Source organism: Lysinibacillus sp. NPDC058147, from assembly GCF_042884205.1.
GTDB lineage: Bacteria > Bacillota > Bacilli > Bacillales_A > Planococcaceae > Lysinibacillus.
Genome location: NZ_JBHVUJ010000001.1, coordinates 39,097 through 96,767, shown reverse-complemented (window position 1 = coordinate 96,767; position 57,671 = coordinate 39,097). Strand labels below are relative to the sequence as shown.

The following is a 57,671-nucleotide window of genomic DNA, read 5'->3' as shown; positions in this document are numbered from 1 at the left end:
TATATTTTGCAAAAGATAGCGTTTTTCCGCAGGAAATCAGCTATAATGGAATTATTAAACTCAGGTGGTGTAATTATGGAACATAAAAAAACTTTTTTTTCTGTCACAAAGGAAACTAAGCATGGTACTGTGTATGTGGAAGGACCTGTTCCTCCAGAAAAATTAGCTACATATTCATTCCACGAAGGCTTGGTTGCTTTTAGACCTCCAAAGCAACAGCAGCAAGCCATTATAGAAATTGCAGGACTTCCTGAAGGACGAATTATTATTATTCGTAATGAAAACATTATTGTAGGCTATGTCACTTATCTATATCCCGATCCACTCGAACGATGGGCGGAGGATCGAATTGATAACATGATTGAGCTAGGTGCTATTGAAGTCATCCCAGACTATCGCGGTACAGGTGCTGGTAAGGCATTACTAGCTGTGTCTTTTATGGGAGATGAAATGGAAGACTATCTTGTTATTACTACCGAATATTATTGGCATTGGGACTTAAAAGGGACTGGTTTAAATGTTTGGGATTATCGCAAAATGATGGAGAAAATGATGGGCTCTGCCAACTTCGAATATTTTGCTACAGATGACCCTGAAATCACATCACATCCTGCTAACTGCCTGATGGCACGCGAAGGAAAGCGCGTTCCTCCTGAGACTATGGAAAGATTCGATAGACTTCGTTTTAAAAATCGCTTCATGTATTAAAGCCAACACAAAGGGGATGAGTATATGATCGTTGAAGAAATTATGAATGAAGAGCCCTACACGTTGGCTCCGACCAATTCAGTGTTAGAAGCGCTGAAGTTAATGCGTGAGAAAAAAGTACGTCATTTACCAGTTATTGATGAGGAGCGTCATGTTCTTGGTGTTATAACTGAACGAGATATTAAAGAGGCTTTGCCTTCCTCGTTACGGGATGAGCCTAATTCTCCAGTTTTTAACGCAAAAGTGGAAGAGATTATGGTTAAAAATCCACTTGTAGGTCATCCACTTGATTTCGTAGAAGAAGTGGCTCTTACTTTTTATGAATCCAAAGTAGGCTGTTTACCAATTGTCTCTGGCGGAAAGCTAGTTGGAATTGTCACTACAACAGATTTACTCTATACATATATAGAGTTAACTGGTGCCACTGAACCTGGCTCTAAAATTGAAATTCGTGTTTCTGATACACCAGGAATATTATTTGAAATCACAAAAATTTTCAATGAACATCATGCAAATGTCCAAAGCGTCTTAGTTTATCCTGACTCTGAAAATACCCAAAATAAAATTTTAAGTGTCCGAGTAAAAACATTGAATCCACTAGCTATGATAGAAGATCTTCGTAAAGAAGGATTTGATGTATTATGGCCTAATTTACCAGGTGTTTCGTTACAATGAAAAAAGCAGTATTTGTTTACTCGCCAGAGCAACTCGGATATAAATTTTCAGATACCCATCCTTTCAATCATAAACGCTTGACGCTTACAATGGATTTGTTAAAGAATATTGATGCTCTTGATGATTTAGATATTGTTCCAGCTCGTGTCGCAACAGAGGATGAGCTTTTACTTGCACATGATCCAAAATATATTGAAATCGTTAAAAAAGCAGGACATGGTGAGCTTTCAGAGGCACAATGTGAAAGCTACGGCATAGGCACCGAAGATACGCCTATTTTTGAAAATATGCACGAAGCAAGTGCACAGCTTGTTGGCGGAACATTAACAGCTGTCGATTATGTTATGGAAGGAAAAGCCGAGCACGCCCTCAATTTAGGTGGAGGGCTACATCATGGCTTCCGTGGCCGTGCATCAGGTTTTTGTATTTATAACGATAGTACAGTAGCCATCCGCTATTTGCAGGAAAAATACAATGCTCGTGTACTTTATGTAGATACCGATGCCCATCACGGGGATGGGGTGCAATGGAGTTTTTATGAAGATCCAGATGTTTGTACATTGTCTATTCATGAAACAGGACGTTATCTTTTCCCCGGAACTGGTAATATTACGGAACGCGGAAATGGACAGGGCTACGGCACTTCTTTTAATTTCCCAATTGATGCTTTTACAGAAGATGAGAGTTTCCTAGAAATATATGAAAAGGCTATGCGAGAAGTCTTTGAATTTTTCAAGCCGGATGTTGTGCTAACACAAAACGGCGCAGATGCACATTATTTTGATCCACTAACACATTTATATGGAACAATGAATATTTATAGAGAAATTCCAAAGCTTGCGCATAAATTAGCACATGAATATTGCGGGGGGAAATGGATTGCCGTTGGCGGTGGAGGCTATGATATTTGGCGTGTTGTGCCTCGCGCATGGTCTATGCTATGGCTTGAAATGACAGATCAGCAATTACCGACAGGACCACTCCCTCAAGCATGGTTAGATCGTTGGCAGCCTGAAGCACCAGTGCCTTTTATTCCAACTTGGGATGATCCAAATCCATTGTATGAGCCAATCCCTCGAAAAGCTGAGATTGAAGAAAAAAACGCACAAATGCTAACTAAAGCACTTCATATTATTCGCAATCAAAAACACGTTTAACACTATGCCTCACGACAATCGTGGGGCTTTTTATTTTTACCCCAGCCCTCTATCAATTACTCTTCGCATTCTATCCATCACTTTCACCTTTCAATCCGACTATAAAAAAACACGTAAATTCCATTATCAGATTTACGTGTTTTAACTGTTATTTACTTTTGACAGATTGTCGATGTTCAATACGATGAGGTAAAATAACCGCTTCGTCTTCAACAGGCTCTTTGTTCATCAATTTTGTCAGCAAGCGCATTGCGACAGCTCCGATATCGTACAGCGGTAACGCGACACTTGTCAGCTGCGGACGAACCATGCGTGCTAATTTTGAATTTTCAAAGCTGATTACTTCGATATCCTCAGGTACATCTTTGCCTGCATCCTGCGCACCATGAATCAATCCAATTGCTAATTCATCACTACCTGCAAAATAAGCAGTTGGAGGATTTTCAAGAGAGGATAATGTTTCCCAAGCCTCTAAGCCCATATCATAGCTCGATTCCTCTGCAGCGATTAGTGATTCATCTATAGGTAAACCTGCGTCTTGTAAGGCTTTTTTATAAGCTTCAAGTTTGAATTTTCCATTAATAGTATACGTAAGCGGACCTGTTACGAAAGCGATTCTCTTATGACCATTTTGAATGAGTAATGTAATCGCCTCATAAGCTGCTTGGTAATAATCAATGTTAACAGTCGCAATTGTTTGCGATTCATCAACTGAACCTGCAAGCACAATTGGTACAGGTGAATGATCCATAGTTTGTTGCATTTTTTCAGTTACTTCATCACTCATCATCACAATACCGTCAACCTGTTTTCCTAGCATTGTATCCAGTAGCTGAAGCTCTTTATCTTCATGTTGGTCTGAGTTGGCTAAAATAATATTGTAACGATACATTGTTGCAATATCTTCTACACCACGTGCCAGCTCCGCATAAACATTGTTTGCAATATCCGGGATAATCACGCCAACTGTTGTTGTTTTCTTACTTGCTAATCCACGCGCTACTGCGTTTGGACGATACTCTAATCGTTCAATTACTTCTAATACTTTTTTTCGTGTTGCTGGTTTTACGTTTTGATTACCATTGACTACACGAGAGACCGTTGCCATAGAAACATTTGCTTCTCTTGCAACATCATAAATTGTAACAGTCATCGTACGTGCCTCCCTTTTTCCTTTTATAGCCTTATCATACGATAATTTTCATATTCTTTTCAAGAAGCAGTATGTACATGAAAAGAAAAACCAAGTACAAATAGTACTTTTCTAGTCATTATTTTGTCACTATATAGTAAACACCGCCTGCCGATTAAAGCAAGCGGTGTTTATCAACATATCAATTATGCCCCGGCATAATTGCGTCTGGAATCGGCTTTGTGCTTAGGCCTGCGTGATGCAGGTCAGTTAGCCGTTATCGCATGGATGCGATGATTTTAGGCTAACATCGAACTCCTTTCCGATTCCGTGACATCCGCCGGAGGCTTTGGGCCAACACGATGTTGGTCACTCAGTCGTAGCCACAGGACGTGGCGTTCTTAGACTGAGTTCCTCTATTTCAGTGGGTGTTTGGACACCCACTGAAAAGTAACTTAAATCTGCATTCATCTCACTACCTACAGAGGTGGGAGACTTCTGTACCTGCCTCTAAGCTTTCGGTACAGAAAATAATTGCTGAAAGAAGTTATGCATTGATTTCATGGCTCTTCATGAATTTTTGTAGTGTTTCGTAGAAAGCATCAAATGTTGGAATATCCATTTGTTGTTGTGAATCAGAAAGTGCTACAGATGGATCTGGATGCACCTCTGCCATGACGCCATCAGCTCCAATAGCAATTGCTGCCTTAGCACATGGCAATAGTAAATCACGACGACCTGTTGAATGCGTTACGTCTACAAAAACTGGTAAATGCGTTTCTTGTTTTAAAATTGGTACAGCAGAGATATCTAGTGTGTTACGAGTTGCTTTTTCGTAAGTACGAATACCACGTTCACAAAGAATGATATTCTCATTTCCTTTAGACATAATGTATTCTGCTGCGTGGATAAATTCATCAATTGTCGCTGCTAAGCCTCGTTTTAAAAGTACCGGTTTATTTGTTGCTCCTGCTGCTTTTAATAATTCGAAGTTTTGCATATTACGTGCACCAATTTGGATAACATCAATGTAATCTAATGCTTCCTCTAAATGACCAGGTGTAACGATCTCAGTAATAACGCCTAAACCGAATTCTTCAGACACACGTTTTAAAATTTTAAGTCCTTCTAATCCAAGACCTTGGAAGTCATATGGAGAAGTACGTGGTTTATAAGCACCACCGCGAATTAACTTTTCACCTTTTGCTTTAATAGATGCTGCTACTGCTGCTACTTGCTCGTATGATTCCACAGCACAAGGTCCAAATACGAAAGATGGTTTCCCTTGGCCAATTAGCTCACCATTTACATTAATGACAGTATCTTCTGATTTTTTCTTACGAGATACAAGTAATTCTTTTTTCTTATCCGCTTCAAGTTGTTTTAAAGCTGTTTTAAAAATTTGTTTAAATATATAATCAACCGTCATTTGGTTTAATGGACCTTGATTGTGTTCTTTAATAAGATCAAGCATGTGTCGTTCACGTAATGGATCATAGCGATTCACACCTTGTTTTTCTTTAATTTTACCGATTTCATCAACTACTGCTGCACGTTCGTTAATTAGACGAAGAATTTCTAAGTTTAAACCGTCTATTTGACTACGTAAGCTTTCTAAATCTTTTTGGCTCATGCTTTCTTGCTCCTCTCCTCATGACAGACACTTCCAGAACTCTGAAATGTATGTTACATTTTTAGATATTAGCAACATTATAATCAATGTTGTACAGAATGTCACGCATTTTTAATTTAGCGCTTCAACTCGCTAAATTATATTAACATATAACGAGAAAGGAAGCGAGTACAAAGAACTCCTTTCCGATTTGTGACATCTGACGGAGGCTTTAGGCCAACATATGTTTTTTGCACGAAAGCGCAGTGCAACATAGCGCCAGCAAAGGTTTTTAGTCTGTGCGAAAGCGAAGCGACAGCGGCAACAACACGATGTTGTCACTCAGACGCTTTCACAGGATGTGAAGTTCTTAGTCTGAGTTCCCCCTATGTCAGCTGAATTTTGATGAAAGAAGTTAACATATAACTAGAAAGGAAGCGAGTACATTGAGTTCAAAATTATTTGCACTTGATATCGGTACACGTTCTGTAGTAGGCATTATTTTAGCTGAAGATAATGACCGCTTTCACGTGGAAGACATCTTAGTAAAAGAACATAAAGAACGCGCCATGGTTGATGGTCAAATACATAATGTCATGTATGTGGCAGATTTAATCAATGAAATTAAACATGAACTTGAAGAGAAGCATGGCCCGTTAACAAAAGTAAGTGTCGCTGCGGCTGGTCGCTCATTAAAAACAGAACAAGCAAGCGTGACGATTAATATACGTAATCGACCAATCTTTACAGAAGAAGATATAAGTCGTTTAGAACTACAAGCGGTTCAACAGGCTCAGCAGCAGCTCCTTCAACACAAAGAAGATGCTAAAATAAGCCACTATTATTGTGTTGGTTATTCAGTTTTATATTATCGATTAGATGGTGAAGAAATTGGTAGCCTACTCGATCAGCAAGGTGATGAAGCACAAATTGAAGTTATTGCTACGTTCTTGCCACGAGTTGTCGTAGAATCACTTATTGCGGCTCTTAAACGCGCGGATTTAGAAATGGATGCTCTAACATTAGAACCTATTGCAGCTATCAATGTACTTATCCCCCCAACAATGCGTCGTTTAAATGTGGCTCTTGTTGATATTGGTGCTGGTACATCTGATATTGCCATTACCGATAAAAGTACTGTTGTCGCTTATGGCATGGTACCAACAGCTGGTGATGAAATAACAGAGGCTTTAAGTGACCACTACTTACTCGACTTCCCAGTTGCCGAAAAAGCGAAACGTCAACTGCAAACAGAAGAAGAAATTTTAATTCAGGATATTTTAGGCTTTGACCAATATTATCCTAAAGAAGAAGTTCTTCAAGCAATTGAACCTGCTGTTAAGCAACTTGCAAAAGCCATTGGGGAAGAAATTTTGCGTCTTAATAATCGCATAGCTCCTAAGGCGGTAATGCTTGTTGGTGGAGGTAGCTTAACACCAAATCTTACAAACGAACTTGGGCTAGTACTAGATTTACCTGCCAATCGTATTGCCGTTCGAGGGATTGACGCCATTCAAAACTTAACGAAGGAAGATCATATTAAAGCATCTCCTGAATTGGTGACCCCAATCGGTATTGCTATCGCAGCAAAAAAAATGCCTATTCAATATATGAGCCTAACAGTCAATGAACAAGTCGTTCGCCTTTTTGAATTAAAAGAAATGACCGTTGCAGATGCATTTTTAGCAGCCAATATTCGAGCAAAGCAATTATACGGGAAACCAGGACACGGATTATCAGTGAATGTAAATGGACAAGATATATTCATCCCTGGTGGTCACGGTCAACCGGCGGAAATTTTAGTAAATGGTCATCAGGCATCCACAAAAACAATGATTAAAACAGGCGATGCCATCCAGTTAATTGAAGGCCAAGACGGTCAGCCAGCTAATGCTACAGTGAGAGATATTATAGATGATGCTTCGATTAAAACCGTTACAATTCAACATACAAAATATATAATTGAACCACAAATAACTGTTAACGGTTCCACTGCTTCACTCGATAGTGCATTAAATGATCGAGATGTTGTGATGTTTGAAATAGCCGAAACAGTCGAGGATGTATTTAAGCTCACAAATAATTGGGAGTTATTAAAACAATTTGAGTCATTTTATATTCAAGTGGACGGAAAGCCACTTTATTTACCAGAGTTTTCAGCCCATCTAATGATTAATAGTAAACCATCAAAAATGTCATATGCTGTACAAGACGGTGATGTTATTTCGTTTCAACAACAATCATTCCCTACTGTTCAACGGATTGCTGACCAAATGAATATTTTACTTGAGGATAAAATCATCATACACTTTCAAAACGAAGTGTTAGAGCTGAAGAAGATGGCCAACGAAGTTCTCGTTAATCATGTAGTAGTTTCACCACTTTCAACCGTTCCAAATGGAGCAACACTTTCATTTAAAGAAAAAGACCGAAGTCGTTGGATATACCAAGATGTGTTCCGCTTCTCTAATTGGCAACTACCTACTACATTTAAAGGTAATTTTACAATTTTACGAAATGGTCAACCAGCAAGCTTCGATATGGAGATTTTCGGCGGGGATAAATTAGAGATTTTACTAGAAAAAGCGCCTATATCTTAAAAAAAAAGGGATACGTTACATCTATGATAAGATGTAGCGTATCCCTTTTATCTATTATGCGCGAACTTCTTCACTTTTTTCTTCAGCTTGTTCCTTTTTTTCACTAACATCCTCTGCTTTAGGTTCTTCACTAGGAATGAAATCCTCCAGTGGCTCTTCACCCTCAAAAGAAACAGTACCATCGTCAAAAACAGTTGGTGCTTTTGCTGATTTTAATGTTTTTACTTTCTCTACTAATTGTGTAGATTGTTCTTGAATTTGTTTAGATAATTGAACCGTTTTATCTTTAGCAGTTGTCGAGAAATCTGCACTCTTATCTTTTAAGTTAACAGCTTGTACTGCTACATCGCTACGTAAATCTTTCCCTGATTTTGGAGCTAGTAATAAGCCTGCAGCTGCACCTACTATACCCCCAACTAATGCGCCAATAACAAAATCCTTCATGTTCACTCGCTCCTCTTCATAGATCGACTCTTGCGGTTGATAAAGCTGTGGCAATGAACTTTCAAGTTGTTGTTCCTTCACTTCATTATAATTTGGCTTTTGAGTTGTCATGCAACAATTCCTCCCCATCTTATTATCTAATTTGCTTAGACTTGGTTGTCCATCTGCTTTCGCGGATGCATTCTACAACATATGCCTAAGATTTTATTTTTATTCCTTTGATATTTAATGCCTACCGAATAATTATTATTTTTTTCGGCCCCATTTTCTTTTCGATTTTTCCGACTGCTCTGATTCAGAAGAATAAACATCTTCTTGAATCACCTCATTGGCTTGATCGATAATTTTACGTTTCTTCCACTTATCTGCAATGCCCATTGCGACATTACTCCATTGAACAACTTGTGCAATTTTTTCTTCATTTTGTTCCACACTATTAGAAATTGAAGAAGTGATTTGCTGTACAGATGTATTTAAACCATTTACAGAGTCGCCAATTCCTTTGACTGCATGAACAACAGAATTTAACTGTTCGGATTTTTCTTGAATATCCTCTGCCAAGCTATTTGTTTTGGCTAGTAAGGAAGTTGTTTCACGTGTAATACCTTCCATTTGTCCTTCAATACCTGATAATGTTCCAGCTAAACTGTTAAGAATTGGTTTGAGCGAAAATAATGTCATTCCAACGCTTACACAAAAAATTAAAAAACCGATTGCTGCAATGATTGCTGCAATATACAAAATAACTTCCATAACTAGACCTCCTGCAAGTAAAAATTCTCTTTACTATTACTTTCCTTATTTTCGACAAAAAAAACTGAATTCCTTCTCATTTTGAGAAAAAACAGCTTATTCCTTGCGGACTAAGCTGTTTCGTTGTTCTTTAGCACGTCTTCAAAAGCATCTTGGAATTTGTGAACATCGCCTGCGCCCATAAATAAAAATACTGCGCCCTTATGCTTTGTTAACACTTCAATTCCTTCAGTGGTAATCACTGCACTGCCTTCAATTAAAGACGCTAAATCTTGGATTGAAAGTGCGCCTTGTGTTTCCCTTGCAGAACCAAAAATATCACATAAGTATGCTGTATCTGCAAGACTTAGACTATCTGCAAAATCCTGTAAAAAAGCTTGTGTACGTGTAAATGTATGTGGTTGGAAAATAGCTACTAACTCACGATCCGGAAATTTTTGTCGCGCCGATTGAACCGTTGCACGGATTTCAGTTGGATGGTGTGCATAGTCATCTATTAAAACATTATTCCCAATATCCGTTTCTGTAAAACGTCTTTTTACACCTTTGTATGTGTTTAAACGTTCTTGAACGATGTCTGGTGAAATACCTTCATATTGGCAAAGTGTAATTACAGCTAAAGTATTTAATACCGCATGATCTCCAAACAATGGGATAAAGAAAGTACTATAAAATTCATTACGGACAAATACGTCAAATTTTGTACCCTTTGTTGTTTTCTCAACATTACGAGCCTCAAAATCATTTTCAGCTCCAAATCCATAATAAACAACAGGTACTTTCGCTTGAATACGTTGTAGATGTTCATCATCACCGCAAGCAATAATTGCTTTTTTAACCTGTAATGCTAGTGATTGAAAGGCCGAATAAACATCCTCTATGTTTGCAAAGTAGTCTGGATGGTCAAAATCAATATTAGTCATTACCGCATAATCAGGATTGTAAGCTAAAAAGTGTCGACGGTATTCACATGCTTCCATCACAAAGAAGTCAGCACTTTCATGTCCAGCTCCTGTTCCATCTCCGATTAAATAAGAAGTTGGTTTATAACCTCCTACAACATGAGCCATTAAGCCAGTCGTAGATGTTTTACCATGTGCACCTGTAATAGCAATCGACGTGTAATTACCGATATATTCACCTAAAAATTTATGGTAGCGAATAACTTCTACACCGATTTCACGAGCACGCTCTAATTCAGGATGGTCATCAGCAAATGCGTTCCCTGCAATAACTGTCATACCTTCTTTAATATTATCTGCATTAAATGTAAAAATTGGAATATTACGATCACGTAACGGCTGTTCCGTGAAGAAATATTTATCAACATCTGAGCCCTGTACTTGTTCACCAGCATCAAATAAGATTTGTGCAAGTGAACTCATGCCGGAACCTTTAATGCCTGTGAAATGAAAAACTGTCATTAATTAAACCCCCCGGGAATTCAATATCCCTTCTATCATCTATTAGGTGTATCGTATTTTCAACTAATTATTAGGTATTAATACCTTTGCAAGTACTAAAAAATACGTACTATTCATCACATCTCGTCTATTATAGCACTATTTATGCATAAGGATAAATGTGTAACTTTTCTAAAAATACTAATTTCGACGTGAATAAGATAATCTATACGAAAACAATGTAATTCTTATTCAAACATAGCAATTAAATCTTCTTCTGTAATGTAACTTTCTCGTGGTTTACTGCCACGTGCCTCAGACACAAAGCCATGCGATTCCAACATATCAATTAAACGAGCAGCACGATTATAGCCAATATGATATTTGCGCTGAATCAAAGAAGTAGAAGCTCCTCCCTGCTCATAGACAAATCGACATACATCCTCAAACAGATCATCTTGCTCAGCAGAAACTTCCGTCTTCTTTAACAGTTCCTCTTGATCGAATATATAATCAGGCTCTCCTTGCTCACGAACATGCTCAATAATCGCTTCAATTTCATCATCTGTCACAAATGTACCCTGTAAACGCACAGGAGCAGACATACCATTACCCAAATATAACATATCGCCTCGCCCAAGTAATCTTTCTGCACCTTGCCCATCTAAAATAGTACGCGAATCGATTTGTGAAGATACCGCAAAAGCAATACGTGTAGGAATATTAGATTTAATAAGCCCTGTAATAACATCAACAGATGGTCTTTGAGTTGCAACAATTAAATGGATACCGCAAGCACGTGCCTTTTGCGCAATACGACAAATCGCCTCCTCTACATCTGCAGGAGACATCATCATTAAATCTGCCAATTCATCAATGACAATTAAAATATACGGTAATTTTAAGCTATGTTCATTATTTTTATCCGCAATTGCATTATAACGTGTAATATCACGTGCACCTGCATGCGCAAATAACTGATAACGACGCTCCATTTCTTCCACTGCCCATTTCAGAGCGGCTGTAGCAGCCTTCACATCTGTAATAACTGGGCTAACTAAATGTGGAATATGATTAAATGGTGCTAATTCTACCATTTTAGGGTCGATAAGCATCAGCTTTAATTCATGTGGTGCAGCTTTATATAATAAACTAACCAAAATCGAATTGATACAAACCGATTTACCAGAACCTGTAGCTCCGGCAATTAAACCATGTGGCATTTTTCGTAAATCAATGGTTACTGGCTTCCCTGTTAAATCCAGACCCAATGCTGCTTCTAACGGCGAATCTGACTCAAGGAAAGAAGGACTATTTGTCACTTCCGATAATCGAACAGCGCGAGATACACGGTTCGGTATCTCAATGCCAATTGAGCTCTTCCCAGGAATCGGAGCTTGGATGCGGATGTCTTTCGCTGCCAGTGCAAGTTTCAAATCATCTGATAGATTACGGATTTTGCTAACCTTCGTACCATGACTCACTGTTATTTCAAATTGTGTCACAGCAGGTCCTTGCATAATGGATTCTATTTGAGCTGAGACTTGGAAATAAGACAAAGCTTCGACCAGTGTATCTCCCTGTTGCTCCATCCACTCAGTATCTTGCGTTTTTTCCTCAGGTGGCTCTAAAAACTCATCATCTGGCTTTTGATACACATGCACAGGTTTTTGAGGTGTTTCCATTACTTCTTCCACTAATATTTCTTCTAATACAGGAGATTGCTCTAGAAATTCTCCTGTATTAGACTCCTCGGGAATAACTACATTTTCGTTTTCGATAGCAGGCTTTTGTTCTGTAGTTGCTTCTACTTCCATTTCGGTAGTTGCAGAAATTTCGTCGAAACTCTCCACATCAATCACTGTTTTTTCTAATGTCGAAACGTTAGACATTGATGAGACTGGTGACATTGTAATGACTGATACACTCTCTGTTGCAGCATTAAATGGAACAGTATTTTGAATAGAAACTTCTTTTTCCTCCGTCGACTGTGTAGCTGTTTTATTGTCCAACTCTAAATCGCTAATCTCTAAATCTATAGATTGCGGAACTTGTTCTTTATAGGATGGAGTAGTGTTTTCAATAGAAACCTCTTTTTCCTCTGTCGTTAGTGGTGCTTCATTATTGCTCAGCTCTAACTCACTAATCTCTAAATCTATAGTTTGTGGCAGTTCTTTATTGGATGACACTAATTGAGGTTCTGCATCCAAAATAGTAAGCTCAGAAGAAGGCTCCTGTTCCTCTTGGTCTTGTTCAACAATTGTTGTTGTCGGCTTCGTGTTTTTAAATTGCTGTTGGATTTTCCATTTCTCTTTATCAGTTTTTAGCATTAAAACATTAAATGGAATACCACTTTTTTCTTTCTTTTCTATAGATTGCTCTTCTGAAGATTGTTCTTGCAATACATCTTGCTCATTGTCTCCATTCATTGATGGCTGAACTACTGTAACCTCACCAATATGGATGGTAGAATTTTCAATTTGCAATTGTTCTACAACTACTTCTTTTACATGAATTTCTGATTGATCAGCTGAAAGTTGTTCAACATTCAGCTCATGCTGAACGGCTTCTTTCACTTGTTCTTCAAATTCTACAGCAAAAGAAGTTGTTTGAAGCACGGGTAATTCCGATTTCGTTTTATCACTAGGATGATTTGTTTCGTCTAATTGATCATCAAAAGTAATCGGTTGCTTTACTGGTGTTTCAATTGTTTCAGGGATTTCAAGCTGTTCGAGCTCATCTTTTCGAACTGTGCTAAAAGGCTCTTTTTCTTCTAGTATATTTTCAATAGCCTCATTTGTTGTCGCTTCTTTTAAAGACTCAGATGTTGTAGATATTTCTGACTCTTTTTTGTCGTGCTCTTCCTTGCGTTTCTCTAATAACTGCTCAATTGGGCTCGGCTTAGCAAAACCATAGACTGGTGACGGAACATCACTTGGTACAAAACGCTTGCGATTTTCAGATAAAGCACTTTCTTCTGTTTTTTCTACACGATAATTCGAATCTTTATGCGAGGTCGGTAGCTCATCTTGCGCATCTCGAAAAACAAGACTTGCCTTTGAACGATTCACCTGTTCAGGCTGACTTCTTGTAATCGTCGTTCTACCGGTTCTCTTCGTCCGATTTGCTAATAATTCTCGAATGCCTGAAACCTCAATATCATAAACACTCGAATCCACAATATGATTATTTAAATGCTTCGGTAGCGATAAATCTTCAATTTGTCCGGAGTATGCATCGTCCATTTGATTGAATGCTTCTTTTGATGATGGCGTTGATGGTGGAGCTGAAAATTCCTCATCCTCAATTAACGGAAAACGAAAGGTTTTTTGCTTTGCTACAGTTGTTTCTTTAAATGAATGTAGCTGCTCAGATTGTTCTTCTTCATAGTCTTCATAAAACTCTTCATATTCGTAATCATTGTCATCTTTATTTATAAATTTATTCATTTGTTTTTTTAACCAATTCACATTGTTCACTCATTTCTCTTACACTTCATTTATAGCATTGTCTTTATTAAATAAAAAACTACAATGTCTATAACAAAAAGCATACCATAAAAATGTTATAGAAACTTGCATTTAGAGGCTCATTCTAGACAAAAAAATCGTTATGTTACTAGCATATTAGTAGCATAACGATTTTAAGTATATATAATCAATTTTGTGTTAGCGTTAATTGTTCTATCGAATAGATAAAACACTGTAGCTGTCGCTTTACTTTCACACAGCTAAACAGCTTTCGAAGGTTTTATCTAGTTGGCGTTTCAAACGCACTACCAGTTATCGCATCTTCTGGTAATACTAAAATTCCTTTTTCAGAAGGTGCATTTGGAATTGCTAATTCGCGTGCTGAACATAGCATACCGTATGATTCAACACCTCGCAAATTACCTTCTTTAATAAGCATTCCAGAAGGCATTACTGCACCAATTTTGGCTACGACAACCTTTTGACCTGCTTCTACATTCGGTGCGCCACATACAATTTGTAATGTGTCTTCACCTACGTTTACAGAACAAATGCTTAGTTTATCAGCATTTGGATGCTTGTCCTTTGTTTCTACATAGCCTACAACAAATTTTGGAGAAAAATCTACATCAAGGCTGATTACAGCTCCATTTTTTGCAATAGCTGCTTCCAGTTGTGCTACTAATTCTGGAGTAACTTCAACTAGACCTTTTGCATCAGTTTGAATATAGTTGCTAGCATTAAATAAATTAAATGCTTTAATTTCTCCTGTTTGTGCTTCCTTTAAAATAGCGATATCACCTGCACGCTCTACCTCTGTTTTCACGATTGATTCTGTTGCTAATTGTACTAGCAATACATCGCCTACATGTTCTTTGTTGTAAAATACATTCATTGTTTCCCTTGCTCCTTTTTAACTCTGTTTTTTGCTAATATAAAGATTGGTTCTAGCTCCCCATCTTCATAAATAAAAGATAATGACGTAATCGGTACTGTACCGACAGTGAAAAAATGCATCGTCATCTGCGCTAATACATCATACCCTGTTTCATTACGAATATCACCAACTATTAATACATCCTGATGTGGTACAGATAGCGTCATGTCACCCTCAATGTTAGTTTGCATTTCTTTTAAGAAGCTTTCATTTAAAATGCGACTTGCATCGTAACCATCATTAGCATTAACAAAATAGAAAATATTCCCTGCAACTTCATCTTTCTTATAAACAGTTGGTAGTTGCTTTACAGAGAATCGTGCCATTTCACGAATTTGCTCTACTGTTAATTGTAGTACCTCTAACATGGATTCATCAATAAAACGATAGGTTTTTCCTAAATCAAGCGCATAAAATATACGTGTTTCAGCCGTATGTTCAGTAGTGATGAATGCATGTCCCTCCTTCGAGGCTTGAGGGTAGGATGTTGCGCGAATAACTGGATAAATTTGTGTAGTAGTTTGGAATCCTTGTTCCATCTCTTGCTCCATAGCATTAAAGGTTTGCTCGATTGTATAAACGACTTCATCGATTGCAGCGCCTTGCTTATCATTATATTTTGTTAAAATGCCTGGCAGAGATAGCTCCATCCCTTTTCCAATTTTTTTATGGTTTAAGCGTAATTTATCGTGCTTTTTATCAAATTCAAAATCAAACTTATCTTCATTCAATCGTTGTTTTAATAGGGACACAAGTTGTTCTGATTTAATTTGTTTCACGTAGCTCACATCCTTTCTTCAAAATCAATTTAGTTTTGGCATATTTGCCAGTAATAAATTGCCACAGGCCGTGACGTTTATACCTCTATTCCAGCAAGATAAATGAAGGGAAAACGGCTCACATGTTTGTGAACCGTCCTGTTCAAAACTATCCAATTATTTAATCTTAACCGAATGAGCGATTTTCGTCATCTTGTGTAAATTATTTTTTATATGTTTTGTCTGAGAAAGGATCGTCATTTTAACAACACCGCTACTTACAATTAACTCAAAATCATTTTCATGCTCGGATTTTGAAACAACTGCAAAGCCAAAATACTATCCTTAAATATTTTAAGTTGCAACTTTAAAAGACACTATTCATGTGCTAAAGTAAATAAATATTGGCCAAGAAGGAGCGAGACTATATGTTCGAACATCATCTGACGACTCACTAATCCTTGTGTAAAAATCCCTACAGCCCCCGCACCTTGTCGGATATCTAGACGTTGTGTATATTGCTCCATTACAGGTCCTAGTTCCTTCCCAGCTCTTATTTCCTGGGCAATTTCTTCTGGTAATATAATTTGTGCGCCAGCAGCTGTATAGGTTGTTCCATTTGATACTGTAAGTGCTCCCCAGTTACAAACATACATAACACCATCAATTTCAGTCACTCCACCTTCTAGTCCAAACGATAATTGCGCATCTGTTTTATTGATGGCGTTTTTCGAACGGTTTATTGCTCCCAATCGTGTTTCTTCATGAGTCATCGGTTGCTCAGAAACTTGTGAAGCAGCTTTAACGTAGGTGAAATTCGGTTTATCAAAATATTTTCTAGCTATAACTTCAACTGCCTCTGTCTTTGCTTTGTTTGTTGTCCCAATAGCTATGTTCATTTTTCAAATCCCTCTTTCTTTGCATAGAAAAAGATGCCCCTAAAGGCACCTTCTAACTTCTTTCGGGTGTTACATTACACATTAGCGCGAATCGTTTCTAATGTCGAACGATCTGCTTTTTTCACTAGTTCCACAATCAAAGCTTTTGCAGCTGCATAGTCATCAATATGAATAATTGACGCTGATGTATGAATATAGCGTGAGCAAATACCAATTACTGCACTAGGAACACCGTCATTTGCTGTGTGCACACGGCCTGCATCCGTACCACCTGGTGACACAAAATATTGATAAGGTATATGATTCGTTTCGGCAGTATCTAAGATGAACTCACGCATGCCTTTATGCGTAACCATCGTACGGTCAAGAATACGTAATAATGTCCCTTTTCCAAGTTGGCCAAATTGATTTTTGTCTCCTGACATATCATTTGCAGGCGAAGCATCTAGAGCAAAGAATAAATCCGGTTTAATCATATTTGCGGACACTTGAGCACCACGCAAACCAACTTCTTCCATTACATTCGCACCTGAATATAAATGCGAAGCGAGCTTTACATCCTTTACTTCTTTCATCAATTCAATAGCCAATCCACAGCCATAGCGGTTATCCCAAGCTTTGGCCATAATTTTTTTCGGATTGGCCATTGGTGTAAATGGGCAGACAGGGATAATAGATTGACCCGGACGAACGCCAAGTGCAATAGCATCTTCTTTATTATCTGCGCCAACATCTATTAGCATATTTTTAATATCCATCGGTTTTGAACGCTCAGCATCCGTTAATAAATGTGGTGGTATTGATGAAATTACACCAGGAATCGCACCATTTTTAGTAAATACTTCAACACGTTGCGCTAGCATAACCTGGTTCCACCAACCACCTAATGTTTGAAAGCGAATCATCCCATTATCGGTAATAGAAGTAACCATAAATGCCACTTCATCCATATGGCCAGCAACTAACACTTTTGGTGCATCAGCAACTTCACTATGCCTCACACCGAAAATACCCCCTAAATTATCTTGAACGATCTCATCTGAGTACTTTTCCAACTCAGTACGCATGAATGCACGTACCGCATGTTCATTACCCGGCGCACCTGGTAATTCCGTTAGTGTTTTAAATAATTGTAATGTTTCCTCTTTCATGATGACTCTCTCTCCCCACGAAGTAGAATATTCTTCCTTGCCCATTGTAACATATTTATCTATATTCAGCAGAAGACTCCCATTTTTTAATAAGTAGAGATAAATGAGAGTGTCATTCATCTTCTAAAGGTTATCCTAAATTTGCTGAAATATTTATCTGCGCAGAAGTGAAGCGACAGCACAAGTACTCTCAGGCAAAATTGATTTCCAAATTCGAAAAATTGATACATTTCCTAAAAAGTGCTAAAGTGTGAACGTGCATTCACTCCGCATGCTATGTTAAAATGAAGCTATAGAAAAAGGAGGAAAAAGGCATGAAATTACGTGATTTTTTAATTGGTGTTGCTACTGGCCTAGCTGCCGCAGTCATTGTTAAAGAAGCAAGTGAAAAGGTTTCTCCGTATGTACCTGCAGGACAAGTACTCGAAAACATAAAAAAGGAATTTAAAAAGGATTCACCGATTGACGGCTCTTGGATTTTTATGAAAACAGACAATTTTTCTAACGGCATTATGACTATTCCTGTATATCGTGGAGGTATCTCTCGTATGCATGAAGGCGAAATGCAAACATTTGAATTTGCTGCAGACGCTCGCTCAGGTGTTGTAGTAGAGCTAACAGAAGTATAACCCTACTCAGTAATACACGATCAAATATTATAGAACCCTAAAAAAGAAGCCATCTCAGTTATTTGAGATGGCTTCTTTGTTTTACTCAGTCAATCCTTTATTGTTAAAGTATTTTTTATATTTTCGATAATAATTCAAATTATTTAACGTGAGCTTCACCCAACGTTTCGCATTCATATCTTGATTAAAGTAAAGAGAGTTTGTATATTTCCCTTCACGAATTAATTTTTTAGCTTCTAGTTTAAGTTTTTCATTTGATGCATATTTGAATAGTACACCTTTAGGAATAATCATCCATAAATGCTTGTCCTGAACATAAGTTACTTCCTGTTCAATATTTAACATATGGTCATCAGCTACATACTTCATTAAATTATGACCACTTGCTGTTACATAATAGCTAGAGCGGCCATTACGTAAGTTAATTTCAAACAACTTATACTGCTTGTCACGCATATCGTATTTCATATCAAAGTTAGCAAAGCCTGTATAACCGATATCCTCTAAGAAGGAGCGTACTTGATCCATTAATTCTTTATCGTATGTTGTAACGATAGCTGCGTAACTACCTATTCCTTCAGGTGAATGCTCCTCTAAGATTGGGTTTCCAAGACACATTAGCTTCACTTTGCCATCTTTCCCTACATACGCATTTAATACACGCATATAAGAATCATCACCTGGAATGAATTCTTGAATAATCATTGTATCTTGATAAGTTGAGCTATAGATCGCTTTTAAAATAGCCGTTTTTTCCGCTTCATCATTCGCAACGAAAACTTTTTTCTTACCTGGGAATTTACATGCCCAGTATTCCACCGAGTTCGATGCCTTTAAAATAATTGGGTAATCAAATGGTGGTGTAAAGTTTTCGTAATTATCTGCTGTTACAGTCGTCGTACCTGGATATTTAAAATCGTACTTATCACACATTTTATAAAAATTTTCTTTTAATAAAATTTCATCCATAAGTGATTCATCAATATATGGTACTGTAAAATGCTCCTGCAATGCTGGCTTATTTTTGATAATAAGCTTTGCATAATCATCTCCACAAGCTAACAACAGAAGTTTTTTATCAGAATATTTTTTCGCTACCTTTGCAAGTGCTGGTGCAAATACATCCTGTTCATTTAAGCGATCAATCTCTTCGAAATTTATGATATGACTATCTTGCGTTGCCGTTAAATGTGAACGTCCTAATACAAGTGGTTTAATGCCATATGCTTCATAAAATGCACGTGCCATACCATATGCATTCATATCTGATCCTAGTAATACTGGTAAAAATGGTTGCTCAGTTGCCATGTAATTTCAACTCTCTTTTGTGTTTTAGTATAGCTTTTAGTGTATCATATTTTCCAAAATGTTCACGAAAAAAGTGTCAATAAAATGGGGTATAGACAATTAAGCATATCTTCATAACGTTAAGTTGATTTCTGTCCCTACTATACAACTACAATAATTTTTATCACATACATTAATTTTATTGACACAATAGTTTTCAACACTATAAAAAAACGTGCGAACACATAAGGTTCACACGTTCTATTAATTAGAATGTAATAACAGCTTGTCTACTACGTTCTAGCTTATCAACAATTTCTTTACCTGTTTCATCCCATTTTATCATGCGGTAATACGCATCATGGTAGAAGATAAAGCCGTAGCCATTCGCAAGCGCTTCTTTCATTATACGTTCCTTCGCAAAAACACTTGCCATTGGATAATCGTCATACGCTAAAACCCATAATGGATTTTGATGTGCATGTGTCGGCATAATATCTGCCATATGCAATAATACTTCGCCATTTTGAGTCAATTTTATAATGGCATGTCCATCACTATGTCCACCCGTATGGATCATTTCAATACCCGGAGCTACCTCTAACGTACCTTCATACGTTTCTACTAAATGCTGAACTGGCTCCCAGTTTTCTTTCCAATACGTATTTTTCGAGCGAATATTTGGCTCACGCATTTCATCCCATTCGATTTTTGTTACAAAGATTTTGGCATTCGGGAATGTTGGTACAAGTATATCATCTTCCCATTGCGTTAAACCTCCAGCATGGTCAAAATGTAAATGCGTCATTAATACTGCATCAATATCAGCTGTTGTTAATCCTAGCTCCTGTAAGCTAGCCGCTAATGTTGATTCCTCAGTTACCCCAAAGTTTCGCAGCTGCTTTTCATTTAATTTGTTAAAGCCAACGCCAGTATCAATAATATAGTTTTTGCCACCATATTGAATTAAAATCGGCTCAGTTGGTAGCTCGATTTGATTTTTTTCGTTGACTGGATATTTGCGTGACCAAAGTGGTTTTGGTACAACGCCAAACATAGCACCGCCATCAAGGCAAGTGACACCCCCGTTTAGCCATGATAATGACATATTGTGAAACTTTAACTGATCCATCCATACTCCCCCTATTTAGTAAAGAATTGCGATTCTAGACGATAAATTGGCTGTCCTTTAGCAGAAAATTTCTCCTCATATTCAGTCATAACATTATCCTCTGGCATATTCGCATGTAGGTCGAGTGATACATACTTTAGTAACATACCATATTCAGACATACTCATTAATGAATACTCAAACAAACCACGGTTGTCCGTTTTAAAATGGATTTCCCCCTCATCCACTAAAATCGACTCATATAATTTCAAAAAATCCCCGTGCGTTAAACGTCGCTTAGCATGGCGCGTTTTTGGCCAAGGATCTGAGAAATTCAGATACACACGATCTACATCATTTTTTGCAAAAAATTTATTTAAATCTGCGCCATTTACTTTTAATAGTCGTAAATTCGCTGGAGATTTAGCCTCAATAATTTTTTCCAATGCACATACAATTACACTGTCATAAAGTTCAATGCCAATATAATTTATATCCGGATTTTGTAAGGCCATACCTGTGACAAATTGTCCTTTCCCAGTACCTACTTCAATATGTAGTGGGTTGTCATTTCCAAAAACAGCCTGCCAATTCCCTTTAAAGTCTTCAGGGTTTGGAACAATCACCTCTGGATGATTCGTAATCATTTCCTCCGCCCAAGGCTTATTTCTTAATCTCAATTTTCTTCCTCATTTCTTTCTCATGAAATTATTGATTTTTTATAGTATAACGTATAACCATAAAATTCGCATGAAATTATTGCGAAATGATATTTTAGTGATAGGCTATTTTTTAATGTTCCTTTGATATAACCTGCCAAGCATTACGTTGCACTGTACAATGAATATTAGTTCCCTCTCTAATTTCTCCAATATAGTTACCATCCGTATGACAATCAACGTTATTTGCTTGCACGGAAATGTTGAATTGATCGCCTTGCAAAAAAGTAATCTCTTTAAATTTTGTATGTTTTTCAAAAAACACAGTGACAAATACTAGCAGTAATTTAAGTCGTGATATACCGTGAAGAATTGTTATTTCGATCTGTCCATCATTCGGTTTAGAAGACGGGGATATTTTCATTCCCCCTCCGAAATAAGGTTGATTGCTCATCGCAACAAACCATACCTGCTGAAATTGCCATTCTTGATTGTTCGCACGAATAGTTACATCAAAGCGTTTAAAGCTAAATAGCCCTCTTACAACTGCCGCAGCGTAGGATAGCTTGCCGAGTCCGATTTTATTGAGGTAAAACTTCAAACGAGATTCATTAATACGCTTTGTGACAAATGCATCAAAGCCTACACCAGCATTATTGACAAAGATTTCGTGCTGCGGATCTCCAAAGTGAACGGCACCAACATCCATTGGGAGGTGAGCCATTTCTGTTTGTATATAGCTTTCAATTTGAAAAGCATTTTGAAATGTAGTAAAGTATCGTGCGAAATCATTCCCTGAGCCCGCACGGACTACACCAATCACTATAAATTTATTATGTACAACACCACTAACAACCTCATGTATTGTGCCGTCACCGCCAACTATAACAATTAATTTTTTTGTTTGAATATCTTGCGCCCAATTTTTTGCAAGTTCCTGTCCATGACCCTCATATTCTGTAAAGGCGACTTCATAGTTCATTGTTAATTGTTGTTGAAGGTGATGCCAAACTTTCTTACCTTTACCGTGCCCTGCTGCTTCATTCACAATAAATAATACTTGCATTCATTAATCCCCGGTTGGTTGAGAAGATTGCTGCCAAATATCTCGATTAAAGGATGTTGTTTGTACATTATTTAAAATCGTTTGAGAAGCGCGAATTTGCATATGCTTCATAGGAGAGGATACTTTCCGTAAATGCTCCATCCACTCTCCATAATTTCGTCGATCAACAAATTGAATTCCGTAAGGTGACCCTGGATAATCGAAATAGCCATTCTGTGTTAAAATAACTTTGCGAATTGGCATATCTATATCGTCCTGCTTAAATAATTGAGTTATTACAGATTCCATACGATTTAAATTTATCATCGGATTAAGAATTTTCGAATCCTTCGTTCCTACTTTTTTTATCCAGAATCGCTCACTGCCTCCTACATATACTGCTTGATTTTCCGCTTCTAGCACTGTTATACAAATACATTCTGTCGGTGACATTAGCACGACATCAAGCTCTATGGGTGCTTTTCTAATTTGTAAAATCGGATAATAAAAAAGTAAATAATTATCCGGTAATTTTTGTAACAAACTTCGTAGTAAGGGGTCACGCATAAAACGAGGATCTACATACGACTTTTCACGTAATGTTGAACTTGCCCATTTCATTTGGAAATGGAAAAATTGATCGATAAACATTCGTTTTAATTCATGAACAGATTGTGGTGCATAGACAATTTTTGGTTCAAACGTTAAAGTCGTTTCTTCTTCTGGTATGCTATCTTCATCACTCACTAGTTCATTCGTTATTTCTATTTGCTCAATGTCCTCATTTTCTTCCTTTTGACGACCTGCAAATATTTTTTTTAAAAAAGAGAACCTCTCTTTTTCTTCGAAAGAATTATTTTCTGAATCGTCGACGGTATGTTGCCACTCACTTATTTCTTCTCCTAACTCCCACTGTTGCTTAACACGCTCCCATTGACTTTTCTTTAAGCGTACAAATTGTGTAGGATATCTTGCTAAATCAATTTGATAGCGTGAAATATAATCTTGTAATTTAACTAATTGTGCCATGTGTTTTGGTCACTCCAATCTTACTCGCCCTATATCTAATTTGCCTTATTTCGCCACTATTTCTTAGAAGACAAACCAATCACAATATAGCTGTCGCGTTGCTGAATATAGATAAAAAGACATTTGCATTCATTACATCGACATTTGTTCTTTGACTTTAAATCCCGATAGTAATTATTCTGTAGTCCATCTTATTTATTTTACATGACGTTCCAGGAGAAAACATCCATAATTTGTTCTATAGAAAAAGAGAACTACCCAAGTTTAAGGTAGCTCTCTCTTAGAAGATTCTTATTTCGCATTAATAGAAAGCGGTAATTTCGCCTCGAATGCTTGCTGTAATTTACGAGTCCATTCACCTGGAACTCCTGCACCGATTTTGTTTCCATCAACATCGATAACAGGTGTTACTTCAGAAGATACAGATGATACAATTACTTCATCCATTGTTAATACATCTGCCTTCGTCATTGGTTCTTCAATAACAGGTAAATTAATTTCCTCAGCACATTTCAAAATAACTTGGCGTGTAATACCGTTTAAAATGAAGTTATTTGCAGGGTGTGTATAAAGCTTACCATCTTTAATGCCATAAACATTTGCTGATGAACATTCTGTTACGATGTCACCGCGATGTAAAATTGCTTCATAGCAGCCTTTTTCAGATGCTTCCTGCTTTGCCAGTACAGCACCTAATAAGTTTAAAGATTTAATATCACAACGTAACCAACGAATATCTTCTACAAAGGTAGCCTTAACACCTTTTTCAAAATTACCATATGAACGTTCGCCAATTTTAACGTTCCCTGTTAATACAGCTGGAACATTTGCATCTGGGAAAATATGATTTCGAGAAGTTGTACCACGTGTGATTTGGAAGTAAACATGACCCGTTTCCAAATTATTTTTTTCGATAAGTTCATGTAATAATTTGTGTAATACGTCTTTAGTATAAGGAATGACAAGACGAATTTTTTCGGCACTCGCATAGAAACGATCAATGTGTTCTTGTGCTGTGAACATATTTCCGTTATAAACTTTAATTACTTCATAAATGCCGTCACCAAATTGGTAACCTCTGTCTTCTGGAGATATTGCAATAGATCCTTCTTCAACGATTTGATCATTCCATAATGAATATGCCATGTTTCGTTCATCCTTTTCATATTTAAGTTATTTGTTGTTTCCTGCAAGTTCAACAATTGCTTCAGCATAAATAGCTGTTGCTTTTATGAGATTTTCAATGACGACAAACTCATCTGCACGATGCGCCACGTCAGGTTCACCTGGGAATAGCATGCCAAATGCCACACCTTTTTTCATCACACGTGCATACGTACCACCACCTGTGGAAAGTAAAGGCGTTTCATAATCGCCTGTTTGACGTCTATAAATACTTGCTAAAGTCTGGATAAATGCATCGTCCTCGCTTACATAATGAGGTTTTGAGTCATCTTGGATATCCAATGAAAATCCTTTTGCTACAGCTAAACGTTGTGCTTCCGTAATTTTTTCATCAAACGGATATGTGACAGAATATCGCATGCTAATTACCATACTGCCACCTTTAGCTACATCATAAGTTACAATGCCTGGATTTAATGTAGTTTTACCAGACATTTCGTCCTCATATTGTAAATCAAGCTTGTTACCATAATGATCTTGATAAAAAACATCTGCGGTAAAGTCAACAAATTGTTTACTTGCCTCTGTCGTCAACTCTTGTTGTAAAAATGCTGTAAGATAAACAGCTGCATTGACACCTTTTTCCGGCTCCATTGCATGGGCTGCCTTACCCTTGATAGTTATTATATAGTGAGAACCCTCGATTAATAAAGAGCCTTCTAGCTGATTTTTGCTTAAAAATGTGTGAAAATTCTGTTCGAATTGCGGGGAAACAAACTGCACCGTCGCTTTTGCAAAATCAGGTACCATATTTGGTCGCTTTCCAGCATTAAATAATAATAGCTGTTCTTTCGAAGCATCGCCTGTTTTATTTTGAGAGAACACTAGCTCTGCAATGCCTTTTTCAGCATTGATGAGTGGGAAATCCGCATCTGGCGCAAATCCAATTGCCGGCATTTCCTCATGTTTAAAATAGTGGTCGACACAGCGGAAGCCTGTTTCTTCATCCGTACCGATAATCATCCGTACTCTTTTATTAAGCTTAATGCCTGCATCTTTGACAAGTTTCATGGCCATCCATGCCGCAATTGTTGGGCCTTTATCGTCTATTGCACCACGAGCAAATAGCTTACCATCTGCTACAGTGCCGCTAAAAGGTGGGTATGTCCAATTTGATTCATCACCAACTGGTACTACGTCAACATGACATAAAATACCTAATAAATCATCGCCTTCACCCATCTGTATATGACCTGCATAATTATCAATATTTTTCGTTTGCAATCCTTCAGCCTGGCCCTTTGCTAATAACCATTCAAGAGCCTTTAGTGGCCCATCACCAAAAGGTACTTCAGTAGTAATCGTATTCTCATCGAGAACACTATTAATTTGCACAAGCTCCTGTAACTCTTGTATCAATTCATTTTGCCTTTCCTTTGCAGCTTGTAACCAATCCATTTGATGTACCTCCTTCAATGTATTAACATTATTCTACTCTTTACAACATAAATTACAATCATCTTTCTAACAACTTTTCTAAATCTTGCTTTGAGCGCTACCACATATAGCACGTTTTTCACTTATTCCCACAAAATACAGTATAAATTTTATGTCTTAATTGTAAATTTCCCTTGCATTCACTAGAAAATTGAATAGCTTTTCTATATAATAAAGTTATCAGAATAATTTTCTGACTATAAAATTAGAAAAGGGGATGTCTAAGGCAGCTACTTATTAGCCTAAGTGCACTCCGCACATATTGTCGTCCGCTAGTCTTTGCCAAGAGAATTAAGATGAAGGAGTGGTTCATTTAATGAAACCAACTACTGATCGAATGCTTAATCGTATTAAAGACGTGTACATGTTTATTTTAGACAAAGGAACCGTGTCTACACAGGATTTAGTCGAAGAGTTTAGTATCACTCCTCGCACCGTTCAAAGAGATTTGAACGTGTTAGCCTTTAACGATTTGGTGATGAGTCCAAGTCGAGGCAAATGGACAACGACGAAGAAAAAAGTAAAAATGACGTCTTAGTTTTTACGTATAACACGTAAAGCATTTTGTATGGGAAAAGAATGACCTTTCGTCGTGGTCATTCTTTTTTTGTTTTCTACTCTTTTTTTTGATTCCCCACAATTTCTCAAGCTTCCAAGTAAATTACCTCTCAAAAAATTGCGATTACTTTTAGTGGAACTTCCCTCTAATATGAATATTCATTATTTATGGTATTCATTATCAAAAGTTGTGGATAACATTATTTTAAAAGTGATGCCATGTATATAAGTTGATTGGAGTGGAGGCTGGGCGACTCCTTTGGGATTAGCAATAGAGGAACGAAGACTAAAAACATCACATCCTGTGATAACGCCTTCGTGGCCAACATCGTGTTGGCCCGAGACCCTGCAGCGCAGCGGAATGTTTTCTGTGCGAAAGCGAAGCGACAGCAACAACGAAGCGGCTTATCAGACGCCCCAGGGAAAGCGCCCAGCCAGAACGAAAATCAACCACACGTTAAGGTGATGAACCTTATTTATGCAAAGCCCTATTTTTGCTAAGAATTCATGTATTCTTATAACATTCGTTTTCTCAGCGTTAACCCCAAATATTTTTAACTATTTACAATTGATTAACAATCCGTTAAAATCGAAACATTCTACATTTTGAGAGGAGGATTCTATGAAACTTCCCAAACTGTTTCATCCACTAGTTTGGATTATTTTAGGGGGAACTATTTTCACACGCATTGCAAGTTTTATGGCAATGCCCTTTTTAGCAATTTACTTACATAATGAAATTGAAGCATCCCCTTTACAAATAGGCTTGACGATTGGTATTGCACCGTTAATCTCCACTGTAGGCGGATTCTTTGGTGGTTATTTAACTGACCGATTTGGTAGAAAAAACGTCATTTTGCTTACGATTATTGTTTGGAGCATTGTGTTCTTCGGCTTTGCAACAGCACAAACGATTTGGTTCTTTGTAGCATTGAACGCCCTTAATGGCTTATGTCGCTCCTTCTTTGAACCCTCGACACAGGCATTAATGATTGATTTTACTCCTGCTGATAAACGGAAAAGATTGTTTTCACTTCGTTATACAGCCATTAACATAGCTGCTGTTATCGGTCCTATTATTGGTGTTTATATTTCTCAATTGTCCAGCCCAAGTATTCCATTCATGCTGACAGGAACTATGTATATTATTTATGCTGTATTTTTATTTTTCGTATTAAATCGCTATGAAATGCAACAACCAAAAGCTTCAACACCAACGAAAATACTGCAAACCTTTACGATACTATTAACGAATCGTGTATTACTAAGCTTTATTTTTGGGGCAATTTTAATAAATATTGGTTACTCTCAATTTGATTCCACATTGCCACAAATCATTGAACTTAAAATTGAAAATGGTGCCAAGCTCTATTCTCTACTAATCTCAATAAATGCAGCAGTTGTGTTATTACTACAATTACCGATTAGTATACTTTCAGAACGTTTTTCATCAACAGCTACTCTATTAGTAGGGATTCTGTTCTTCGTGTTTGGTCTTTTATTATTCGGCTTCTCAAATAACTATCCGTTATATATTATCGCTATGATTATATTCACGATTGGTGAAATTTTCGCCTTTCCGACTATGAATGTCATGATTGATGAAATTGCGCCTGATACACAAAAGGGAACCTATTTAGGAGCAGCCCAATTTAAAAATTTAGGGGGCTTTATTGGACCAATTATTGGCGGGTGGTTGCTAACACATTATATGAACGCAATGTTCGTGGTCATTGCTGTTCTTGTTTTATGCAGTTGTTTATTTTATAGATCCAAGATTAAGCCGCAACAGGAATAAGACTTTAGACAAAAAATCGCTCCATTTCTATAACCGAATCTTAAGCATTTGAAATATTTGCTTGGACTCACTGTAATAGTAATGGAGCGAATGATTTAATTATTTTAAATGACTTTGGCTTCCTTCATCAGTAGCAGCTTCTTTATAACTTGTGTATTGGTCTTTACCAGCATTTTTCGATTGATACAATGCCTTATCTGCACGCTCAAATAAACTTCTTTCTGACTCATCAGGATGAATGCAAATGGCGCTACCCATACTGACTGAAAGTACAGACCATCTATCATCAGAAACTCTATCCTCATACTTTAATAGATGAATTTTCTCCAATATAGAATTCGCTAATTTCCCCATAGTTTCATCTTTCGCATCATATAAAACAATGGCAAATTCATCTCCACCAAATCGAACAACAAAGCCATTTTTCCCTACTTCTTGTTTTAAAGTTCTTGCTGTTTCAATCAAGATTTTATCACCTTCAACATGTCCAAATCGGTCATTTACTTGTTTAAAATTATCTAAATCTAACAGCAATAAACCAGGTTGATTCGTCTTTCTTTTTCCTAATAAATTGTCCATTTTTCTAATATAGGTAGCACGATTATAAACATTTGTTAATGAATCATATGTTGCGAGATGAATCGTTTTTGAAAGGAGCTTGTTGATGACTAATAGCATGATGACAGAAGTTACTAAGGCAATACCGAGCAAAATTCGAAACTGTTTTGTATTTTTAGTTAGTGCTCTTATTTCCGTTAAATTCCCATATTTTACATAAACAACTCTTTTAGTGGCTTCTCCCCGATCCGTTTCTGCTTTATATGGTAAAAAACGGTATGTCTCGATATAGCCATTTTTAAACTCCTTTTGATATTCCGTTGGCTCCATCGTATTTCTTGCAAGCTTGAAATGCTCTTGAAACATTTTCGATTGATCACTTACAGTTATTTTACGGGATTTAGAATTATCAAAGAAAACCCCTCCCGCATTTATTGTTTGTACTTCTAACAAATCAGCATATTTATCAATTAGATAGTTTGCAGTCTTTTCGAAGTTAAATGTTTGAAATACAGGATCATTAAGTAAGTCTATTCCTACCTCAAATAAATATTTTTTGTCGGGTGTTGCTAAATAGGCAAATTTCCGATATCCCCCAGTGGTTGTTGAAATATCTATACCATCATTATAGTATTCCCCGCTTGCTCGACGTTCGTCTAATAAAGCGGAAAAACGTGTGCAGCATTGAGAAAAATCTAAACCTTTATCTTTTTCAAAAGTTGTATAAATTACAGTATTTGATTTGTCGAGTATGTACACATCCATTCCATGTTCGTTTTTTATTTTCTGCAAATCCCACTTTGCTATATGTGGGTTTTCTTCATAATATGTTATTAGTTTTCGTAGTACTTCTTCCATTTTTGTAGAGATATCTTTATCAAAATAAAAATGTGCATTATCTACAGTTTCCATATCTGTAAGAATATGATTTTCAATTAATGTTCTATTCAAAACTTCTTGTTTTTCTATGTCTGCCGTAAGTATTTGCCTATTGAAATAAAAAATTACAGCAACCAATATTAATGCAAAGGCAATTAAAGATATTAATAATTTCATTTTTAGGTTTTTCATGAACTTACCCTCTACTTATTTTCACCATCATTTTTTCTGAAACTTTTAGAGATTTATCAATACGATAGACTAAATGGCTTTTCACTAAAAGTTATATTAATTATATAATTACGGGTATAAGTATGTATATAAAAAATGCCTCGATACTAATCTATGTTAGCATCGAGGAATTCTTTAATCCCTATTTTGTAAGCAGGCTAGCTCTTCAGCCGTTAATTCTCGATATTCACCTAATGCTAGACTGTCATCTAGTTTTAGGCTGCCCATCGATAGGCGTTTTAAATACGTTACACGTTTACCAACAGCTTCAAACATACGCTTCACCTGATGAAACTTACCTTCTTGGATCATTAACTCAATTTCTGATTGCTGAGCAGATTTTAATATGATGAGCTCTCCTGGTTTTGTTACATATCCATCGTCTAGCTCAACACCTTGAGCAAATTTCTCACAATCTTCCTCAGTCACAATTCCTTCTATTTGTGCATAGTAAACCTTCGGTACATGTTTTTTAGGAGATAATAAATTATGTGCTAATATGCCATCATTTGTGATCAAAAGTAATCCCTCTGTATCTTTATCTAGGCGACCTACAGGGAAAGGCTGAAAATGTTGATGCAATGGATCTAACAAATCGATGACAGTTTCATCTCGTAAATCTTCCGTTGCAGAAATAACTCCAGGAGGTTTATTCATCATAAAGTATACAAATTCTGTATAGTTCACACGTTCACCAAATACGGAGACATTCTGCTTGTTAGGATCAACATGTAATGCTGCATCCTTCGCATATGAGCCATCTACTGTCACTGCTTTTTGCTTTAGAAGTTGCTTAACTTCCTTGCGTGACCCGTAACCCATATTCGACAGTAATTTATCTAAACGCATTAGTACCTCCTATTTAAACCCCAGTTTGTTTGTAATTCTTGTCAATCGTTCACCGAGAAGCTTTTGTGCTAAGCCTAGGCGTAAAGATAAAAAGCCATATACTGCTACACCTACTCCAGCACAAATAACAGAATAAACTAATGCAGAGAATTTACCACTTACTGGCCCCATTAATAACACTAAAAGTTTATGAACGATTAGTACACTTACCGCCATTGCCGCTGTCAAAAGAGAAATGAGCATGACACGACGAATAACCATTTCTGATTTGTAGTTCAGTGTTTTTCGTAGCACGAGCATATTAATGATAATTGAAACACTATAGCCAATAGCTGTAGCAAGAAGTGCGCCATCTGCCTCCATCCAACGAATTAACGGAATGTTAATCGCTAGCTTGACGAAAATTCCAGTTAATAAGCTTAAGACAATCCACTTTTGGAAGTCAATGCCCTGTAAAAGAGCTGCTGTCACTTGGAATAATGCAAATAAAATAGCAACAGGTGCATAATGGGCTAAAATCATAGCCCCCATCTCACTTTCAGTATAGAGCATATAGTAAATTTCATTCGATAACAATGAAATTCCAACTACCGCAGGCAATGTAATAAAAATTAATATTTGATATGTTTTATCCATTGCATGTCGTAGCGATAAATATTCACCTTGCGTAAAATATTTTGTAATCGTCGGTACAAGTGCCGACGAAAAACCTGTAGCTAACATTACTGGGATAATGACAACCTTTTGTGTTGTAAAGTTAATCATCGATAAATACTTATCCGTTACTTCCGCTAAGCCTATAGATATCATAGCTCCATTAAATGTTAGCATATCGACTAATTGAAATAATGGATTGGCTACGCCTACAAATACCATTGGAATCGAATACGTAATTACCTCTTTATATATGTTAGACATTGGTAGCTGAGTAGACGTCACACTTTGACTGCGCAGCAAATCAAATTCAGGTTGATATTTCTTCCAATAATAGTAAAGTACTAACAACCCACCAATTGCCCCAATAAAGGCAGCAAATACTGCAAAGGAAACAGCTGTTTCTGGTTTCCCTTTGAAAACTACCACAACTAAGAAAGAACCACCCAATAACACTACAATACGAACAATTTGCTCCACTAACTGAGAAACCGCTGTAGGCTCCATTTTGTCATAGCCTTGGAAAAATCCTCGCCAGAGACTCATAAATGGCACGACAATTAACGCAAAACTAACCCAGCGAATAACCGAAGCAATTTGCTCTACCGTAAATGCCTGTTCATCACTTTTAATAACAAGCCCCGCTATTGGCGTAGCTAATATAAAGAGAACAATAAACGCAGCTAACCCAGTACACATCATAATAAGTATGCCAGATTTCATAAGCTTGCGCCCTGATTGGTAATCACCCAATGCATTATATTTAGAAACAAACTTGGATACAGCAATTGGCGCACCTGAGATGGCTATTGCTAGCATTATCGAATAGGGAATATATGCATATTGATAGAGAGCAACATTCTCCTCACCTACAATCGCATAAAAAGGAAAAATATAAATTAATCCTAGCACCTTCGATAAAAACATTCCCATTGTTAATATCGCAGTACCTTTCATTAAATTGGACATCGTACCCATCCATTCATCGTAAAATCAATATTTTCATTATCGTAACTCTTATAAAATATTTGCTGTTAAAGATGCTTGTTTCAGCACAGACAGAGATCGATTTAACCTGCTTCTGTGAGTAGCTCTTTCTGCTACTCGAGCACTTTAACTGTTCAAACCTTAATACTACCGCCAATAAAAAATTGAGCAAAACACTAGAAAGCATAACATCGCAAAATATTAAATACGTAAACCAACTGTAATCTTAACATATTTATAGGTAAACAGACGCATAAATACATGAAAAAGTTCGAGAAGCTCAATAAAAAATAGCAGTTGCGTCCCTCCATGGAAGGTAGAAGGCTCAAAATAATCGGTGGAGATTAAGAAAACCCCCACCGATTAAAGCTACTTCTCTATTACATCTCTACGAAAAATTGTTTATACCATACTAAGAACACATAGGCTGTCCAAATATAACGTCCACGATTTGCTTTTCCTTCATAGTGCTCATCTAGATAGCCTACTAATTGTTTTGTATCAAAGAATTCATTGGCAAAGTCAGTTGTAAACATTTCTTTTACCATCTTGTAATACTTTTCTTCACGTAGCCAGTGACGAATTGGCACTGGGAATCCAAGCTTTGGACGTTTTGCCCATTCTTCAGGTAATTCCTGATGTGCAGCTTGACGAAGAACATATTTCGTATCAATGTCGTTTACGCGATATTTTGATGGAATGTTTTTCGCTAATTCCATCACTTCTTTATCTAAAAATGGTACACGTAATTCAATAGAATGAGCCATACTCATTTTATCTGCTTTTAATAAAATATCGCCTGGCATCCAAAGATTTAAATCAAGATACTGCATTTTAGTAACATCATCATCACCTGGAACTTCATCGTAAATACGTTTTGTAATCGATTTTACAGATGGACCATTTTTATAGTCTGGTTTCAAGACATTTAATGCATCTTCTTCGTCCCATACAACCGCTTCCCCAATGAAGCGTTCTTCTACAGTTTGACCACCTTTAACAAGGAAGTGTGTATATTGATTTTTAGGTAACGCCTCAGCAATACCACGTAACGCTTTACGGATACCAAATGGAACTTTCTCATACTTTTGCATTTTGCCAGAGTTTTGGTACCATGAGTAGCCACCAAAAATTTCATCCGCACCTTCTCCTGAAAGTACTACTGTTACATCCTTCGATGCTAATTCAGAAAGGAAGTAAAGTGGTACAGAAGATGGGTTTGATTGTGGCTCGTCCATATGCCACTGAATTTTTGGTAATGCTTCAAAACACTCATCTGCCGAAATATATTTACGCTCATTTTGAATATTTAATGTATCAGATAAATCTTTTGCTAAATTTGTTTCATTAAACATATCCTCGTAGTCAGAGAAACCAACAGAGAAGGATTTATCAGGGCGTAATAATGAAGTAATATAACTTGAATCGATACCACCTGATAAGAAAGAACCGACCTTTACATCACTTATTTGATGCGCATCTACTGATTCTTTTACTGTCGTACGAATTTCTTCTACATATTTTTCAATTGGAGCTTCTTTTGCATGGAATTTTTTATCCCAATATTGCACAATTTTCTTTTGACCATTTTGAATAAGCATATAGTGTGCTGGTTGTAATTTGTACACACCTTTAAAGAACGTTTCGTCCATTGAAGAATATTGGAACGTCAAATAAGGGCGTAGCGCATCTTTATTTAACTCTTTAATAAATGATGGGTGTGGTAAAAATGATTTAATTTCTGAACCGAAAATAAATGTACCATCTGTTGTGTTTTCTGTGTAATACAGTGGCTTAATACCAAAACCATCACGAGCGATGAATTGTAAATCATTCTTTTTATCCCAAATACAGAATGCGAACATTCCGCGAAGCTTTTTGACAAATTCTACTCCGTATTCAACATAACCATAAATAATAACTTCACTATCAGAGTGTGTTTTAAAGTTGTGACCTTTTTCAATCAAATCAGCACGTAGCTCTTGGAAGTTAAAGATTTCTCCATTAAATACGAGAACGATGTTACCATCCGCACTGTACAACGGCTGATTTGCCACGTCTGATAAGTCGATAATACTTAATCGACGGAATCCTAACGTTACTGTATCATCACTGTGAATCCCGCCGCTGTCCGGTCCACGGTGAATAATTGTATTCATCATATTTTCGATCGTTTGATGATGATCAATCACATTTGTTCCATTAATATAGCCTATAAATCCGCACATTCTATTTTTCACCTCATAATTTAGTGCATAACCTTTACCATAATAGCATGAAAAGACATTCATTTCATACAGACAATACAGATAAAGCATTATAAAATACTTTTGTTATATTTTCAATGTGAAAGAAGCCTCTCTATATAGACTTCATGTATAATAGGAAAGATTCCTAATTTGAAAAGAAAGTGAGTTTAAATATATGTACGATGTTATCGTTATCGGTGGAGGCCCATCTGGTCTAATGGCTGCTGTCGCTGCTGGAGAGCGAAAAAAGAAAGTATTATTACTAGAAAAAGGGACAAAGCTCGGCAAAAAATTGGCCATTTCAGGCGGTGGTCGCTGTAATGTCACAAATCGTTTGCCTATTGAAGAAATAGTCAAGCACATACCTGGAAATGGTCGTTTTCTTTACAGTCCATTCACAGTTTACAATAATGAAGATATTATCGCATTTTTCGAAGGGCTTGGCGTGGCATTAAAAGAGGAGGATCATGGACGTATGTTCCCTGTATCTAACCGCGCGCAAGATGTAGTAGATGCACTTATTCGCCAGCTTCAGAGGCTACATGTTGAAGTACGCTTAAACACACCCGTAAATAAGCTGCTAATGGATGAGGACAAAATTCTTGGGGTACGTCTTACAGATGGCACAGAAATTCGTAGTGAATCAGTAATCGTTGCAGTTGGCGGGAAAGCTGTTCCACAAACAGGCTCAACAGGAGATGGTTATCCATGGGCAGAGCGTGCTGGCCATACAATTACAACACTTTTCCCTACCGAGGTTCCCGTACTATCAAAAGAGGATTTTATTCAAGCCCGTGAGCTACAAGGGCTAGCGTTACGCGATGTCGCTGTCTCTGTTTTAAACAAAAAGGGCAAGGTGCTAGTAACACATCAAATGGACATGCTCTTTACTCATTTCGGTTTAAGCGGTCCTGCTGTTTTACGCTGTAGTCAATTTGTCGTGAAAGAATTAATGAAAACAGGTTATGAGTCTGTGACAATGCGTATTCAAACTCTTGTTGATTATAATGAAGAAACGTGCCTGCAATATTTAAACAGACTCGTTAAAGAAGATCCTAAAAAAGCGGTAAAAAATGTTTGGAAAGGAATTGCACCTGAAAGCTGGCTACTATTTTTATGTGGGCGCGCAGATATCGATGTACAAATGACAGGTACTGAATTATCTCAGGAAAAAATTCGCAATTTAGCTAGACTACTCGTCAATTTCACAATGACAGTTAGTGGTACGCAATCCCTTGAAAAAGCATTCGTCACGGGAGGTGGCGTCTCTGTAAAAGAAATTGAACCAAAGACAATGGCTTCGAAGAAAAAGGATGGTTTATTTTTCTGCGGAGAAATCCTTGATATTCATGGCTACACAGGTGGCTATAATATAACGTCTGCACTCGTTACTGGACGCATTGCAGGGATGAACGCAGCACTGTAATATACTCGGCATCTCTGACTTTTATCAGCGATTTTTCGGGAGTTATCAGCGATTTCGAGTCTTTTATCAGCGATATTTAACGGCTTATCAGCGATTCTAAGTCTTTTATCAGCGATATTTAACGGCTTATCAGCGATTATAGTATTTCTCATCATAATAAAAAGCGTGTCCTGAAAATACGGACACGCTTTTTTAACTTTCTTTAGACATATATACTTCCTCAAATGGTTGAATGATAACAAATCCTTCACCTGAAAACGCCATTTGAATGGACTCTCCACTACCACGGCCGATAAATGTTCGGAAGCTAATATCTGTTTTGAACTCCGGTGCCAAATTACCTGACCATGCTACTGTGGCATGTGGATCAGTATAGACTGTTTCACCAGGTTTCACTAACAAGGTTAACGGTTCGAAATGAGTTGTAATGGCTACCTTCCCTTTTCCTTGTAAGGTTACATTAAACAAACCACCTGACATGACTCCTGCCATTTTACGCATTAAATGAATATCCCAATCAATAGTTGGCTCAAAGGCAAGCAAATCATTGCCGTTTACACAAATACTTTCATCCTTTAAATCGAAGACCGTTATTTTTTTCCCTTGATCGGCCAAATAAAGTCGTCCCTTACCTTTCGCTTTCATAAGTTGTGTACCTTCACCTGTTAATGCTTTTTTAAACATTTTACCGAGGCCATGTTCCAGCACACGCTCACGCTCAAATTTTATATCTCCTATATAAGAAATCATTGCGCCCATTTTCGACCAAACCTCGCCATTTAGGTTGACCTCTAATACACGTTCAGTTTCTAACTCGAAATACTCATTTTCGTTGTCGTCTTGCTGTGTTTTATTGATAAATTCATTTAAAGAAAATTTCCCCATATCACATTGCCTCCTTATTTATTTATATACGTTTCAACTTTTAAAAAGATTCAATCAATACTGTTTACTTTTTTTATTAGATGACTCCTCTATCCCAACAGTCTGATCGCCCTCTTGAAAATGAACTCCCTCAATTGCTTTCCGTTACAAAATTTCTCTTTTGGTAGCGAAATCACTTTATTTCCTGTAATGATATTGACATCAGACATCAACTGTTATACATTAAACAGAGATTAATCGAGTGTTATATAACAACGGCTACAAAAAATAACCATATAAGCGTCATGTGCGAAATGACACTCATATGGCCTATACTTTCAAGTGCGAATTGAAAGTAATATTTATTGTGTAGCGGAGACGTCTCCAACCTCTTGAGAAGCTTCTTTTAATGCTGTTCGTTTACGTACATCTGCACGTAAAGTTAATGAAATAATTAATGAAGCTGCAATTAATCCTGTAAACACATAGAATACTGGAATATAACTTCCATAAGCGTTTTTAATTGTGCTTACTAAAAGCGGTCCAAAAATACCACCTAATGACCAAGTCGTTAATAAATAACCATGAATAACTCCAAGTTGTTTCGTACCGAATAAATCACTTGCAAATGCAGGTAGATTTGAGAAACCTCCACCATAGCAACTAACAACTAAGAAAATAAGTGCTTGGAAAATAATAACGTTTGTTGTGTGCGGTAAAACGATAAATGTAACTAGCTGTGCGATAAAGAAAATTACAAAGACGTTTGAACGACCAATATAATCAGACACAGCAGCCCATATTAAACGACCACCACCATTAAATAATCCCATTATTCCTACCATTGCTGCGGCTCCCGCAACTGATAATCCTACAATTTCTTGAGCCATTGGAGATGCAACAGAAATCATCATAATACCTGCTGTTACGTTTACTAAATGCATCGACCAAAGCATCCAGAAATGCTTAGTTTTTACAGCTTCACGTGCTGACATGACAGCTAAATCTTTTTTCACTACTTCTTTACCATTATTTGCAGCAGCCTTCATATTCGCTGGCATGTAACCAGGTTTAGGCGGTGCTATATATGAAGCCCCTAAAATCATTAACGTGAAATAACTTGCCCCTAAAATAAAGTACGTTGTAGAAATACCCACAGCCTCCATTAAGTTAGCTGCAACTGGCGCTGTAATAAGTGCCCCTGAACCAAATCCAAGTACAGCCATACCTGTTGCTAAACCGCGGCGATCCGGGAACCATTTTACTAATGTCGATACAGGCGCAATATAACCAATACCCATACCCAATCCACTTAGTAAACCATATGTTAACCAGTACAATGTTACAGAATCCATTGAAATTGCTACACCTGCACCAGCTTGTCCTGCCCCAAATAGAACAGCTGCTATCATTGCAGATTTACGTGGCCCCATTTTTTCTACTAAGTTACCAAATAATGCTGCTGAAAAACCAGCAAGCCCCATCATTATTGTGAAGGCGACCGTTACGTTTGTTTCACTCCATCCCATTTCTGTGACGATCGGTAGCTTGTATACACTGTATGCATATGCTCCACCGATTGAAAGGTGAATAGCGATTGCGGATAATGCAATTAACCATCTATTTTTATTCATAATTTCTCTTTTCTCCCCTCTTTTGCTACTTGTGAAAGTTTTATGAACGTCCCTGAAAACAATTTAACACTTAGAATTATTCAAATGCAAGATGTTTTTTTAAAAAATATTATTTCTCCAAAAAGTATTTTATTTTTCACCCTAGTATTCTTATAACGAAAAGCCTACAGTCTCTAAGTAAATAGACGTTTATTAAACAAAAATCACAACATTTTTTAGCTAATATTATTTTTCTACTCTACTTTCTTCTCGATCGAATATTATTTCAATATAATTAAATTTGTGCATATTTTCACATTTAATCTTCCTTTATTTCACTTTTCCATTTCTAATAACCCTTTCTCCCTCGCTTCAAAAAACCATAATCTAACCATCGCAACGTAGAATTTTTTAGAATAAAAGAGAATATTAAAACTAAAACAAACAAATTTTTCCCACATAACTCGAAACGAAACAAATGATATCAAATCACATTTTTGATTTTCATTGGATTTTTATCAAAATAAATCCAACGCTTATTTTGTATATTTCACACTGAATAATTATTTCCTTTAATTTTTTATTATTCAAATATATATTTTTTCTGTACGTTTCAACTTAAGTCGATTGTTACTATTCCGTCATACCACTAATTTTGTTATAGCGCACAAATGTAAACAGTACTTTTAAACTGGTATTGTATTACAACAAACTATCTTGAATATGGGTACAATAGTCATTAGCCTAGGACGAGCTTCGTTGTATTGGAGTGCTTCGGAGAGTACGTTACTTAGCAACTATGGGGGAGGGCATCGTTTTTATTACCATTTTTCTTCCTATTATAAATACTTTTTAAATTATGCATTACACAAAACAGTTCAAAATTAGCTTAATAATAACCAAAAGAGATGCTCAAGCATGAATTGAGCATCTCTTTTTAAATCATTTTCCTTTTAGCGGAAAATAGAACTTTAATTTCTTTATAATAAACACAAAGCATGATCCCCAAAACAATCAAAAATGAGCCATAAATTTGGATGATAGTAGGATATTGATTTAATACGATAGCACTTAATATCATCGCGATAGCTGGTTCAAAATTTAATAATAGTGATGCATTTGTTGAGCCAACCTCTTTCATTTTCTTATTCCAAATTAAATTATTAATCCCATTAATAACAATGGCTGAGATAATTAGAAGTAGCCAGTATGGTAATTCCACTTGCATGTTCTTTGAAGACAATATAGTAGAACCAAATGGTATCAAGACAATTAATCCAGTTAAATTTGTATAAAAGGTAATTGCTTCAGCGGAGATTCTTTGGCTAAGATGATTGATAATAATAAGGAACAAAGCAAAACTTAGCATTGTCATTAGGCTTAGCATCTCACCTTTGCCAATCGCAATTCCTATTAACGCTCCTTTTGTAATAATAAGTGAGACACCTATGAACGAAATAATAGTACCAATCCAAAAGATGCTGTTTCGATGTTCTTTATAGATCAGTTTATTGAGTAATGACGTAACAATCGGAGCACAGGCTAAAATAAGAGCGGCTGTAATTGGAGATGTATGCTGAAGACTTGCATAAAAGCTATAGTGATTAATAGCAACACCAAGAATTCCGGCAATAATCAATAATATACTATCATAGCGAGTAAATGTTGCACGGACGATAGCCTGCCAATTCATACATCCTAAAAAAAGGACAATCACTATAAGTCTGAAAATAGCTATGGAAATTGGTGCCCAATAATTAATTAGGATGGAACCGATGATAAAGTTACTTGCCCAAAAAAATACACAGCTAAATAAAATCATATATGTAGTTAGTTGTTTCATTGTCGCACCTTTCAACGGTAAAAATCCGCTTCACTTTCCGTAGCCCTACGTTCAAAATTCTGCACAAAAGCAAACTGTTAGCTACAGAAATGTAAGCGGATTTTACTTATATATATAATTGTATAAGGGGGTATAATTTGATTGTGAGAACGGCTAGCTTGTTCCTACATGTGATTATTTAACAAATTTCCCTCTAGACATCACGATTCGATCTAAAGGTCTACGTGCTATTACTTCGGCACTTGATACCGCATCAAAGAACACAAAGCTTGCCTCGTCTTTCACGTTTGGCCAAACCTTTTGACCCTCCGCATCCAATGGTGTAATACCATTTGTAATGTATTTTAGTGTTTGACGTATAGAGCGTTCGTCTAATTTTCTAGATATATCTGCAAAAGTAGTTACTTTTTCTAAAATATCTCCAGAACCATTTGGACTCCAAGAATCATAAAAGCCATCAAAACCAAAGTGGACATCTACACCATGTTCCGTTAATAAATCAATTGGTGGTATTAATCTTCTCATATCGAAAGGCACCGTTGACATAATTTTCACTTGTTGTTGTGCTAGTCGATCTGCAATTTTATGTTGCTCCATAACTGATACATCACCAAGTGCAAATGCGTGGCTGATGGCTGTTCTACCCTGATATTTTGACTCTTCAACCATATCGATCCATTTATCAATTGTATAGTAGCCGACATGGCCACCATCATGTAAGTGAATATCAACATCGACATTAAACTCTTGTGCGATGTCCATTGTAACATCAAGAGAACGTTCAATCGAATTATCAATTCCCGCTGGATCAAGCCCGCCAATCATCGTAGCTCCGTTACGTAATGCCTCACGCAAGAGCGAAGGAACATTGTCTCTAAGCAATCCATGTTGTGGAAAAGCAATGACCTCAGCTGTTACGATGTCTTTATAGTCATCTAAAGCCTCTAGCACTCCCTCTAAATTTTTCAACCCGATATAAGGATCGATATTGACATGTGTCCGAATATGATTAGCTCCGTTCTTGACAATTTGCTCAATCATTGCTGATGCTCTTTGTTTACACGTTGTGGCAAGAACCGATAACTCTTGTGCTTCTCGCGTTAGACGTTCCTTTAAATCTTTCACAGGAATACATGCTTTCCACGGTAAAGATAAGTATGTTTTATCTAAATGATTATGCATTTCTTTAAATGCAGGTAAGAGAAGCTTCCCTTTCATATCTGTAACTTCGTTAGGAGAATCAATTGCTTGCGTTGCTGGTACGATTTGCGAAATGAATCCATCCGTAATTTCTAGATGAAAAAGTTCAACCTTTGTTCCAACTGTCTCATTCTCTTTTAGATATTCTCCTGTTTCAAGTAGAACATTTGTAAGCCACTGCTTCATCTGAATTCTCCTTTCAACTCTCCTATTTCCTGCTGGTGAATAATCTTACCTTTTGAAATAACAGTAGAAATTGGGCATCTTCTTGCTACAACGTGTGCTGTACTAACACCATCAACTAAAAGCATATTAGCTGCATCGCCAACCTTTGGCCACACACGTTCACCAGCATCATTTAAAGGTGTTATTCCACCCGATGCATATTTCCAAGTACGACTTAATGAGTATTCATCAATAAATCGGAATCTCCCTGCCATCACATTTAACTTTGTAATCGTATTACCTGTGCCATACGGCGACCAATGATCCGTTAAACTATCATGCCCTACAGACACCTTTACACCTTTTTCATAGAGATAAGGGATAGGGATAGTAGGACGATTAAAGTCAGTCGGTACTGTTGTTGTTACATCCAATTGTACGGCCGCCATTGCTTGTACTAAATCTTCTAATCTGGACTTTTCTAAATCAGCAAGTGCCATCGCATGACTGATTGTAACTTGTCCTTCTTTATTAGCCTGTTTTGTTAAATCAATTAGTTTATAAAACTCAAATTCCCCTAATGTGTTGGCTGTATGAATATGAATATCAATACCAGCATTAAAATCTCGTGCAATACCCATCGTTGTTTGCAGTGATTTTTCAATATTTCGATCTACAATGGAGGGATCAACACCCCCAACAAGCGTTGCTCCCATTGTCATCGCCTCACGAATAAGTTCTTCAACATTCGAACGTAATAAGCCATGCTGTGGAAAGGCAACAATATCATATGTGATTTGATCTTGATATTTTTCTAAAACTTGCTTCGTTATTTCGATGTGTTTCGTACCAATTTGCGGGTCAACATTACAATGTGAACGAATATGTGTATGCCCCTGTGCAATAAGCCACTTCACCATTTCTTCAGCACGATATGCAGCTGTTGGCAATTGTTTTGGTAGAAGTGTCATTTCTTCCTCAATACGCGTTAAAATCCCTTTTGTAATTGGACGCGGAGCCTGCCACTCTCCACCAAAATAAGTTTTATCGATATGAATATGCATTTCTCGGAATGAAGGTACTAATAATTGCTTTTGAGCATCCAATACCGCTACATCCCCGCCAACAACTATATTCTTTTCCACCTGTTTAACATGACCATCTTCAATTAGGACATCATAAATAGCTGTACGAGTTGCGACGATGTGCTGCTCTTCATGCTCAAAAGCTTCTTCTAATCTCACATTTTTCAGAAGTAGTTTGCTCATAGTTTCCTCTCCTAATCAGTATTTTGTTTAAAGATTAATAAACCAAATTTGATTATTCTACAATTTCAACACCATTGATCATTGTGTAATTCGATGCATCTAACCAGAAACCTTTAACAGCATTGCTGTAGACTGCTAAATGCTCATAGTTACGAACTGGAATATATACAGCGTCATCTAATTCCATTTTCATTGCTTTCTTGTAGATTTCATTACGTTTTTCTTGATTTGATTCAGAACGTCCTTGTTCAATTAGCTTGTCTACTTCTGGATTTTCATAATAGAAATGGTTCCCTGGAGGTCCCATAGAAGCAGAGTGGAATAGATTATATTGGTTATAGTCAGCATCTCCAGTAGCGTTACCCCAGCCACTGATAAATAGCTGATGTTGCTGTTTTGTGATTTCAGAAATAAATGCACCGTACTCCATTACTTGAATCTCAACATCTAGACCAATACCTTTTAATTGAGATTGAATAACCTCTGCCATATTAATACGCTCTTTACGGTCACTAGTAAGTAATTTTATTTTTGTTCCTTCTTTAACGCCAGCTTCTTTTAATAATTCTTTTGCTTTCACAACATCATAGTCATACGGCTTTGTTTCACTTGAATAGCCAATAACTTTTGGGCTCATTGCAGAATTTGCAAGTGTACCTACATTATCATAAATACCGCTAATAATAGCTTCGCGGTCAACTGCATTACTAATTGCCTGACGTACTTTCACATTTGATAAAAGTGAGTCTTTCACATTGAAACCGATAAATTCCACCGCCAGACCATCTGCACGGAATAGGTTCATAGATGATGAATTTTCAATGCGACTGATTTCTGTTACTGGCACTTGTTCAGCAATATGGGCTTCACCACTTTCAATCATTGCTAAACGAGTAGAATCTTCTGGTACAACTTTAAACGTTACTTTATCAACTTTAGGTACGCTACCCCAATAATCTTTATTTGCATTTAATGTAATCTCTTGTCCAGTTTTCCAAGATTCAAATACAAATGGACCTGTACCTACTGGATGTGTTGCTAATTGATCTGCCGATTCAGCGATTGCTTTCGGACTTATCATACTTCCTTCTTGACTTGCTAAAATTGATAGAAGCGGTGCGTAAGGCTCTTTTAATTTCAATGTCACAACATTCTCACTGTCTACCACTACTTCTTTAATCATTGATAATTTATCACGTTGTGGTGATCCAGTGGCAGGGTCTAAAATTCGACCGAATGTAGCTTTTACAGCCTCTGCATTGAAATCTGCTCCATCATGGAACTTAATGCCTTCACTTAATGTAAATGTCCAAGTCAATTCGTCCTTCTGTTCCCATGATTTAGCCAATAAAGGAACAATTTTTCGATCTCGGTCAAAAGCAACAAGTGTTTCATATACTTTGTCATGTACAATATTCGCTGAAGGAATATCTGTAATAAAATGCGGATCAAGGCTTGTAGCATCTGATGCCCTTAAAATCACCAACTCTCCTCCTACACTTTTCGATCCCTCTTTAGAACCTTCTGCACTCTTATTGTTTGCTGTTGAGCATGCCTGCAAAACTAGAACAGTAATAAGTGACATGAATAAAAACAACTTCATTTTCTTCATAACAATTCCCTCCTTTTTTCTTCGTGTATGATTTGATTCTTACATTTCGAATTATAAAGAAATAAAATTCACTTGTTTTTTAAAATCTTTACATGTTTTTTAAATCTTCTGACTAATTACCCTTAAAATATTTACATTCTTTACGCTTTTCACTAAATTGAAATCACATCAAATAGAAAAGGAGATTCGGTATGGAGAAAGTAACTACAACTATCGATCATTCTGTTTTAGTGAATGCACGCAAGGCATCTAGAAAGAAGAATCTTGTCAATTTCCTAAACAAAATCAAAAAAAATAAAGCAGCTGTCGCGGGAGGCATCATCATTCTTCTATATATATTGATGTTTCTTATTGGTCCAATTTTAGCTCCCTACGACCCATACGATGTACAGTTAAGTCAAAAATTACAAGCACCAAGTTTTGATCACCTAATGGGTACCGATGACAAAGGGCGAGATATTTTAAGTCGAATTTTATATGGATCACGCTTATCTATCGGTGTTGGTATTTCAGCCGTTTTGTTTGGCGGAACAATTGGAACACTTTTAGGTCTGATCGCAGGTTACTACGGAAAATGGGTTGATTCAATCATTAGTCGAGTGTTAGATATCATGCTTGCCTTTCCGGGTATTTTACTGGCCTTAGCGATTGTCAGCGCATTAGGACCAAGTCTTATTAATGTAACAATTGCTGTTGGATTTTTCTCAATACCAATGTTTGCACGTATCGTACGTGGGTCGACAATGGAAGTAAAAAGATTGGAATATATCGATGCAGTTAAAACGCTCGGGGCAAATGATATGACCATACTAATCAAGCATATTTTCCCGAACATCTTATCACCGATTATTGTACAAGCATCTATGCGTTTAGCTACTGCTATTTTATCTGCAGCTGGTCTATCATTCTTAGGCCTAGGTGCACAGCCCCCCTCTCCTGAATGGGGTGCGATGCTTTCAAATGGTCGAGATTTCCTTTTTACCGCTCCTTACATGGCGCTATTCCCTGGTATTATGATCTCTATTCTTGTACTAGGATTTAACCTATTTGGAGATGGTTTACGCGATGCTCTAGACCCAAGAATGAAAAATTAAAGGAGAGAAGACATATGACTTTATTTATTTTAAAACGACTTGCTCAAATTATTCCAGTGACGCTTGGTGTAACGCTTGTTGTTTTCCTAATTATGCAGATGATTCCTGGTGACCCGGCAGTTATTCTAGCAGGTGAAGGAGCTTCTCAAGAAACCGTTAATGAATTACGAGAAAATTTAGGGCTAAATAAACCTTTAGCTGTTCAATACACAGATTATATTAAAGATCTTCTACAAGGCGATATGGGGAATTCTTTAAAAAATCACCAACCCGTATTTGAAGAAATTACTGCACGTTTACCAATCACAATTGAGCTAGCCTTTTATAGTATTTTAATCACAATCGTGCTAGGACTTATTGCCGGCATCATCTCAGCAATTCGTCCCTATTCATTTATGGATGTTGGATTAATGATTGTTGCATTATTAGGAATCTCCCTACCGAGTTTTTGGCTTGGCATTTTATTAATGTATGTTTTTTCAGTTCAGTTACATTGGCTTCCTGTGGCGGGATGGGACAGTGCCAAACATATTATTCTTCCTGCTATCACACTTGGTGCAGGTGGTGCCGCCATTGTAGCTCGCATGACACGCTCCAGTATGTTGGAAGTTGTGAACCAAGATTATATTAGAACCGCCAAAGCGAAGGGCTTAAAAGGCTACGTTATCATTCTAAAGCACGCATTACGCAATGCCTTGATTCCAGTCATTACAGTTGTAGGGTTACAGTTTGGTAGTTTACTTGGCGGAACAGTATTAGTAGAGTCGGTATTTGCAGTAAATGGATTAGGGCGAATGATTGTAGATGCTATTCGTACACGTGATATACCTGTCGTACAAGGTGGCGTTCTAGTTGCTTCATTAATATTCGTTTTCATTAATCTCTTTGTGGATATTTTGTACCGATTCTTTAATAAGCGCATGGATTTAAATTAGGGGGAAGAACCGATGAAACAAGAAGCTGTGTTGGAAGTAAAAAATTTACAAACATATTTTTATTCAAGCGAAGGAGTTGCCAAAGCCGTGGACGGCGTTTCCTTTACGCTTCAAAAAGGAGAAACGCTAGGCATTGTCGGAGAATCTGGTTGCGGGAAATCAATGACTTCCCTGTCATTACTTCGTTTAGTACCATCACCTCCTGGTAAAATCATCAATGGAGAAATTCTATTAAATAATACAGATATACTAAAGTTATCAGACGAAGAACTACGCAAAATACGGGGCAATAAAATATCGATGATTTTTCAAGAACCTATGACAAGCTTAAATCCTGTCCTTTCGGTTGGAGAGCAAATTGCAGAATCCATTCGTTTGCATCAAGGTTTATCACGAAAAGAAGCATGGCAAAAAGCTGTCGATATGATTCGCCTTGTTGGAATCCCTGCTCCTGAGAAAAGAGCGAAACAAGAGCCTTATCAATTAAGCGGAGGCATGCGTCAACGCATCATGATTGCAATGGCATTAGCCTGTACACCAGATGTGTTAATCGCTGACGAACCGACAACCGCTCTAGATGTAACGATACAAGCTCAAATTATTGATATTATCCAAAACCTACAAAAGCAATTAGGGATGAGTATAATTTTCATTACCCATGACCTTGGTGTAGTGGCAGAAATATGTGATAAAATCGCCGTCATGTATGCGGGTCAGGTTGTAGAAGAAGGATCAACAAATAGTCTTTTTGAAAAACCTCTACACCCCTATACTAATGGTTTAATTCAATCATTACCAAAGCTATATGAAGATCAAGAAGAGCTAGCAACTATTCATGGAACTGTTCCGAGTCCATATAATTATCCGATTGGCTGTCGTTATGCAGAACGCTGTCCATTTGCAACAGATTTATGTCGCGAACAGCAGCCCGAACTTCTCACTGTAGAACCTGAGAAAAAGGTAAGATGCTGGATGTACAGTAAAGAGTGGCAAGGTGAAACACTTTTGAAGGAGATGACAGTATGACAACAGAGCAAAAAACACAACCCTTATTACAAGTAAATAATTTAAAACAGCATTTTTTCTTAAAAAAAGAAAAGCTCTTTGGTTCACAGCAGGTCGTTAAAGCAGTGGACGATGTTTCCTTTGAAATTATGCCTGGAGAAACACTTAGCATCGTTGGTGAATCCGGCTGTGGGAAATCAACGACTGGACGTTCTATCTTAAGATTAGATGAACCTACATCAGGGGAAGTTTTATTATTTGGCAAAAATTTAGTGAAGATGAACAAAAAAGAACTTCGAGCTGCGCGTAAGGACATACAAATTATTTTCCAAGATCCTTATGCATCTCTTAACCCACGAAGAACAATTCGTAAAATGTTGACAGAGGCTATGTCTATTCAAAAAATAGTACCACCAGAACACCAAGAAGCTCGTATGCTTGAGTTAATGTCCCTTGTTGGGTTACGTCCCGAATATTTAGAACGTTATCCACATGAATTTTCTGGTGGACAGCGTCAGCGTATCGGTATCGCGAGGGCCCTAGCTGTCAATCCAAAAATTATTATTTGTGATGAATCAGTTTCAGCTTTAGACGTTTCCATTCAAGCACAGATTTTAAATTTACTGAAACAACTACAAAGAGATTTAGATTTAACATTTTTATTTATCTCTCATGATTTAAGTGTTGTGCGACATATTTCAGACCGTATAATGGTTATGTATCTTGGAAAAGTTGTTGAAATCGCTGACAAGCATTCACTTTTCACACAACCGCATCATCCTTATACAAAGGCACTATTTTCATCTATCCCAGTCATTGATAAGCAGCACCGCAAGGAACGAATTATTTTGAAAGGTGACCTACCTTCTCCTCTTAATCCTCCTACTGGGTGTAGCTTTCATACTCGTTGCCCATTCGCAACAGATAAATGTAAAGCAGAAGTTCCTACGTTACGAGAAATAAGTGCCACACATAAAGTAGCTTGCCATTTTGCAGAAAATTTAGTTTAATGTAACTTACACTTATTAAAAAACTGGAGAGGTCATTATGTTACAACTAGAAACATTCAACATATATATTCTCCTTTGTGTAACCGCTCCAATTATTGGAGCTTTTCTGCTTACTTTTATCTTTATTTTCGAAAAACAAATAGATAGCTTAGAAGAGGAAAAAAGAAATTTAGAGCTTGAGCAGGATTTACAAAAAGCTAATATTCTCCAGTTAAATCAGCAAATACAGCCACATTTCTTTTTTAATGCATTGAATTCTTTGCTAAGCTTAGCGCGTATCAATCGTAAAGAAGACTTGGTTGCGGGCATCGAAGCTTTAGCAGTATTTTTTAAATTTAAATACAATAATCATGATGTCTTAATTGCGTTAAAGAACGAGGTACAGTTTGTTGAGAGCTATTTAAACATCCAACAACTACGCTTTGGGCATCGTTTGACAATTCACAAGTTTGTTGATGATACAGCTCTTTCGGTACAAATACCTCCGTTTATCCTACAGACAATTATTGAAAATGCCTTTAAACATGGCTTTGAGAAACATATAGGACCTGCAGAACTATCTATTTATATCAAAAAGATGGACAAGTTTTTATTGATTGAAATCAAAAACACACAGCCATTTACAAAAATAGAAGCTGACACTAAGCCAGTAGAAGATGATTTACAACAAGGCTATGGTCTTGAAAATATTAGAAAACGACTCGAGCTAATTTATGGATTCGAAAATATTTTATTCTCAATTCAAAATAATGAACAGTTTTACACGGTTACGATCCATGTTCCCGCATAGGCTTTTCATCAATTTTGCCTTTGCGTCATTGAGTCTGGATTTTAATTGCACACGCACAATTCATTCCTTTGAAAATCTGTGACATCCGTCTGAGGCTTTATCTTCATTCAATAGAATTAGATGTTTCCCTCACCCATTGAAAGGAATCAAACACTTCTACTGAGGCGGCGGCTTTTTGCAACTGAGGTTTCACTACATTTGCTGAATGAAGATAATTTGATTGTGAAAGGAGAATCTCACCATGAATATATTAATCGCAGACGATGAGCCTTTAGAGCTTGAGCAAATGATTTATTTATTAAAGCCACATTTTCCTAATTGGACTTTTCATACTGCTCAGGATGCCTCACAAGCTCTTCAATTAGCTAAAAAGCATCGTATGACTATCTCCTTTTTGGATATTCAAATGCCTGGGAAAGATGGAATCACATTAGGCAAAGAACTAAAAGAACTTTATGAATTAGACATTATTATGGTGACAGCTTATCAAACCTTCGAATATGCCCAACAAGCATTACGTATCGGAGTTAAAGATTATCTTACAAAGCCTGTCATTGCTAGTGAGTTAAATGATATTGTAGAGAAATACAAAGTGTGGAGTTCTAACCATGATGCTATTCAAAGTGCACTTTCCTATATTCATGAAAACTATCATGAAAAACTTAGTTTAAATATCATCGCTGAAAAGATACATTTGAACCCTAGCTATTTAAGTCGCAAATTTTTAGAAGAGCAGTCCATTGGTATCAATGAATATATTAATAATTTCCGCTTAGAGATGGCCATCAAGAAAATGAATGAAAATCTGGACGCAAGCATGTCTGCTATTGCCGAGAGCTGTGGATTTAATAGCCAACACTATTTTAGTGTAGCTTTTAAGAAAAAGTACAATCAGTCACCACGTCAGTATAAATTATCAAAGATGAGTAAAGGCAATTGATCCTATGTTAAGAAAATTTTCAACGTTAGTACCATTTGCAAGTTTAAGCACAGCAGCAGGCGTCATTACTATTTTAACCAGATGGATTGATGGAAATTTATTGTTATCCTCTCCATCTGCACTTATTTCGTATGGCTTTATGGCGGGCATTTGTTATACATTAGCAACGGCCATTTCGTTTATTATTCTTGGATCTTTTTTAAATAAGAGTGACTACACGCGAAGCCAGCACAAACAAAGCTTTTTAATCTTTACCATGCAGCAAAAATTAAGTGGCATGAATTTAAGAGTTATTCACTTATTCTATCTCTTTACAGGCATTGAACTTTGGCTTATTCAGATTATAAGTATTAGCGTTTTATCAGAAATTATGTTAAATATACCGGTGCCAATTACAATTCTACTATTTTTGATAGCTATGTTACTTCTTGATCGATTAATGTCCGTGAAGGGGATACTATGGTTAGAAATTTTATTTATCATTGCCCTTTTTTCGTTACTAATCTTTATCCCTATTTATTATTTTGTTCTAAACGGTGCAAGCCAAGTATATGAAGGAATTCGGTTATATCATCCTTATTTATTTTACTTTAAAAATAGCGAAATCCTCCTATTCTATATCATTATTCAATTAGCCGTTTTAGGACGAGTGCTATTTGATAAATCAACTTGGTATCTAATAGCCTTTATCAAACCTAAAAAAGTACGCCGTAGCTTATTCTCATCAGGCGTTATTTTTGCATTATTATCATTGTCTTTTACTGCGATATTAATGATTGCTTTATACAGCGGGGCTTATGGGCAATTTCAAATTTTAATCCTTACATTTTTATATGAGGTGCAACCAGGTTTTCTTATGTTTGCTTTTCTTGTCATCATATTACTGGCAATTGCGACAACCTTACTTGTAGAAATGCGTGCAACAAAACGATTTTTCACCACTAGAAGACGTTATTATTATTATTTAATAGCTTTAATCGTTATGTTGTTTTCCTTATTTATATCCATAGATTTAACTATATTAGGAGTTATTTATACATTTGCCTTTCTTCACATTTCCATGTTGCCTTTTACGATTATACTTTTATTTACGAATAGAAGTATCCATAAACATAGCTGGCTTGTTATTTTGATCTCTATCATAACAGGAGTTATAGTTAGTTTATTCTTCAACGTGTTATATGGATTAGCTGTTAGCTTTATAATTTCTTGCATCTATCAATTCATGCTTCAGGCCGAAAATGTAGAGAGTAGTCAATTCAAATAATTAAAAAGCCTGAGCCCATTTACAGTTTCGGGCTCAGGTTTCTTATTGTCGTTAAAAATGGCTAATATTCGGGGTGATGAATACCTGTATTTTCCCTTGCCATTTCCCAAGCTCATTCCGTTCGTTTCCCCATGTTTAACAATATAAATAGTAGTCAAATTCTCTCCCCCCCCACTATTCCGACTTATTAAGATCGATAAAATGTAAAAAAAGACAGAATCAAAATTTGATTCTGCCTTTATCTTATTATTAATGAAATGATCCAACCATTAAAAATGCTTCGGTTAAGACTCCCCAGTGCTGTAGCAGGTAATCTTAACTTTTATACAAGCATGTAGTTAGTTGTTTCCTTCATTTATTTAACTACGATATTAACAAGCTTGCCTGGAATGACAATAATTTTTACTAAGTTTTTGCCTGCCATGTATTCTTGTACTTTTTCATCTGCAAGTGCTACTTTTTCGATTTCCTCTTTTGAAGCATCTTTCGCTACGATGATTTTTGCACGTACTTTACCGGCAACTTGAACTGCGACTTCCACTTCATCATCAACAAGTTTAGACTCGTCATATGTTGGCCATTGCGCGTATGAAAGTGTTTCGCCATGACCTAATATCTGCCATAACTCTTCAGCAACGTGTGGAACCATTGGAGCTAGCATCTTCACAAAGCCTTCAGCGTAAGCTGTTGGAATAACATCCGCTTTGTAGCAATCATTGATGAATACCATCATTTGTGAAATAGCCGTATTGAAGCGAATACCTTCGTAATCCTCTGTCACTTTTTTCACAGTTTGATGATATGATTTTTCAAGAGTTTTGTCATCAGAAGCTAGAATTTTCGCCGCGATTGTACCATCTTCTTCATTGACAAATAGACGCCAAATTCGATCTAAGAAGCGACGTGCCCCGTCTAAGCCATTTGTTGACCATGCAACAGATGCTTCAAGTGGACCCATAAACATTTCATATAGACGTAAAGTATCCGCACCATGCGAAGAAATGATTTCATCAGGGTTAACGACATTACCTTTTGATTTAGACATTTTTTCATTACCTTCACCAAGAATCATCCCTTGGTTAAATAATTTATGGAATGGCTCTTTCGTGTGTACAACACCTAAATCGTATAATACTTTGTGCCAGAAGCGAGCGTATAGTAAGTGTAATACCGCATGCTCTGCTCCACCGATATAAATATCAACTGGTAACCAGCGTTTCAGTAACTCAGGGTCTGCAATTGCTTCTTTATTTGTTGGGTCAATATAACGTATGAAGTACCAGCTAGAACCTGCCCACTGTGGCATTGTGTTCGTTTCGCGACGACCTTTTTTGCCAGTTTCAGGATCAACAACATTTACCCACTCAGAAATATTCGCTAATGGCGATTCACCAGTGCCTGAAGGACGAATATTATCTGTTTTTGGTAGCATTAATGGTAATTCTGATTCCGGTACTGGTGTCGTTGTACCATCTTCCCAATGAATCATAGGGATTGGCTCACCCCAGTAACGCTGACGAGAGAATAACCAATCGCGAAGACGGTACGAGATTTTCTTCTCTCCTACGCCTTTTTCCTCAAGCCATTTAATTGCTTTAGCAATACCGTCTTCTTTGTTTAAGCCATCAAGGAAGTCAGAGTTAATGTGCTTACCATCTCCTGTAAATGCTTCTTTACTAATGTCTCCACCTTCAAGAACAGGGATAATTTCTAAACCAAATTCTGTTGCAAATTCATAGTCACGCTCATCATGTGCTGGAACCGCCATGATTGCACCAGTACCATATGATACTAATACGTAGTCTGCAATCCAAATCGGCATTTTCTTACCGTTAATTGGATTCACTGCATAGGCACCTGTGAATACGCCTGTTTTTTCTTTCGCTAGATCTGTACGCTCTAGATCAGATTTCATTTTTACTTTATCTAAATAAGCTTCAACAGCTTGACGTTGTTCAGCAGTTGTAATTTGCTCCACCAATTGATGCTCAGGTGCAAGAACACAGTATGTAGCACCAAATAATGTATCAGGACGAGTTGTAAATACTGTGAAGTTTTCATCTGTTCCATCGATATCAAATGTTACTTCTGCACCTTCTGAACGACCAATCCAGTTACGCTGCATATCTTTAATAGACTCTGGCCAATCAACTTCCTCTAAGTCGTCGATTAAACGATCAGCATAGGCAGTAATTTTAAGCATCCATTGCTTCATCGGACGACGTTCTACAGGGTGACCACCACGCTCTGATTTTCCATCAATAACTTCTTCGTTTGCAAGTACTGTTCCTAGTGCAGGGCACCAGTTTACAGCTACTTCATCTACATAAGCTAAGCCTTTTTTATAAAGTTGGATAAAGATCCATTGTGTCCATTTATAATAGTCTGGATCTGTTGTGTTAATTTCACGATCCCAATCATAGCTAAAGCCTAGCTCTTGGATTTGACGCTTGAATGTCGCAATATTTTTCGCTGTGAATTCTGCTGGGTCATTTCCTGTATCAAGTGCATATTGTTCTGCTGGTAAACCGAATGCGTCCCAGCCCATTGGATGTAGGACGTTATAGCCTTGCATGCGCTTGAAGCGTGAAAGGATATCTGTTGCTGTATAGCCCTCTGGATGTCCTACGTGAAGACCTGCACCAGATGGGTACGGGAACATATCTAATGCATAAAATTTTGGTTTTTCAGTTTCATTTTCAGTTTTGAAAGTTTTGTTATCAGCCCAATATTGCTGCCACTTTTTTTCAATTTGTTGATGATTAAAACTCATTATTTTTCCTCCTTTGAATGCGTCATACTTTTCACTTAAAGAATTGACAAAATATTTAAAAAATAAAAAAACTCGCCCCTTTCTTTGTCAGAAAGGGACGAGAGAATTCGTATCTCCCGCGGTACCACCCACATTAGTGATTACACTCGGCTCTTGCTTCCTTAACGCGGAAGGAACGGCACGCGCTATCTCACGCGGGCAGACTCAGAAGGCGAGTTCAATTTGCTTTCTTACTAGCTCCCACCAACCGCTAGCTCTCTAAAAAGAACCACAAATTTACTATTCCTCATCATTGTCTTTACAAGTATTGCATTTATTCTAATGGAAAGTACTGAAAAGCACAAGACTTTGTTTACATCCTACCCATTATTGAACAATTCAAACCCCAGCTATTTTAAACTACGAGAAAGCTCCGTAAAAATAACCCCTAACGCATAAGCACCAGCATCCGGATAACCTAGGCTTCTTTCACCAACTGTACCAGCGCGCCCCATTCGTGCAACGATTTCTTTTGTATATTCTGCTCCTTTAACAGCAGCCTCTGCCCCTTTTCCAAAGGCAGTTTTAACATCCGCACCAGCCGCAGCACTTTCTGTCCAAACATTTACACAAGGTACAAGCGCATCTACAAGCGTTTTATCGCCTACCTCTGCCCCTCTTCCGAAAGAGCGCTCACCGATAGACTGTATGCCTTTAAGCGCAGCTTGTAACATTTCAGCAAACTCTCCGACCGTTAATTCCATTTTTCCTTCTACAGCTTTACCCGCAGCTCGGAAAGCCCCTCCCCAAATGGGGCCAGAAGCGCCTCCGCAATGCTCCATAATTACCATAGAACACGCACCAAGAAATGTCCCAATATTTAAATGTTCATGACCTAAAATTGAGCTCCACTCTCGTTTTAATTGCTTAAATCCTTTAGCAACGCTCATTCCGAAATCGCCATCACCTGCATGTGTATCTAATTCGCAGAAAGGTACTTCGTTCTTAATAATAATCTCGCTCATTTTATCTACAAGATAAATTATATTATTTAATGTGATTACCTCACCGTTGATGATACCGTATTCTTCCACTGTTTCTGTCTCAAAGAAAACTTGTTTCTTTTCTACGTGGTCATTAATATCTACATATTCTACACTATCAACTGGTCCCTCTACCTTAAATGCAGGTGTATTACATTCTTTCGATAGTAATGTTTTCAGTTCATTATCTAGTTTCATTACCGTTAGAGAAATCCCTGCCATATCAATACTTGTCATGTAATTGCCGACAAACGTTCTATTGATTCGTATATTACTTTTACTCAACTCTCTAGTCACCGCATTGTTAAACAGATACAGTTCTTGAAGCGGTGTACCACCAAAACCATTTACTAGGACAGCAATTTCAGCATCTTCATCTAGTTCTAAATCTTTCATAAGATCATTTGTCATACGGAAGGCTAATTCATCTGCAGTCATCATTTTTTCGCGTTTTCTTCCTGGTTCTCCATGAATACCGACACCATACTCCATCTCATCTTCATCCAATTTGAAAGTCGGTGATCCACTGGCTGGAACCGTGCAGGAAGTTAGTGCTAGACCAATTGTTCGAACATTTGCCGCTGCTTTTTCCGCTACAGCTTTAACCTGCAGTAAATCCATTCCTTCTTCTGCTGCCGCACCAGCGATTTTATGCACTAACACAACTCCCGCAACGCCGCGGCGTCCCACAGTATAAAGACTATCCTCTACTGCAATATCATCATCTACGCGGACGTACTCTACTTGAATGCCATCCTCAGTAGCTAAGTGAGCACCATTTTTAAAGTTCATAATATCTCCGCTGTAATTTTTAATAATGAGCAGTGTACCTTTTTTGCTAGCTGTTGCTTTAATTGCTTGATATACCTGTATTTGTGAAGGAGAAGCAAAGACATCACCACATACGGCAGCATCCAGCATTCCTTTTCCTACTAATCCCGCATGTGCTGGTTCATGTCCACTACCGCCACCGCTAATTAAAGTTACCTTATTTTCATTCATTTCTTTTTTCTTAATTACTTTATATTTTTTTAACAACTCAAGTTCCGGATGAGCCATAACCATCCCATTGCACATTTCCATAACGAGTGTTTCAGGTTGATTCATAATTTTTTTCATCTTTAATCCTCCCCTGTAAGGTTTGTACATTCATAACACACTTTCATGATTATATTAATTCATAGGGCGATTTCTGTCATAATCATACCCTTCTGAATTATGCTATATATCAATTATGCTCCTGCGGATGTTTGGCCACCCACTGAAAGAAGTTGAAAGCGTATTCTTATTAACTATAGTAAAATGAAATCTTTTTATGACAGAATGAACGATTTGTCTAAAGACACTCATCTCACTGCTGGAAATAAGAACGAATAAAGTTGTAGGGATGATTATAGTAATCTCTCGGATGTTTATCTTACACCTTACTTCTTCCCTTTCGATACAGATCAATTACCGCCCGGATAAACTTTAAGCAGTGGGGATTTTCTTCATCCCCACTGCTTATTAGTCTTCACCAATCGGGCGTTTACGGGCAATTTATCTCCCAGATTACTTACTGCCCGTTTACGCGGAATAAAGTGAAACTTTAAGTAGTGGGGATTTTCTCCATCCCTACTACTTATTAGTCTTCACCAATCGGGCGTTTACGGGCAGTTTATCTTTTAGATAGCTTACTGCCCGTTAACGCGGGATAAAGTGAAACTTTAAGCAGTAGGGATTTTCTCCATTCCTACTACTTATTAGTCTTCACCAATCGGGCGTTTACGGGCAGTTTATCTTTTAGATAGCTTACTGCCCGTTTACGCGGGATAAAGTGGAACTTTAAGCAGTAGGGATTTTCTCCATCCCTACTACTTATTAGTCTTCACCAATCGGGCGTTTACGGGCAGTTTATCTCCCAGATAGCTTACTGCCCGTTTACGCGGGATAAAGTGGAACTTTAAGCAGTAGGGATTTTCTCCATCCCTACTACTTATTAGTCTTCACCAATCGGGCGT

44 protein-coding genes and 1 other annotated feature are annotated in these 57,671 nt (G+C 37.1%); of the genes, 15 read left to right on the top strand and 29 right to left on the bottom strand.

Annotated features, from left to right (window positions below; genetic code table 11):
- The first annotated feature begins 75 nt into the window (after positions 1–75).
- Genes ACFVT8_RS00400 through ACFVT8_RS00390 form a run of 3 tightly spaced genes read left to right on the top strand, consistent with a single transcriptional unit; the run spans position 76 to position 2,540 of the window.
- Positions 76–708, top strand: coding sequence for a GNAT family N-acetyltransferase (locus ACFVT8_RS00400; RefSeq protein WP_387082460.1), 633 nt, complete (start codon positions 76–78; stop codon positions 706–708).
- 24 nt (positions 709–732) lie between these two features.
- On the top strand, positions 733–1,383 hold the full coding sequence (locus tag ACFVT8_RS00395; RefSeq protein ID WP_387082461.1) for an acetoin utilization AcuB family protein: 651 nt from the start codon (positions 733–735) through the stop codon (positions 1,381–1,383).
- Positions 1,380–2,540 (top strand): acetoin utilization protein AcuC, encoded by a 1,161-nt coding sequence (locus ACFVT8_RS00390; RefSeq protein ID WP_387082462.1) that lies wholly within the window; start codon positions 1,380–1,382, stop codon positions 2,538–2,540. Before ACFVT8_RS00395 ends, ACFVT8_RS00390 begins: the two co-directional genes overlap by 4 nt.
- A gap of 148 nt (positions 2,541–2,688) precedes the next feature.
- On the opposite strand, the gene ccpA is transcribed toward ACFVT8_RS00390, so the two are convergent.
- Entirely contained in the window at positions 2,689–3,693 is a 1,005-nt protein-coding gene (gene ccpA / locus ACFVT8_RS00385; protein WP_049667456.1) for a catabolite control protein A, read from the bottom strand.
- Between the two features lie 526 nt (positions 3,694–4,219).
- The gene (locus ACFVT8_RS00380) at positions 4,220–5,305 is read right to left on the bottom strand and encodes a bifunctional 3-deoxy-7-phosphoheptulonate synthase/chorismate mutase (RefSeq protein WP_387082463.1); all 1,086 of its coding nucleotides are present in this window, start codon (positions 5,303–5,305) and stop codon (positions 4,220–4,222) included.
- A gap of 425 nt (positions 5,306–5,730) precedes the next feature.
- Here ACFVT8_RS00380 and pilM point away from each other — a divergent pair, with 425 nt between their 5' ends.
- On the top strand, positions 5,731–7,884 hold the full coding sequence (pilM, locus tag ACFVT8_RS00375; protein WP_387082464.1) for a pilus assembly protein PilM: 2,154 nt from the start codon (positions 5,731–5,733) through the stop codon (positions 7,882–7,884).
- Between the two features lie 54 nt (positions 7,885–7,938).
- Here the strand turns inward: pilM and ACFVT8_RS00370 are convergent, their stop codons facing one another.
- From ACFVT8_RS00370 to ACFVT8_RS00335, 8 genes are all read right to left on the bottom strand, one after another.
- A complete protein-coding gene (locus tag ACFVT8_RS00370) occupies positions 7,939–8,439 on the bottom strand; it encodes a YtxH domain-containing protein (protein ID WP_387082465.1) in 501 nt (166 codons plus the stop codon).
- Positions 8,440–8,574: 135 nt separating this feature from the next.
- Positions 8,575–9,081 carry a DUF948 domain-containing protein gene (locus tag ACFVT8_RS00365; RefSeq protein WP_387082466.1) on the bottom strand — a complete coding sequence of 169 codons (507 nt, stop codon included), beginning with the start codon at positions 9,079–9,081 and terminating at the stop codon, positions 8,575–8,577.
- Positions 9,082–9,191: 110 nt separating this feature from the next.
- Entirely contained in the window at positions 9,192–10,505 is a 1,314-nt protein-coding gene (gene murC / locus ACFVT8_RS00360; protein ID WP_387082467.1) for a UDP-N-acetylmuramate--L-alanine ligase, read from the bottom strand.
- A gap of 227 nt (positions 10,506–10,732) precedes the next feature.
- Positions 10,733–13,954: a DNA translocase FtsK gene (locus ACFVT8_RS00355; RefSeq protein ID WP_387082468.1), complete on the bottom strand. Its 3,222-nt coding sequence runs from the start codon at positions 13,952–13,954 to the stop codon at positions 10,733–10,735.
- Between the two features lie 280 nt (positions 13,955–14,234).
- The gene (gene ytpR / locus ACFVT8_RS00350; RefSeq protein WP_387082469.1) at positions 14,235–14,849 is read right to left on the bottom strand and encodes a YtpR family tRNA-binding protein; all 615 of its coding nucleotides are present in this window, start codon (positions 14,847–14,849) and stop codon (positions 14,235–14,237) included.
- Positions 14,846–15,670: a DUF1444 domain-containing protein gene (locus ACFVT8_RS00345; protein WP_387082470.1), complete on the bottom strand. Its 825-nt coding sequence runs from the start codon at positions 15,668–15,670 to the stop codon at positions 14,846–14,848. Before ACFVT8_RS00345 ends, ytpR begins: the two co-directional genes overlap by 4 nt.
- 356 nt (positions 15,671–16,026) lie before the next feature.
- Complete coding sequence (locus ACFVT8_RS00340) at positions 16,027–16,548, bottom strand: DUF84 family protein (RefSeq protein WP_387082471.1); 522 nt, start codon at positions 16,546–16,548, stop codon at positions 16,027–16,029.
- A 74-nt stretch (positions 16,549–16,622) separates the two neighbouring features.
- Positions 16,623–17,699: a M42 family metallopeptidase gene (locus ACFVT8_RS00335; protein ID WP_387082472.1), complete on the bottom strand. Its 1,077-nt coding sequence runs from the start codon at positions 17,697–17,699 to the stop codon at positions 16,623–16,625.
- A gap of 314 nt (positions 17,700–18,013) precedes the next feature.
- Between ACFVT8_RS00335 and ACFVT8_RS00330 the strand changes: the two genes are divergently transcribed.
- Positions 18,014–18,328 carry a hypothetical protein gene (locus ACFVT8_RS00330; protein WP_132357247.1) on the top strand — a complete coding sequence of 105 codons (315 nt, stop codon included), beginning with the start codon at positions 18,014–18,016 and terminating at the stop codon, positions 18,326–18,328.
- Between the two features lie 81 nt (positions 18,329–18,409).
- Here the strand turns inward: ACFVT8_RS00330 and ACFVT8_RS00325 are convergent, their stop codons facing one another.
- The 7 genes from ACFVT8_RS00325 to pepV all read right to left on the bottom strand — a co-directional run bounded on the left by ACFVT8_RS00325 (position 18,410) and on the right by pepV (position 26,042).
- The gene (locus tag ACFVT8_RS00325; protein WP_387082473.1) at positions 18,410–19,636 is read right to left on the bottom strand and encodes a carboxylate--amine ligase; all 1,227 of its coding nucleotides are present in this window, start codon (positions 19,634–19,636) and stop codon (positions 18,410–18,412) included.
- A gap of 247 nt (positions 19,637–19,883) precedes the next feature.
- Complete coding sequence (locus tag ACFVT8_RS00320) at positions 19,884–20,747, bottom strand: YtnP family quorum-quenching lactonase (protein ID WP_387082474.1); 864 nt, start codon at positions 20,745–20,747, stop codon at positions 19,884–19,886.
- 11 nt (positions 20,748–20,758) lie between these two features.
- Positions 20,759–21,406, bottom strand: coding sequence for a tRNA (guanosine(46)-N7)-methyltransferase TrmB (gene trmB / locus ACFVT8_RS00315; protein ID WP_387082475.1), 648 nt, complete (start codon positions 21,404–21,406; stop codon positions 20,759–20,761).
- A gap of 112 nt (positions 21,407–21,518) precedes the next feature.
- Complete coding sequence (locus tag ACFVT8_RS00310; RefSeq protein ID WP_387082476.1) at positions 21,519–22,451, bottom strand: diacylglycerol/lipid kinase family protein; 933 nt, start codon at positions 22,449–22,451, stop codon at positions 21,519–21,521.
- 3 nt (positions 22,452–22,454) lie between these two features.
- Entirely contained in the window at positions 22,455–23,459 is a 1,005-nt protein-coding gene (locus tag ACFVT8_RS00305; RefSeq protein ID WP_387082477.1) for a nuclease-related domain-containing protein, read from the bottom strand.
- 291 nt (positions 23,460–23,750) lie between these two features.
- On the bottom strand, positions 23,751–24,605 hold the full coding sequence (gene dat / locus ACFVT8_RS00300; protein ID WP_387082478.1) for a D-amino-acid transaminase: 855 nt from the start codon (positions 24,603–24,605) through the stop codon (positions 23,751–23,753).
- Between the two features lie 27 nt (positions 24,606–24,632).
- Complete coding sequence (pepV, locus tag ACFVT8_RS00295) at positions 24,633–26,042, bottom strand: dipeptidase PepV (protein ID WP_387082479.1); 1,410 nt, start codon at positions 26,040–26,042, stop codon at positions 24,633–24,635.
- A gap of 355 nt (positions 26,043–26,397) precedes the next feature.
- On the opposite strand from pepV, the gene ACFVT8_RS00290 reads away from it, so the two are divergent.
- Both ACFVT8_RS00290 and ACFVT8_RS00285 read left to right on the top strand, forming a co-directional pair.
- The gene (locus ACFVT8_RS00290) at positions 26,398–26,619 is read left to right on the top strand and encodes a DeoR family transcriptional regulator (RefSeq protein ID WP_036118795.1); all 222 of its coding nucleotides are present in this window, start codon (positions 26,398–26,400) and stop codon (positions 26,617–26,619) included.
- Between the two features lie 642 nt (positions 26,620–27,261).
- Positions 27,262–28,437, top strand: a complete 1,176-nt coding sequence (locus ACFVT8_RS00285) for an MDR family MFS transporter (protein ID WP_387082480.1) — start codon at positions 27,262–27,264, stop codon at positions 28,435–28,437.
- Between the two features lie 99 nt (positions 28,438–28,536).
- Here ACFVT8_RS00285 and ACFVT8_RS00280 read toward each other — a convergent pair whose 3' ends face one another.
- From ACFVT8_RS00280 to asnB, 4 genes are all read right to left on the bottom strand, one after another.
- Positions 28,537–30,066: a GGDEF domain-containing protein gene (locus tag ACFVT8_RS00280; protein WP_387082481.1), complete on the bottom strand. Its 1,530-nt coding sequence runs from the start codon at positions 30,064–30,066 to the stop codon at positions 28,537–28,539.
- A gap of 174 nt (positions 30,067–30,240) precedes the next feature.
- A complete protein-coding gene (locus ACFVT8_RS00275; RefSeq protein WP_387082482.1) occupies positions 30,241–30,954 on the bottom strand; it encodes a pseudouridine synthase in 714 nt (237 codons plus the stop codon).
- 9 nt (positions 30,955–30,963) lie between these two features.
- Complete coding sequence (locus ACFVT8_RS00270) at positions 30,964–32,577, bottom strand: putative polysaccharide biosynthesis protein (protein ID WP_387082483.1); 1,614 nt, start codon at positions 32,575–32,577, stop codon at positions 30,964–30,966.
- A gap of 398 nt (positions 32,578–32,975) precedes the next feature.
- Positions 32,976–34,823 carry an asparagine synthase (glutamine-hydrolyzing) gene (gene asnB, locus ACFVT8_RS00265; protein ID WP_387082484.1) on the bottom strand — a complete coding sequence of 616 codons (1,848 nt, stop codon included), beginning with the start codon at positions 34,821–34,823 and terminating at the stop codon, positions 32,976–32,978.
- Positions 34,824–35,019: 196 nt separating this feature from the next.
- Between asnB and ACFVT8_RS00260 the strand changes: the two genes are divergently transcribed.
- A complete protein-coding gene (locus ACFVT8_RS00260) occupies positions 35,020–36,270 on the top strand; it encodes a BaiN/RdsA family NAD(P)/FAD-dependent oxidoreductase (protein WP_387082485.1) in 1,251 nt (416 codons plus the stop codon).
- 192 nt (positions 36,271–36,462) lie between these two features.
- Here the strand turns inward: ACFVT8_RS00260 and ACFVT8_RS00255 are convergent, their stop codons facing one another.
- The 6 genes from ACFVT8_RS00255 to ACFVT8_RS00230 form a co-directional block, all read right to left on the bottom strand.
- A complete protein-coding gene (locus ACFVT8_RS00255; RefSeq protein WP_387082486.1) occupies positions 36,463–37,155 on the bottom strand; it encodes an AIM24 family protein in 693 nt (230 codons plus the stop codon).
- 341 nt (positions 37,156–37,496) lie between these two features.
- A complete protein-coding gene (locus ACFVT8_RS00250; RefSeq protein ID WP_387082487.1) occupies positions 37,497–38,768 on the bottom strand; it encodes an L-lactate MFS transporter in 1,272 nt (423 codons plus the stop codon).
- Positions 38,769–39,684: 916 nt separating this feature from the next.
- The gene (locus ACFVT8_RS00245) at positions 39,685–40,590 is read right to left on the bottom strand and encodes a DMT family transporter (RefSeq protein ID WP_387082488.1); all 906 of its coding nucleotides are present in this window, start codon (positions 40,588–40,590) and stop codon (positions 39,685–39,687) included.
- A gap of 174 nt (positions 40,591–40,764) precedes the next feature.
- Complete coding sequence (locus ACFVT8_RS00240; RefSeq protein ID WP_387082489.1) at positions 40,765–41,976, bottom strand: amidohydrolase; 1,212 nt, start codon at positions 41,974–41,976, stop codon at positions 40,765–40,767.
- Positions 41,973–43,223 (bottom strand): amidohydrolase family protein, encoded by a 1,251-nt coding sequence (locus tag ACFVT8_RS00235; RefSeq protein ID WP_387082490.1) that lies wholly within the window; start codon positions 43,221–43,223, stop codon positions 41,973–41,975. Before ACFVT8_RS00235 ends, ACFVT8_RS00240 begins: the two co-directional genes overlap by 4 nt.
- A 52-nt stretch (positions 43,224–43,275) precedes the next feature.
- Positions 43,276–44,835, bottom strand: a complete 1,560-nt coding sequence (locus ACFVT8_RS00230) for a glutathione ABC transporter substrate-binding protein (protein ID WP_387082491.1) — start codon at positions 44,833–44,835, stop codon at positions 43,276–43,278.
- 191 nt (positions 44,836–45,026) lie between these two features.
- On the opposite strand from ACFVT8_RS00230, the gene ACFVT8_RS00225 reads away from it, so the two are divergent.
- From ACFVT8_RS00225 to ACFVT8_RS00195, 7 genes are all read left to right on the top strand, one after another.
- Positions 45,027–45,929, top strand: coding sequence for an ABC transporter permease (locus ACFVT8_RS00225; RefSeq protein WP_387082492.1), 903 nt, complete (start codon positions 45,027–45,029; stop codon positions 45,927–45,929).
- Positions 45,930–45,943: 14 nt separating this feature from the next.
- Positions 45,944–46,864 (top strand): nickel ABC transporter permease, encoded by a 921-nt coding sequence (gene nikB, locus ACFVT8_RS00220; RefSeq protein ID WP_387082493.1) that lies wholly within the window; start codon positions 45,944–45,946, stop codon positions 46,862–46,864.
- 12 nt (positions 46,865–46,876) lie between these two features.
- Positions 46,877–47,890, top strand: coding sequence for an ABC transporter ATP-binding protein (locus tag ACFVT8_RS00215; RefSeq protein WP_387082494.1), 1,014 nt, complete (start codon positions 46,877–46,879; stop codon positions 47,888–47,890).
- Positions 47,887–48,879, top strand: coding sequence for an ABC transporter ATP-binding protein (locus tag ACFVT8_RS00210; protein WP_387082495.1), 993 nt, complete (start codon positions 47,887–47,889; stop codon positions 48,877–48,879). Before ACFVT8_RS00215 ends, ACFVT8_RS00210 begins: the two co-directional genes overlap by 4 nt.
- A 37-nt stretch (positions 48,880–48,916) precedes the next feature.
- On the top strand, positions 48,917–49,669 hold the full coding sequence (locus ACFVT8_RS00205) for a sensor histidine kinase (RefSeq protein WP_387082496.1): 753 nt from the start codon (positions 48,917–48,919) through the stop codon (positions 49,667–49,669).
- A gap of 241 nt (positions 49,670–49,910) precedes the next feature.
- Positions 49,911–50,609, top strand: coding sequence for a response regulator transcription factor (locus ACFVT8_RS00200; RefSeq protein WP_387082497.1), 699 nt, complete (start codon positions 49,911–49,913; stop codon positions 50,607–50,609).
- Positions 50,610–50,613: 4 nt separating this feature from the next.
- The gene (locus tag ACFVT8_RS00195; protein ID WP_387082498.1) at positions 50,614–51,876 is read left to right on the top strand and encodes a permease; all 1,263 of its coding nucleotides are present in this window, start codon (positions 50,614–50,616) and stop codon (positions 51,874–51,876) included.
- A gap of 355 nt (positions 51,877–52,231) precedes the next feature.
- Here ACFVT8_RS00195 and leuS read toward each other — a convergent pair whose 3' ends face one another.
- Entirely contained in the window at positions 52,232–54,649 is a 2,418-nt protein-coding gene (leuS, locus tag ACFVT8_RS00190) for a leucine--tRNA ligase (RefSeq protein WP_387082499.1), read from the bottom strand.
- Between the two features lie 90 nt (positions 54,650–54,739).
- Positions 54,740–54,951 (bottom strand) — a binding site (T-box leader).
- Between the two features lie 87 nt (positions 54,952–55,038).
- Entirely contained in the window at positions 55,039–56,790 is a 1,752-nt protein-coding gene (dhaK, locus tag ACFVT8_RS00185) for a dihydroxyacetone kinase subunit DhaK (RefSeq protein ID WP_387082500.1), read from the bottom strand.
- Positions 56,791–57,671 lie beyond the last annotated feature (881 nt).

Coding starts and splice junctions, on each gene's coding strand:
- ACFVT8_RS00235 (WP_387082490.1), bottom strand. CDS start 43,223: ATGAGCAAACTACTTCTGAAAAATGTGAGATTAGAAGAAGCTTTTGAG.
- ACFVT8_RS00335 (WP_387082472.1), bottom strand. CDS start 17,699: ATGAAAGAGGAAACATTACAATTATTTAAAACACTAACGGAATTACCA.
- ACFVT8_RS00305 (WP_387082477.1), bottom strand. CDS start 23,459: ATGGCACAATTAGTTAAATTACAAGATTATATTTCACGCTATCAAATT.
- ACFVT8_RS00325 (WP_387082473.1), bottom strand. CDS start 19,636: ATGGCAACTGAGCAACCATTTTTACCAGTATTACTAGGATCAGATATG.
- ACFVT8_RS00210 (WP_387082495.1), top strand. CDS start 47,887: ATGACAACAGAGCAAAAAACACAACCCTTATTACAAGTAAATAATTTA.
- ACFVT8_RS00390 (WP_387082462.1), top strand. CDS start 1,380: ATGAAAAAAGCAGTATTTGTTTACTCGCCAGAGCAACTCGGATATAAA.
- ACFVT8_RS00255 (WP_387082486.1), bottom strand. CDS start 37,155: ATGGGGAAATTTTCTTTAAATGAATTTATCAATAAAACACAGCAAGAC.
- ACFVT8_RS00395 (WP_387082461.1), top strand. CDS start 733: ATGATCGTTGAAGAAATTATGAATGAAGAGCCCTACACGTTGGCTCCG.
- ACFVT8_RS00195 (WP_387082498.1), top strand. CDS start 50,614: ATGTTAAGAAAATTTTCAACGTTAGTACCATTTGCAAGTTTAAGCACA.
- ACFVT8_RS00380 (WP_387082463.1), bottom strand. CDS start 5,305: ATGAGCCAAAAAGATTTAGAAAGCTTACGTAGTCAAATAGACGGTTTA.
- dhaK (WP_387082500.1), bottom strand. CDS start 56,790: ATGAAAAAAATTATGAATCAACCTGAAACACTCGTTATGGAAATGTGC.
- ACFVT8_RS00340 (WP_387082471.1), bottom strand. CDS start 16,548: ATGAACATAGCTATTGGGACAACAAACAAAGCAAAGACAGAGGCAGTT.
- ACFVT8_RS00285 (WP_387082480.1), top strand. CDS start 27,262: ATGAAACTTCCCAAACTGTTTCATCCACTAGTTTGGATTATTTTAGGG.
- ACFVT8_RS00200 (WP_387082497.1), top strand. CDS start 49,911: ATGAATATATTAATCGCAGACGATGAGCCTTTAGAGCTTGAGCAAATG.
- dat (WP_387082478.1), bottom strand. CDS start 24,605: ATGGCATATTCATTATGGAATGATCAAATCGTTGAAGAAGGATCTATT.
- ACFVT8_RS00205 (WP_387082496.1), top strand. CDS start 48,917: ATGTTACAACTAGAAACATTCAACATATATATTCTCCTTTGTGTAACC.
- ACFVT8_RS00270 (WP_387082483.1), bottom strand. CDS start 32,577: ATGTCCAATTTAATGAAAGGTACTGCGATATTAACAATGGGAATGTTT.
- ACFVT8_RS00275 (WP_387082482.1), bottom strand. CDS start 30,954: ATGCGTTTAGATAAATTACTGTCGAATATGGGTTACGGGTCACGCAAG.
- ACFVT8_RS00245 (WP_387082488.1), bottom strand. CDS start 40,590: ATGAAACAACTAACTACATATATGATTTTATTTAGCTGTGTATTTTTT.
- ACFVT8_RS00320 (WP_387082474.1), bottom strand. CDS start 20,747: ATGGATCAGTTAAAGTTTCACAATATGTCATTATCATGGCTAAACGGG.
- ytpR (WP_387082469.1), bottom strand. CDS start 14,849: ATGAATGTATTTTACAACAAAGAACATGTAGGCGATGTATTGCTAGTA.
- ACFVT8_RS00400 (WP_387082460.1), top strand. CDS start 76: ATGGAACATAAAAAAACTTTTTTTTCTGTCACAAAGGAAACTAAGCAT.
- murC (WP_387082467.1), bottom strand. CDS start 10,505: ATGACAGTTTTTCATTTCACAGGCATTAAAGGTTCCGGCATGAGTTCA.
- ACFVT8_RS00225 (WP_387082492.1), top strand. CDS start 45,027: ATGGAGAAAGTAACTACAACTATCGATCATTCTGTTTTAGTGAATGCA.
- leuS (WP_387082499.1), bottom strand. CDS start 54,649: ATGAGTTTTAATCATCAACAAATTGAAAAAAAGTGGCAGCAATATTGG.
- ACFVT8_RS00310 (WP_387082476.1), bottom strand. CDS start 22,451: ATGCAAGTATTATTTATTGTGAATGAAGCAGCAGGGCACGGTAAAGGT.
- ACFVT8_RS00240 (WP_387082489.1), bottom strand. CDS start 41,976: ATGAAGCAGTGGCTTACAAATGTTCTACTTGAAACAGGAGAATATCTA.
- nikB (WP_387082493.1), top strand. CDS start 45,944: ATGACTTTATTTATTTTAAAACGACTTGCTCAAATTATTCCAGTGACG.
- ACFVT8_RS00290 (WP_036118795.1), top strand. CDS start 26,398: ATGAAACCAACTACTGATCGAATGCTTAATCGTATTAAAGACGTGTAC.
- ACFVT8_RS00365 (WP_387082466.1), bottom strand. CDS start 9,081: ATGGAAGTTATTTTGTATATTGCAGCAATCATTGCAGCAATCGGTTTT.
- ACFVT8_RS00280 (WP_387082481.1), bottom strand. CDS start 30,066: ATGAAAAACCTAAAAATGAAATTATTAATATCTTTAATTGCCTTTGCA.
- ccpA (WP_049667456.1), bottom strand. CDS start 3,693: ATGACTGTTACAATTTATGATGTTGCAAGAGAAGCAAATGTTTCTATG.
- pepV (WP_387082479.1), bottom strand. CDS start 26,042: ATGGATTGGTTACAAGCTGCAAAGGAAAGGCAAAATGAATTGATACAA.
- asnB (WP_387082484.1), bottom strand. CDS start 34,823: ATGTGCGGATTTATAGGCTATATTAATGGAACAAATGTGATTGATCAT.
- ACFVT8_RS00230 (WP_387082491.1), bottom strand. CDS start 44,835: ATGAAGAAAATGAAGTTGTTTTTATTCATGTCACTTATTACTGTTCTA.
- ACFVT8_RS00370 (WP_387082465.1), bottom strand. CDS start 8,439: ATGACAACTCAAAAGCCAAATTATAATGAAGTGAAGGAACAACAACTT.
- ACFVT8_RS00250 (WP_387082487.1), bottom strand. CDS start 38,768: ATGAATAAAAATAGATGGTTAATTGCATTATCCGCAATCGCTATTCAC.
- ACFVT8_RS00330 (WP_132357247.1), top strand. CDS start 18,014: ATGAAATTACGTGATTTTTTAATTGGTGTTGCTACTGGCCTAGCTGCC.
- ACFVT8_RS00260 (WP_387082485.1), top strand. CDS start 35,020: ATGTACGATGTTATCGTTATCGGTGGAGGCCCATCTGGTCTAATGGCT.
- ACFVT8_RS00215 (WP_387082494.1), top strand. CDS start 46,877: ATGAAACAAGAAGCTGTGTTGGAAGTAAAAAATTTACAAACATATTTT.